At 55.6% G+C, this 56,380-nt stretch carries 58 protein-coding genes and 1 other RNA gene (2 of these 59 only partly in view); 32 read left to right on the top strand and 27 right to left on the bottom strand.

Annotated features, from left to right (window positions below; genetic code table 11):
* From rnr to LQK91_RS19705, 3 genes are all read left to right on the top strand, one after another.
* Positions 1-2,064, top strand: partial view of a ribonuclease R gene (gene rnr / locus LQK91_RS19695; RefSeq protein ID WP_039659429.1) — the 3' portion only. It extends 426 nt beyond the left edge of the window; 2,064 of the gene's 2,490 nt are visible here — the last part of the coding sequence; its start codon lies beyond the left edge, outside the window; its stop codon occupies positions 2,062-2,064.
* A 68-nt stretch (positions 2,065-2,132) separates the two neighbouring features.
* Positions 2,133-2,867 (top strand): 23S rRNA (guanosine(2251)-2'-O)-methyltransferase RlmB, encoded by a 735-nt coding sequence (gene rlmB, locus LQK91_RS19700; RefSeq protein ID WP_003855328.1) that lies wholly within the window; start codon positions 2,133-2,135, stop codon positions 2,865-2,867.
* Positions 2,868-3,087: 220 nt separating this feature from the next.
* Complete coding sequence (locus LQK91_RS19705) at positions 3,088-4,716, top strand: isovaleryl-CoA dehydrogenase (RefSeq protein ID WP_039659428.1); 1,629 nt, start codon at positions 3,088-3,090, stop codon at positions 4,714-4,716.
* Here the strand turns inward: LQK91_RS19705 and bsmA are convergent.
* Positions 4,690-5,016: a biofilm peroxide resistance protein BsmA gene (gene bsmA, locus LQK91_RS19710; RefSeq protein WP_003855330.1), complete on the bottom strand. Its 327-nt coding sequence runs from the start codon at positions 5,014-5,016 to the stop codon at positions 4,690-4,692. The two genes, LQK91_RS19705 and bsmA, sit on opposite strands and share 27 nt — an antisense overlap.
* A 56-nt stretch (positions 5,017-5,072) precedes the next feature.
* Positions 5,073-7,004: a methyl-accepting chemotaxis protein gene (locus LQK91_RS19715; protein ID WP_008925792.1), complete on the bottom strand. Its 1,932-nt coding sequence runs from the start codon at positions 7,002-7,004 to the stop codon at positions 5,073-5,075.
* A gap of 159 nt (positions 7,005-7,163) precedes the next feature.
* On the opposite strand from LQK91_RS19715, the gene yjfP reads away from it, so the two are divergent.
* Entirely contained in the window at positions 7,164-7,913 is a 750-nt protein-coding gene (gene yjfP, locus LQK91_RS19720; RefSeq protein ID WP_105100029.1) for an esterase, read from the top strand.
* Positions 7,914-7,962: 49 nt separating this feature from the next.
* Here the strand turns inward: yjfP and LQK91_RS19725 are convergent, their stop codons facing one another.
* Positions 7,963-8,169, bottom strand: coding sequence for a hypothetical protein (locus LQK91_RS19725; RefSeq protein ID WP_003855333.1), 207 nt, complete (start codon positions 8,167-8,169; stop codon positions 7,963-7,965).
* Positions 8,170-8,574: 405 nt separating this feature from the next.
* Here LQK91_RS19725 and rpsF point away from each other — a divergent pair, with 405 nt between their 5' ends.
* The 4 genes from rpsF to rplI are packed head-to-tail and all read left to right on the top strand — an operon-like array spanning position 8,575 to position 10,015.
* The gene (gene rpsF, locus LQK91_RS19730) at positions 8,575-8,970 is read left to right on the top strand and encodes a 30S ribosomal protein S6 (protein WP_003855334.1); all 396 of its coding nucleotides are present in this window, start codon (positions 8,575-8,577) and stop codon (positions 8,968-8,970) included.
* 6 nt (positions 8,971-8,976) lie between these two features.
* On the top strand, positions 8,977-9,294 hold the full coding sequence (gene priB / locus LQK91_RS19735) for a primosomal replication protein N (protein WP_010256154.1): 318 nt from the start codon (positions 8,977-8,979) through the stop codon (positions 9,292-9,294).
* A gap of 4 nt (positions 9,295-9,298) precedes the next feature.
* The gene (gene rpsR / locus LQK91_RS19740; protein ID WP_002210155.1) at positions 9,299-9,526 is read left to right on the top strand and encodes a 30S ribosomal protein S18; all 228 of its coding nucleotides are present in this window, start codon (positions 9,299-9,301) and stop codon (positions 9,524-9,526) included.
* A 39-nt stretch (positions 9,527-9,565) separates the two neighbouring features.
* Positions 9,566-10,015: a 50S ribosomal protein L9 gene (gene rplI, locus LQK91_RS19745; protein WP_003855506.1), complete on the top strand. Its 450-nt coding sequence runs from the start codon at positions 9,566-9,568 to the stop codon at positions 10,013-10,015.
* An 82-nt stretch (positions 10,016-10,097) separates the two neighbouring features.
* Here rplI and LQK91_RS19750 read toward each other — a convergent pair whose 3' ends face one another.
* Positions 10,098-10,772, bottom strand: coding sequence for an OapA family protein (locus LQK91_RS19750; RefSeq protein ID WP_152333568.1), 675 nt, complete (start codon positions 10,770-10,772; stop codon positions 10,098-10,100).
* Between the two features lie 220 nt (positions 10,773-10,992).
* Here LQK91_RS19750 and fklB point away from each other — a divergent pair, with 220 nt between their 5' ends.
* A complete protein-coding gene (fklB, locus tag LQK91_RS19755; protein WP_003855508.1) occupies positions 10,993-11,613 on the top strand; it encodes an FKBP-type peptidyl-prolyl cis-trans isomerase in 621 nt (206 codons plus the stop codon).
* Positions 11,614-11,657: 44 nt separating this feature from the next.
* Here fklB and LQK91_RS19760 read toward each other — a convergent pair whose 3' ends face one another.
* Positions 11,658-13,601 (bottom strand): bifunctional 2',3'-cyclic-nucleotide 2'-phosphodiesterase/3'-nucleotidase, encoded by a 1,944-nt coding sequence (locus tag LQK91_RS19760; RefSeq protein WP_105100030.1) that lies wholly within the window; start codon positions 13,599-13,601, stop codon positions 11,658-11,660.
* A gap of 295 nt (positions 13,602-13,896) precedes the next feature.
* On the opposite strand from LQK91_RS19760, the gene cysQ reads away from it, so the two are divergent.
* Positions 13,897-14,640, top strand: a complete 744-nt coding sequence (cysQ, locus tag LQK91_RS19765) for a 3'(2'),5'-bisphosphate nucleotidase CysQ (protein ID WP_003855511.1) — start codon at positions 13,897-13,899, stop codon at positions 14,638-14,640.
* 56 nt (positions 14,641-14,696) lie between these two features.
* On the opposite strand, the gene LQK91_RS19770 is transcribed toward cysQ, so the two are convergent.
* Positions 14,697-15,254, bottom strand: a complete 558-nt coding sequence (locus LQK91_RS19770; protein WP_003855512.1) for a YtfJ family protein — start codon at positions 15,252-15,254, stop codon at positions 14,697-14,699.
* Positions 15,255-15,568: 314 nt separating this feature from the next.
* On the opposite strand from LQK91_RS19770, the gene LQK91_RS19775 reads away from it, so the two are divergent.
* Entirely contained in the window at positions 15,569-15,775 is a 207-nt protein-coding gene (locus LQK91_RS19775; RefSeq protein ID WP_003855513.1) for a DUF1107 domain-containing protein, read from the top strand.
* Positions 15,776-15,954: 179 nt separating this feature from the next.
* Here the strand turns inward: LQK91_RS19775 and LQK91_RS19780 are convergent, their stop codons facing one another.
* Positions 15,955-17,277, bottom strand: coding sequence for a hemolysin family protein (locus LQK91_RS19780; protein WP_008925787.1), 1,323 nt, complete (start codon positions 17,275-17,277; stop codon positions 15,955-15,957).
* A gap of 491 nt (positions 17,278-17,768) precedes the next feature.
* On the opposite strand from LQK91_RS19780, the gene tamA reads away from it, so the two are divergent.
* Genes tamA through LQK91_RS19795 form a run of 3 tightly spaced genes read left to right on the top strand, consistent with a single transcriptional unit; the run spans position 17,769 to position 23,628 of the window.
* The gene (tamA, locus tag LQK91_RS19785; RefSeq protein WP_008925786.1) at positions 17,769-19,508 is read left to right on the top strand and encodes an autotransporter assembly complex protein TamA; all 1,740 of its coding nucleotides are present in this window, start codon (positions 17,769-17,771) and stop codon (positions 19,506-19,508) included.
* Positions 19,505-23,272 (top strand): autotransporter assembly complex protein TamB, encoded by a 3,768-nt coding sequence (gene tamB / locus LQK91_RS19790; protein ID WP_105100031.1) that lies wholly within the window; start codon positions 19,505-19,507, stop codon positions 23,270-23,272. The genes tamA and tamB overlap by 4 nt, the downstream gene beginning before the upstream one ends.
* Before the next feature lie 2 nt (positions 23,273-23,274).
* A complete protein-coding gene (locus LQK91_RS19795; RefSeq protein ID WP_008925784.1) occupies positions 23,275-23,628 on the top strand; it encodes a gamma-glutamylcyclotransferase family protein in 354 nt (117 codons plus the stop codon).
* A gap of 58 nt (positions 23,629-23,686) precedes the next feature.
* Here the strand turns inward: LQK91_RS19795 and ppa are convergent, their stop codons facing one another.
* The 3 genes from ppa to LQK91_RS19810 all read right to left on the bottom strand — a co-directional run bounded on the left by ppa (position 23,687) and on the right by LQK91_RS19810 (position 25,239).
* Complete coding sequence (gene ppa / locus LQK91_RS19800) at positions 23,687-24,217, bottom strand: inorganic diphosphatase (protein ID WP_003855519.1); 531 nt, start codon at positions 24,215-24,217, stop codon at positions 23,687-23,689.
* 100 nt (positions 24,218-24,317) lie between these two features.
* Complete coding sequence (locus LQK91_RS19805) at positions 24,318-24,767, bottom strand: DUF441 domain-containing protein (protein ID WP_003855520.1); 450 nt, start codon at positions 24,765-24,767, stop codon at positions 24,318-24,320.
* Between the two features lie 61 nt (positions 24,768-24,828).
* On the bottom strand, positions 24,829-25,239 hold the full coding sequence (locus tag LQK91_RS19810) for a lysozyme inhibitor LprI family protein (protein WP_003855521.1): 411 nt from the start codon (positions 25,237-25,239) through the stop codon (positions 24,829-24,831).
* 168 nt (positions 25,240-25,407) lie between these two features.
* On the opposite strand from LQK91_RS19810, the gene LQK91_RS19815 reads away from it, so the two are divergent.
* Positions 25,408-26,967 (top strand): methyl-accepting chemotaxis protein, encoded by a 1,560-nt coding sequence (locus tag LQK91_RS19815; RefSeq protein ID WP_105100032.1) that lies wholly within the window; start codon positions 25,408-25,410, stop codon positions 26,965-26,967.
* Between the two features lie 59 nt (positions 26,968-27,026).
* Here the strand turns inward: LQK91_RS19815 and fbp are convergent, their stop codons facing one another.
* On the bottom strand, positions 27,027-28,034 hold the full coding sequence (gene fbp, locus LQK91_RS19820) for a class 1 fructose-bisphosphatase (RefSeq protein WP_003855523.1): 1,008 nt from the start codon (positions 28,032-28,034) through the stop codon (positions 27,027-27,029).
* A 168-nt stretch (positions 28,035-28,202) separates the two neighbouring features.
* Between fbp and mpl the strand changes: the two genes are divergently transcribed.
* Positions 28,203-29,555: a UDP-N-acetylmuramate:L-alanyl-gamma-D-glutamyl-meso-diaminopimelate ligase gene (mpl, locus tag LQK91_RS19825; RefSeq protein ID WP_003855524.1), complete on the top strand. Its 1,353-nt coding sequence runs from the start codon at positions 28,203-28,205 to the stop codon at positions 29,553-29,555.
* Between the two features lie 130 nt (positions 29,556-29,685).
* Here mpl and yjgA read toward each other — a convergent pair whose 3' ends face one another.
* Positions 29,686-30,231, bottom strand: a complete 546-nt coding sequence (gene yjgA / locus LQK91_RS19830) for a ribosome biogenesis factor YjgA (protein WP_003855525.1) — start codon at positions 30,229-30,231, stop codon at positions 29,686-29,688.
* A 114-nt stretch (positions 30,232-30,345) separates the two neighbouring features.
* Here yjgA and pmbA point away from each other — a divergent pair, with 114 nt between their 5' ends.
* The 11 genes from pmbA (at position 30,346) to LQK91_RS19885 (ending at position 40,028) form a co-directional block, all read left to right on the top strand.
* Positions 30,346-31,686, top strand: a complete 1,341-nt coding sequence (gene pmbA / locus LQK91_RS19835) for a metalloprotease PmbA (RefSeq protein ID WP_003855526.1) — start codon at positions 30,346-30,348, stop codon at positions 31,684-31,686.
* 62 nt (positions 31,687-31,748) lie between these two features.
* Positions 31,749-32,135, top strand: a complete 387-nt coding sequence (gene cybC / locus LQK91_RS19840) for a cytochrome b562 (protein ID WP_105100033.1) — start codon at positions 31,749-31,751, stop codon at positions 32,133-32,135.
* A gap of 294 nt (positions 32,136-32,429) precedes the next feature.
* Positions 32,430-32,765: a glycine dehydrogenase gene (locus tag LQK91_RS19845; RefSeq protein WP_003855528.1), complete on the top strand. Its 336-nt coding sequence runs from the start codon at positions 32,430-32,432 to the stop codon at positions 32,763-32,765.
* Between the two features lie 13 nt (positions 32,766-32,778).
* On the top strand, positions 32,779-33,135 hold the full coding sequence (locus tag LQK91_RS19850; RefSeq protein ID WP_003855529.1) for an SFCGS family glycine-rich protein: 357 nt from the start codon (positions 32,779-32,781) through the stop codon (positions 33,133-33,135).
* Between the two features lie 2 nt (positions 33,136-33,137).
* A complete protein-coding gene (locus LQK91_RS19855) occupies positions 33,138-33,437 on the top strand; it encodes a DUF4312 family protein (protein WP_003855530.1) in 300 nt (99 codons plus the stop codon).
* A gap of 127 nt (positions 33,438-33,564) precedes the next feature.
* Positions 33,565-34,341, top strand: a complete 777-nt coding sequence (locus LQK91_RS19860; protein ID WP_008925780.1) for a DUF4311 domain-containing protein — start codon at positions 33,565-33,567, stop codon at positions 34,339-34,341.
* An 11-nt stretch (positions 34,342-34,352) separates the two neighbouring features.
* Positions 34,353-34,994, top strand: coding sequence for a DUF4310 family protein (locus LQK91_RS19865; RefSeq protein WP_008925779.1), 642 nt, complete (start codon positions 34,353-34,355; stop codon positions 34,992-34,994).
* A 43-nt stretch (positions 34,995-35,037) separates the two neighbouring features.
* Positions 35,038-36,168, top strand: coding sequence for an amidohydrolase/deacetylase family metallohydrolase (locus LQK91_RS19870; protein WP_105100034.1), 1,131 nt, complete (start codon positions 35,038-35,040; stop codon positions 36,166-36,168).
* The gene (locus LQK91_RS19875) at positions 36,152-37,273 is read left to right on the top strand and encodes a DgaE family pyridoxal phosphate-dependent ammonia lyase (protein ID WP_105100035.1); all 1,122 of its coding nucleotides are present in this window, start codon (positions 36,152-36,154) and stop codon (positions 37,271-37,273) included. Before LQK91_RS19870 ends, LQK91_RS19875 begins: the two co-directional genes overlap by 17 nt.
* A complete protein-coding gene (gene dagF, locus LQK91_RS19880; RefSeq protein WP_105100036.1) occupies positions 37,270-38,013 on the top strand; it encodes a 2-dehydro-3-deoxy-phosphogluconate aldolase in 744 nt (247 codons plus the stop codon). The genes LQK91_RS19875 and dagF overlap by 4 nt, the downstream gene beginning before the upstream one ends.
* Before the next feature lie 104 nt (positions 38,014-38,117).
* A complete protein-coding gene (locus LQK91_RS19885; RefSeq protein ID WP_105100037.1) occupies positions 38,118-40,028 on the top strand; it encodes a BglG family transcription antiterminator in 1,911 nt (636 codons plus the stop codon).
* A 4-nt stretch (positions 40,029-40,032) separates the two neighbouring features.
* Here LQK91_RS19885 and LQK91_RS19890 read toward each other — a convergent pair whose 3' ends face one another.
* Positions 40,033-40,932 carry a LysR family transcriptional regulator gene (locus tag LQK91_RS19890; RefSeq protein WP_003855535.1) on the bottom strand — a complete coding sequence of 300 codons (900 nt, stop codon included), beginning with the start codon at positions 40,930-40,932 and terminating at the stop codon, positions 40,033-40,035.
* Positions 40,933-41,061: 129 nt separating this feature from the next.
* On the opposite strand from LQK91_RS19890, the gene LQK91_RS19895 reads away from it, so the two are divergent.
* Positions 41,062-41,766 (top strand): pirin family protein, encoded by a 705-nt coding sequence (locus LQK91_RS19895; protein ID WP_003855536.1) that lies wholly within the window; start codon positions 41,062-41,064, stop codon positions 41,764-41,766.
* A 52-nt stretch (positions 41,767-41,818) separates the two neighbouring features.
* On the opposite strand, the gene dolP is transcribed toward LQK91_RS19895, so the two are convergent.
* Genes dolP through LQK91_RS19915 form a run of 4 tightly spaced genes read right to left on the bottom strand, consistent with a single transcriptional unit; the run spans position 41,819 to position 45,409 of the window.
* Complete coding sequence (gene dolP, locus LQK91_RS19900) at positions 41,819-42,391, bottom strand: division/outer membrane stress-associated lipid-binding lipoprotein (RefSeq protein WP_008925774.1); 573 nt, start codon at positions 42,389-42,391, stop codon at positions 41,819-41,821.
* Positions 42,392-42,405: 14 nt separating this feature from the next.
* Positions 42,406-42,993: a DnaA initiator-associating protein DiaA gene (diaA, locus tag LQK91_RS19905; protein ID WP_003855538.1), complete on the bottom strand. Its 588-nt coding sequence runs from the start codon at positions 42,991-42,993 to the stop codon at positions 42,406-42,408.
* Positions 42,994-43,007: 14 nt separating this feature from the next.
* Positions 43,008-43,403, bottom strand: coding sequence for a YraN family protein (locus tag LQK91_RS19910; RefSeq protein ID WP_003855539.1), 396 nt, complete (start codon positions 43,401-43,403; stop codon positions 43,008-43,010).
* On the bottom strand, positions 43,361-45,409 hold the full coding sequence (locus LQK91_RS19915; protein WP_039659407.1) for a penicillin-binding protein activator: 2,049 nt from the start codon (positions 45,407-45,409) through the stop codon (positions 43,361-43,363). The genes LQK91_RS19910 and LQK91_RS19915 overlap by 43 nt, the downstream gene beginning before the upstream one ends.
* Before the next feature lie 62 nt (positions 45,410-45,471).
* Between LQK91_RS19915 and rsmI the strand changes: the two genes are divergently transcribed.
* Together rsmI and rnpB are read left to right on the top strand one after the other, a co-directional pair.
* The gene (gene rsmI, locus LQK91_RS19920; protein WP_039659404.1) at positions 45,472-46,338 is read left to right on the top strand and encodes a 16S rRNA (cytidine(1402)-2'-O)-methyltransferase; all 867 of its coding nucleotides are present in this window, start codon (positions 45,472-45,474) and stop codon (positions 46,336-46,338) included.
* 33 nt (positions 46,339-46,371) lie between these two features.
* Positions 46,372-46,750, top strand: an RNA gene (rnpB, locus tag LQK91_RS19925) — RNase P RNA component class A.
* 422 nt (positions 46,751-47,172) lie between these two features.
* Here rnpB and LQK91_RS19930 read toward each other — a convergent pair.
* From LQK91_RS19930 to LQK91_RS19975, 10 genes are all read right to left on the bottom strand, one after another.
* Entirely contained in the window at positions 47,173-48,147 is a 975-nt protein-coding gene (locus LQK91_RS19930; RefSeq protein ID WP_039659403.1) for a glutathione S-transferase family protein, read from the bottom strand.
* A 91-nt stretch (positions 48,148-48,238) separates the two neighbouring features.
* On the bottom strand, positions 48,239-48,634 hold the full coding sequence (locus tag LQK91_RS19935) for a DoxX family protein (protein WP_008925770.1): 396 nt from the start codon (positions 48,632-48,634) through the stop codon (positions 48,239-48,241).
* 202 nt (positions 48,635-48,836) lie between these two features.
* Entirely contained in the window at positions 48,837-49,121 is a 285-nt protein-coding gene (locus LQK91_RS19940; protein ID WP_033733988.1) for a YqjK-like family protein, read from the bottom strand.
* On the bottom strand, positions 49,121-49,516 hold the full coding sequence (locus tag LQK91_RS19945) for a phage holin family protein (protein WP_003850226.1): 396 nt from the start codon (positions 49,514-49,516) through the stop codon (positions 49,121-49,123). Before LQK91_RS19945 ends, LQK91_RS19940 begins: the two co-directional genes overlap by 1 nt.
* A 2-nt stretch (positions 49,517-49,518) precedes the next feature.
* Positions 49,519-49,824 carry a DUF883 family protein gene (locus tag LQK91_RS19950; protein WP_003850224.1) on the bottom strand — a complete coding sequence of 102 codons (306 nt, stop codon included), beginning with the start codon at positions 49,822-49,824 and terminating at the stop codon, positions 49,519-49,521.
* A gap of 35 nt (positions 49,825-49,859) precedes the next feature.
* Positions 49,860-50,234, bottom strand: coding sequence for a DUF1090 domain-containing protein (locus LQK91_RS19955; RefSeq protein ID WP_033743157.1), 375 nt, complete (start codon positions 50,232-50,234; stop codon positions 49,860-49,862).
* 189 nt (positions 50,235-50,423) lie between these two features.
* Entirely contained in the window at positions 50,424-50,771 is a 348-nt protein-coding gene (mzrA, locus tag LQK91_RS19960) for an EnvZ/OmpR regulon moderator MzrA (protein WP_003850221.1), read from the bottom strand.
* Complete coding sequence (locus LQK91_RS19965) at positions 50,771-51,445, bottom strand: DedA family protein (RefSeq protein ID WP_003850219.1); 675 nt, start codon at positions 51,443-51,445, stop codon at positions 50,771-50,773. Before LQK91_RS19965 ends, mzrA begins: the two co-directional genes overlap by 1 nt.
* A 323-nt stretch (positions 51,446-51,768) precedes the next feature.
* Complete coding sequence (exuR, locus tag LQK91_RS19970) at positions 51,769-52,545, bottom strand: transcriptional regulator ExuR (protein ID WP_003850218.1); 777 nt, start codon at positions 52,543-52,545, stop codon at positions 51,769-51,771.
* An 86-nt stretch (positions 52,546-52,631) separates the two neighbouring features.
* Positions 52,632-53,936, bottom strand: a complete 1,305-nt coding sequence (locus tag LQK91_RS19975; RefSeq protein ID WP_003850215.1) for an MFS transporter — start codon at positions 53,934-53,936, stop codon at positions 52,632-52,634.
* Positions 53,937-54,335: 399 nt separating this feature from the next.
* On the opposite strand from LQK91_RS19975, the gene uxaC reads away from it, so the two are divergent.
* A complete protein-coding gene (gene uxaC, locus LQK91_RS19980; RefSeq protein WP_105100038.1) occupies positions 54,336-55,751 on the top strand; it encodes a glucuronate isomerase in 1,416 nt (471 codons plus the stop codon).
* 2 nt (positions 55,752-55,753) lie between these two features.
* On the top strand, positions 55,754-56,380 hold the 5' portion of the coding sequence (locus tag LQK91_RS19985; RefSeq protein ID WP_105100055.1) for a tagaturonate reductase. 822 nt of this gene lie beyond the right edge of the window; the window shows 627 of its 1,449 coding nt (coding positions 1-627); the start codon lies at positions 55,754-55,756; the stop codon falls past the right edge of the window.

Below are 56,380 nucleotides of genomic sequence, written 5' to 3' on the forward strand. Positions count from 1 at the left end.
CGCGTGCAGGAACCCCGCAACAATCAGATCGTTGGCCGTTACTTTACCGACGCTGGCGCAGGTTTTGTGGTACCGGACGACAGTCGCCTGAGTTTTGATATTCTCATCCCGCCTGAAGAGACGATGAATGCCCGTATGGGTTCCGTGGTGGTGGTTGAGCTGGTCCAGCGTCCGAACCGTCGCAGCAAGGCGATCGGTAAAATTGCAGAGATTCTGGGCGATGATATGGGCACCAGCCTGGCCGTAGATATGGCGCTGCGTACCCATGAAATTCCGCACACCTGGCCGCCAGAAGTGGAAGCGCAGATCAGTAAGCTGAAAGAAGAAGTGCCGGAAGAGGCCAAAAAAGGCCGCGTCGATCTGCGTAAACTGCCGCTGGTCACCATCGATGGTGAAGATGCCCGTGACTTTGATGATGCTGTCTACTGTGAGAAGAAGCGCGGTGGCGGATGGCGTCTGTGGGTGGCGATTGCCGACGTGAGTTACTACGTCCGTCCTGGCACGCCACTGGATGACGAAGCGCATCAGCGCGGCACCTCAGTTTACTTCCCGTCGCAGGTTGTTCCGATGCTGCCCGAAGTACTGTCGAATGGCTTATGTTCGCTTAACCCGCAGGTCGATCGTCTCTGTATGGTGTGCGAGATGACCATTTCGACCAAGGGCAAGCTGACAGGCTTTAAGCACTACGAAGCGGTAATGAATTCCCATGCGCGTCTGACCTATAACAAAGTCTGGAACATCCTGCAGGGCGACAAAGAGCTGCGTCAGCAGTATGCACCGCTGGTCAAAGACCTCGAAGAGCTGAATAACCTCTATCATGCGCTGGAAGCTGCCCGTGAAGAGCGTGGCGGAATCTCGTTTGAAACGGAAGAGGCGAAGTTCATCTTCAACGCCGAGCGCCGTATTGAACGTGTTGAGCGTGCATCACGTAATGACGCCCACAAACTGATTGAAGAGTGCATGATCCTGGCGAACATCGCCTCGGCACGCTTCGTTGAGAAAAATCAGGAACCGGCACTGTTCCGCGATCACGATCGCCCGACCGACGAGAGCATCAAGAGCTTCCGTACCGTGCTTAATGAGCTGGGACTGACGCTGCCTGGCGGCAATAAACCGCAGCCGGTTGATTATGCAGCGCTGCTGAAGCAGGTTGCCGATCGTCCTGATGCGGAAATGCTGCAAACCATGCTGCTGCGTTCGATGAAGCAGGCCGTTTACGATCCGGAAAACCGCGGTCACTTTGGTCTGGCACTCTCGTCCTATGCGCACTTTACTTCGCCGATTCGCCGCTACCCGGATCTGACGCTGCACCGCGCTATCAAGTATCTGCTGGCGAAAGAGCAGGGTGAAGGCAAGGGACTGGTTCAACGTGCCATCAAGTACCTGATGCCTAAAGATAAAAATGCCAAAGATCTCACTACGGCAACCGGCGGCTATCACTACGAGATGCCGGAGATGCTGCAGCTGGGTCTGCACTGCTCCCTGACCGAGCGCCGTGCGGATGAAGCGACCCGCGACGTCGCGGACTGGCTCAAGTGTGACTTTATGCAGGATCAGGTTGGCAATGTCTTCAACGGCGTCATCTCCAGCGTCACCGGATTTGGCTTCTTTGTCCGCTTAAGCGATCTGTTCATCGACGGTCTGGTGCACGTTTCAACGCTCGACAACGATTACTACCGTTTTGATCCGGTTGGTCAGCGTCTGATTGGTGAATCGGGCGGTCGCACCTATCGTCTGGGTGACACGGTTGAAGTGCGTGTTGAAGCGGTCCACATGGACGAGCGTAAAATCGACTTTGCTCTGATCTCCAGCCAGCGTCAGGTCCGTGGTGAAGGTAAAACCGCGCGTGACCGGGCAAAACGTGACGATAACGCCCCAACGAAACGCCGTCGCAATGCGAGCAGGAAGTCTAACTTCGAGCCGGATTCTGCGTTCCGGGGTGATAAAGGCAAGCCCGCCGCTGCGGATTCCGCGAATAAAAGTAAAAATGTCTCGGAAAAAACCCGTAAAATCGCCGCCGCCACCCGGGCGAAGCGCGCCAGAAAAAAGGCGCAGCCTGACTGATGCGCGCACCCGCCCTTTCTCCTGAGAAAGGGCGGTCATTTATTCATTTCCAAACACTGAGCAGATCGATGAGCGAAATTATTTTTGGTATCCATGCCGTGCAGGCGTTGCTGGAACGTGACCCACAACGTTTCCAGGAAGTCTTTATCCTCAAAGGCCGCGACGATCGTCGTCTGCAACCCGTGGTCGCCGCGCTGGAAGCTCAGGGGATTGTTATTCAGCTGGCCGAGCGCAAGTGGCTCGACAGCCAGGTTGAAGGCGGTGTGCATCAGGGTATCGTAGCCCGGGTGAAACCGGGCCGTCAGTATCAGGAAGGCGATCTGCCGGATCTGCTGCAGAGCCTGGACAAACCGTTCCTGCTGGTGCTGGACGGTGTCACCGATCCCCATAACCTGGGTGCCTGCCTGCGCAGCGCTGATGCTGCCGGTGTTCACGCCATCATCGTGCCAAAAGATCGTTCCGCTCCCCTGAACGCCACCGCCAAAAAAGTGGCCAGTGGCGCGGCAGAGAATGTGCCGTTGATCCGCGTGACCAACCTGGCGCGTACTCTGCGTCTGCTGCAGGAATATAACATCTGGGTCGTTGGCACCGCAGGTGAAGCGGACCATACCGTCTTCCAGAGCAAAATGACCGGCCCGATGGCGCTGGTGATGGGCGCAGAAGGGGAAGGCATGCGTCGTCTGACCCGTGAGCATTGCGATGAGCTGATCAGCATTCCGATGGCGGGCAGCGTTTCTTCGTTGAATGTCTCGGTCGCCACCGGCGTCTGCCTGTTTGAAGCGGTGCGTCAGCGCAACGCCTGATCCCCGATGTGATCCTCGCCACAAATTAGTTTCTGTACCAGGCATAACTACACGTCATTCGTATATACCCAAAGAATTTCGGGTTGCATTGAGGCGGCAAGAGAACGAATCCCGATGAGCTTACATGAGTAAGTGATTCGGGTGAGCGAACGCAGCCAACAAACATGCAGCCTGAAAGACGACGGGTATACTTACTGAGTGACATCCGCGAGGAGCCGTTATGACCTGGACAACACACACTGTTTTTAATCAGCCTCATCCTCTGAGCAACAGCAATCTGTTTCTGTCTGATACGCCGCTTGGCGAGGCACTGTCACGCGAAGGTGCCGGATGGGATCGGGAATGGCTGGCATCGGTAGGTCGTCAGCTGGGCAGCGCCGAGTCTCTGGAGCTGGGCCGACTCGCCAATGCTGAGCCGCCTGAACTGCTGCGCTACGACGCCCGTGGCGAACGCATGGATGAAGTTCGTTTCCATCCCGCCTGGCATCTGCTGATGCAGGGTGTCTGCGCCAGTCGCCTGCACAACCTGAGCTGGCAGCCCACGGTTCGTGAACAGGCCAGCGTGGCGCGCGCTGCGCGCTTTATTCTGCATGCGCAGGTTGAGGCGGGCACGCTCTGCCCGGTGACCATGACACACGCGGCCATTCCCCTGCTACAGACTTATCTGCCGGCCGCCTTTGAAGGCTGGCTCGATCCGCTGCTCAGCGATCGCTACGACACCCATGCACAGCCCGGCGACCAGAAGCGGGGTCTGCTAATCGGAATGGGTATGACGGAAAAGCAGGGCGGCAGCGATCTGCTCACCAGCACCACCCACGCTGAACCGCTGGGTGCGCGTGGCGCAGGTGAAGCCTACCGCCTGACGGGCCATAAATGGTTTTTCTCCGTGCCACAGAGTGATGCGCATCTGGTGCTGGCTCAGACGCCTGCCGGATTAAGCTGTTTCTTCCTGCCGCGGCTGTTACCCGATGGGTCACGCAATGCCATCCAGCTGGAGCGGCTAAAAGATAAGCTGGGCAATCGTTCCAATGCCAGCTGTGAAGTGGAGTTTCGCGACGCGACTGGCTGGCTGCTGGGTGAGGAGGGCGAAGGCGTGCGGCTGATCCTGAAGATGGGCGGCATGACGCGTTTCGACTGCGCCCTTGGCAGTCACGGTCAGATGCGCCGCGCTTTCTCGGTAGCCGTCTCGCATGCCCATCAGCGTCAGGTAATGGGGAAAAATCTGGTGGAGCAGCCGCTGATGCGTCAGGTTCTGGCTCAGCAGGCATTGCAGCTGGAGGGACAAACTGCGCTGCTGATGCGGCTGGCGCGCGCCTGGTCACAACCGGCAAAACCGCATGAAGTCACCTTTGCCCGCCTGTTTACGCCCGCGGCAAAATATGAGATCTGCAAAGCGGGTGCGCCGTTCGTTGCGGAGTCGATGGAGGTGCTGGGAGGGATCGGCTATTGCGAGGCCAGTGAGCTCCCGCGCCTCTATCGTGACATGCCCGTCAATAGCATCTGGGAAGGATCGGGCAACGTGATGTGCCTTGATGTGCTGCGCGTGCTTGCCCGTCAGGCAGAGGTTACCGCGATGCTAAGTCAGGAATTTGAAGCAGTGAAAGGGAGTAACCGCCATTTTGATACGCGCTGGCGTCAGCTGCGTCTGAGGCTTAACCACGTTCCTGAAGAGCAGGCGCGTGAGGTTACCCGCACGCTGCTGCTGCTGGCAATGGGTGCACAGCTACTGAAATATGCCGAACCTCCGCTGGCGGATGCATGGTGCCAGCAGTGGCTCGACCAGCGTGGCTCGCGCCCGCTTGAGGCCGCGATTACCGATCGTTTACTGGACCGTGCCTGCGGCAGGTGATGCGCCGTACAGAATCGCACTGGCGTACCAGAAGCCCGGCATGACCGTTTCGCTCACCATCACGATCTGATAGTAAGCGGCTCCGGCCTGATTGGCCTGGGCGGCAACGGCACGCTGGGCATCATCCGGTGAGCCGTGTACGTTAACGGTAATATTGCCCAGCTTCGGCAAACCGCCACTCTGCGCCCGTGAAATCTCCTGTGCCTGTTGAGTCGGCGCAGGCGGGGCTTTTGGCGTGGTGTCAAACGCCGAACAGCCTGCCAGCAGCAGGCTGAACACCAGTAAATAAGCAGAACGCATAGCAAAACCCTTTTTCAGGACGAGACAATGAGTGTACGTCATCGCCCTGAAAGACGTCAGGATTTCAGGCTGAATACGCTGACCAGCTGGGTCAGGTGGTGCCCTTTATCACTCAGGTTCTGCGCGCTGTTTTCCGCCTGTGCCACCAGTTCGCTGTTCTGGTGCGTCGCCTGACTGATCTGGTTCATCGCAATATTAACCTGACCGATACCTGCCGCCTGCTCCTGCGCCGCCACGTTGATCTCGCCCATCAGTGCCTGCACCTGCTCGATGTGCGTCACAATGTTGGTCATTGCATCGCGCGTCTGCTCAGAGAGCTGATGGCCCTCTGCCACGTTGCTGATAGAGGTCGCAATCAGTCCGTCGATCTCTTTAGCGGCTTGCGCGGAACGCTGAGCCAGCGCGCGCACCTCGGCGGCTACCACGGCAAAACCCCGGCCCTGTTCGCCAGCACGCGCCGCTTCAACCGCAGCATTCAGCGCCAGGATATTGGTCTGGAAGGCGATCGACTCAATCACATGCGTGATATCCGCAATGCTTTGCGATGAAACCTTAATGGCTGACATGGTATTGACAGAGCGCACCACGGTTTTGCTGCCGTGACTGACGATATTGCTGGCTTCGGCCACCAGTGACATCGCCTGACGCAGGCTTTCGGCGGTGTGTTCAACCGTGGCACCAAACTGCTCCATGCTGGCAGAGGTCTGCTCGACGCTGCTGGCCTGACGCCCGATCTGCTCGCTGATGTTATGGCTGCTGGCCGCGATGGTGTCCGTGCCGTCGCTGATCTCCTGCGCCGCACCGCGCACCTGGCCGACAATTTTCTCCAGGCCATCGCCAATGCCGTTAATTGCAATGATCAGCTGGCCAACTTCGTCGCGACGAAGCGTATCCATATGGACCTGCAGGTTGCCGGCGGCATACTGCTCCGCCAGATGAATCACCTGCTGCAGCGGACGGGTAATCGCCCGACGGCTGTACCAGACAAAGCCCAGCGCAAAGACGATTACCAGAACCAGTCCGGTAATCAGGAACAGGTTACGGCTATGCGTAATGGGCGCAAGCAGGCTGTCGCGGTTAACTTCGCCGGTAATCACCCAGTTCCAGTCCGGCAATTGCTCCCAGGCCAGAATCTGCATCTCACCATTGATCTCCACCTGCTGCATACCTTTCGGCTCCGTCAGCAGCGGTTTCAGCGTTGCATCATCCCAGTCGGGGCGTTTTCCTTCGTCGTGCTGATCGAACAGATACGCTCCCTGCGTTTTACCGGGCGTGCCGTTGAGCACGAAGAAATGACCGCTATCACCCAGCTTACGCGCCAGGATTTTTTCTCGCATCAGCGCATACTGTTTATCAATACCCACACCGACGAACAGAATGGCAACGACTTTACCGCTCTCATCTTTTATCGGCTGATACTGTGTGATATAGCGATGGCCGAACAGCGTCGCCAGCCCGCGGTAGACTTCGCCCTGGTGAACACGTTTCCAGGCCGCCCCGGTGCGGTCAAGCTGCGTACCGATTGCGCGACTGCCATCCTCTTTTTTCAGCGAGGTTGAAACACGGACAAAGTCATCGCCATCGCGCACGAAAATGGTCGCCACGGCGGCGGTGCGCTCGGTGAAATCGTCTACGGCAGTTTGATCGAGATTCAGTGTTTTCAACCCGGCACGCAGCACTGGCGTCGAAAAGGCACCGACCTGCACCCGCGAGCTTTCATCCAGGCTAAAGCGCTTAGGCAGGAAGCTGGTAAACAGATCGGTATAGTGAGCCACCTCTTCGGTGAGGGTGGCATTAAACATAGTGGCCATTTCACTGATGCCCTGCACCTGGTTGTGCATGTCATCGATGGCGAGATTTTCCAGCTGGCGCGAGGCGTTGTGGCTTTGAGTCAGTGTCAGCACCAGCAACAGCAGTGCAACGCTGAGAGACGTCAGTACAGACAGCTTAACTCCGAGACTCAGTCCGCTGAGAGAGAGACGCTTCATAAATTACCTTTGATCAAGTTAAGGGAGTACACGATCAACGGCAGAGTGCGGGAAAAGTTTAGGGAGAAGTTAGACAGCTAAGCGGAGCGGGTGATTTCGCAAATCAACCCGCAGAACACAGACTTGATCGGCATGCCTTGCTGCCTCTCAGGAGAGACCATGATTGAACTCACTACAGAAACACTGGCCGGTATCGAATGCCTGCACGCCACGCCTGCCGGACAACGGCATCAGCCACTGCCAACCGTGCTGTTTTATCACGGCTTTACCTCATCAAAAGAGGTCTACGCCTATTTCGCCGTGGCGCTGGCACAGGCGGGGTTTCGGGCGGTGATGCCAGATGCGGAGCTGCACGGCGCGCGTTATTACGGTGATGCCAATGCACGCCTGGGCCGCTTCTGGGAGATTCTGAAACAGAACATTGATGAGCTGCCATGGCTGGAGGCTGCGCTGCGTAGAGACAATCTGATCGCTGACAGGCGTTTCGCAGTGGCGGGTGCGTCGATGGGTGGCATGACAGCACTGGGCGCGATGGCGCGTTATCCGCAGATCCAGAGCGTCGCCTGTATGATGGGATCGGGCTATTTTATGCAACTGAGCGAATCGCTGTTTCCACCACTGGTGGCTGATACGCCGGAGCAGAAAGCGCAGTTTGCGGCCCGCATGGCTCCCCTGACGGACTATGATCCCTGCAACCATCTGGAGGCACTGGCTAACCGTCCGCTACTGCTGTGGCATGGCGAAGCGGATGAGGTTGTGCCCTGGGCGGAGAGTGTCCGGCTGGAGAGGGCGCTGCGTGACAATGGACTGGCGCAGCATCTGACCTCACTGTCGGAAAAACAGATCGGGCATAAGATCACGCCCTCTGCATTAACGGCGCTGGTCAGCTTTTTTAAACAGCAGCTATAAATAATGAACGGGCGGAGAAGGACTCTGCCGCCCGTAAAGTTACCAGCACTTACCAGAACGCAGACGCTTTTTCTGCTGCGCTGGCAGGCGCATTAACCGGGTTTCTTTCCGGCGTATCCAGCCGGTTAACGTAAACATAACCCGATGCCGCTTCGCTGCTGTGACTTCTCATCTGCTGCGCACAGTCAGCATGGCTGGCAAGAGCGGGTGGAGACAGGAAGAGACCCAGTAAAGTGGCGATGACGAACGTTTTCATGCCCGACTCCTCACTTCAGGGAACACACTCTGCGTGACGCCACTAAGCGAACCGTGACGTCTCTAATCAGTTTAGCGACTGAGTAAATTATCGCCAGATCATCCACCTGAACCTCTTTGTCAGCATTTTTGAACCTTCGCCGCCCAACCTGCTGTATTTACGTCATTAGCACAAAAAGCCCCCGATATCTGGCACGACGCCTGCGATTTGTTTAAATGTGCGCTTGAGTTCAGGCACCTTCGCCGGTATGATTACGCGTCAATTTTTCAGCCGCATTCTCAGGCTGTGTCCCACAAACGCTCGTCACTGCGAACCTTTGTGGGACACAGCCTATAACGTTCCTTGCTTCCATGGGCCGCGGTTGACCCCGACAGGAGGCTGAATAATCCGTAAGGAGCAATTTCGATGCGTCATTACGAAATCGTATTTATGGTTCATCCTGACCAGAGCGAACAGGTTCCTGGCATGATCGAGCGTTACACTGGTGCTATCACTGGTGCTGAAGGCACGATTCACCGTCTGGAAGACTGGGGCCGCCGTCAGCTGGCTTACCCGATCAATAAACTGCACAAAGCGCATTACGTTCTGATGAACGTTGAAGCGCCGCAGGAAGCGATCGATGAGCTGGAAACGAACTTCCGCTTCAACGACGCCGTTATCCGTAGCATGGTTATGCGCGTTAAAAACGCGGTAACTGAAGCATCACCGATGGTTAAAGCGAAAGATGAGCGTCGTGATCGTCGCGAAGATTTTGCTAACGAATCCGCTGATGAGTCAGATGCTGGGGATTCTGAAGAGTAATCCATCGTGACGGTCAATCGACTTCGCCTGTCTGGCACTGTGTGCAAGACACCGGTTCGAAGAGTTAGCCCGTCAGGAATTCCTCACTGTCAGTTTGTGCTTGAGCACCGCTCAGTGCAGGAGGAGGCCGGGTTTCACCGGCAAGCCTGGTGTCGTATGCCTGTTATTATTAGCGGCAGCGCCCATCAGGTGATTACTCAACATATAACGGTCGGCACGCAACTCACACTCGACGGTTTCATTAGTTGCCATCAGGCACGAAATGGCCAGAGCAAAGTGGTGTTCCATGCCGAGCAGATTGAATTGATAGATTCTGGAGACTAGCCTAATGGCACGTTATTTCCGTCGTCGCAAGTTCTGCCGTTTCACCGCGGAAGGCGTTGTTGAGATCGATTACAAAGACATCGCAACGTTGAAAAACTACATTACCGAAAGCGGTAAAATTGTCCCGAGCCGTATCACCGGTACTCGTGCAAAATACCAGCGTCAGTTGGCTCGCTGCATCAAGCGTGCGCGTTACCTGTCTCTGCTGCCGTACACTGATCGTCATCAGTAATCGGCAACTGTCCATTAACGACTTTAAGAGGATAAGGTAATGCAAGTTATTCTGCTTGATAAAGTAGCAAACCTTGGCACCCTGGGTGATCAGGTTAACGTTAAAGCGGGCTATGCTCGTAACTTCCTGGTACCACAGGGCAAAGCTGTTCCTGCTACCAAGAAAAACGTTGAGTTCTTCGAAGCACGCCGTGCTGAACTGGAAGCCAAACTGGCTGACGTTCAGTCTGCAGCAACTGCACGCGCTGAGAAAATCAATGCACTGGGCACTGTAACCATCACGTCTAAAGCGGGCGATGAAGGTAAACTGTTCGGTTCAATCGGTACCCGCGACATCGCTGATGCAGTTACTGCAGCTGGCGTTGAAGTCGCTAAGAGCGAAGTTCGTCTGCCGAACGGCGTTCTGCGCACTACCGGTGAGCATGAAGTAAGCTTCCAGGTTCACAGCGAAGTCTTCGCTAAACTGAACGTGAAAGTTGTTGCTGGTTAATTTTATTAACTGAGCACGACATCAACGCCGGCCTTGTGCCGGCGTTTTTGTTTTTATGCCTTTCAATAAACTGCTGTTGGCCTTACTGCGCGCGAATAAAGCTGCCATCTGGCTGACGCGTAAACAGCACCGGGCCATTTGCGCCATCAACGGTCAGACCGGTTACCACACCCTGCGCATCCTGACGGATTTTCACCTGCTGACCACTTTTCAGTGAGCTGAGCGGCTGGTCACTGCCTTCCACCCGCGCCATCGCAAACACATCATTGACCGGCAGACTGTTGTCACGAAACAGCTGCGCCAGCGTCTGACCCGACGCAATGGTCATATTGCGCCATTCGCCCTGAGAATCAGCTTTTGGCGTCTGCTGAGACGCTGAGGATGAAGGCTGACGGGCACGGTTGTTATCATAAATATCCGCCTGCATCGGCACCTCTTTCTCCGCAGAAGGCGAAGACTGCTCGACCGGATAACGCAGGGTACTGGTGGGCCAGAGAAACGCCACCAGCATCACCAGCAGTGCCGCCACAATGCCACGACGGTGCGGCGCAGGCAGCGGATCCATCCAGCGAATATGGTCGGTAAAATGCCAGATACGCTGAAGCCATGTCGGCAGGCGGGATGACGTGTCTGAAGCCATTCGGGTTTCCTCCTCTCCGGCAGTTTGCTGTAGCCTGCGTGCGGCCAGCCAGGTCTGCAGCCGGGATACCATTTGTTTTGCACGCATCCTGCGGCGGCGTGGGGCAATCTGGCCCATGTTTGCTCTCTTATTCAGGTGCTACAGATGAGGTGATCCCCATCGATAGTTATAGTATGGGCAATACCGGCGCGAAGTGCCTGCCAGCATTGATAAATTTGACGTGGCTATTGTTTCTCTTTCATCAGCAAAAGTCATCTGCGACGCAGGGCATTTTACGCCAGCGGCCTGCGCTGCTATGCTGCCGGTTCGAATTTATCCGAGAGTGAAAGGAACGAAGATGACTACCCCTTCTTTCGACAGCGTCGAAGCACAAGCAAGTTACGGTATTGGTTTACAGGTTGGCCAGCAGTTGCTGGAATCTGGTCTGCAGGGTCTGCAACCAGAAGCACTGCTCGCGGGTCTGCGCGACGCGCTGGAAGGGAACTCGCCGGCCGTACCGGTTGATGTGGTTCATCGCGCACTGCGTGAAGTGCACGAACGCGCGGAAGGCGTGCGTCGTGAGCGTACCGAAGCTATGGCCGCAGAAGGTCAGGCATTCCTGCAGGAACATGCGCAGCGTGAAGGCGTGAGCAGCACCGAATCAGGTCTGCAGTTCAGCGTGATTACTCAGGGTGAAGGTCCAATCCCATCACGTCAGGATCGCGTACGCGTTCACTACACCGGCAAACTGATCGACGGCACCGTGTTCGACAGCTCAGTTGCCCGTGGCGAACCGGCAGAATTCCCGGTAAGCGGCGTTATCCCTGGCTGGATTGAAGCGCTGACGCTGATGCCGGTTGGCTCAAAATGGGAACTGGTGATCCCACAGAACCTGGCGTATGGCGAGCGCGGTGCGGGTGCCTCTATCCCACCATTCAGCACGCTGCTCTTCGAAGTTGAGCTGCTGGAAATCCTGTAAGATAAGACGCTGCAACCACCCCGGTTGCAGCGTTTTCTCCCGCCTTATTTCTGCTGTAAATTTACCTGCCACAGTGCAAAGCCAATCGCATCTGTTCCTTTGGGCTGAAGCGGATATTGCGCATGCTGCTTAATAAATCCGGTCGCCTTATCGCCCGGTGCCGTTTCAAACTGAATATCGAGCGGAGTGGATGAGGTAATCGGTGCCAGACGCCAGTTATTGTCCGCCTTCGGCTGAACTGCGCCATGCGCTTTGGTTTCCGCGCTGATGTAGGCTGCTACCACCGAACGGTTCTCATCTGGCGAGGCAAAGGCGATGTACTTATCTCCGGTGCCGGCAAACTTGCCGCCATATGCGCGATAGTTATTGGTTGCCACCAGGAAGAGAGCCTGCGGATCGATGGGTTTACCCTGCCAGGTAAGCTGACGGATGCGTGAGGCGTCAGGATGGATCAACTGACACTCTGCGTCATAACGCGCGGGCTGGGTCACATCAATCTGATAATTGACTCCATCAATCACATCGAAGTTATAGGTGCGGAAATCCCAGTTAATCAGCGACTGCGTTTTGCTGCTGTGCGGATCGATCTGGTTAAACTGGCCTGCTGAGCATTCCAGCCACTCTTTCACCTGCGCACCCGTGACTTTCATCACGACCAGTGTATTGGGATAGAGATAGAGATCGGCCGCATTACGGAAGGTCAGGGCACCTTTCTCCACTTCGACATAGCTGGCAGGATCGTTTTTACGTCCGCCCGCTTTAAACGGCGCGGCAGCAGAGAGCACCGGCAAACGGCCTAGATCCGGATCGCCCTGAATGAAATGCTCCACATAAGCGCGCTGCGCATTATTGACGATCTGCACCGTTGGATCGTCCTGAACCAGCGACAGATAGCTGTACATTACGTCAGCCGACTTGCCGATGGGCTTCGCCACAAACTCCCGCGTGGCGCGGTGATCGTCAGCCAGCACTTTCACCAGCGCCGGATCTTCCGCCGCCAGCGATTTCTTCGCGGCAGTATCGTAGATCGGTCGCGCCTCTGCTTTGCCGCTGCTCACCTGCCAGCGTCCGCCCTCATTGTTCAGCACCAGATCGACCACGCCAAGATGATCGCCCCACATGCCTGGCATCACCGCCGGAACCCCGTTCAGCGTGCCGTTAGCAATGTCTGCGCCTTTGATGCCAGCAAACTCCTTGCTGGGGAAGACGGCATGCGCATGACCAAACAGGATGGCGTTAATACCTTCCACCTGGCTGAGGTAGTAAACCGAGTTTTCTGCCATTGCGTGATACGGCTCGCTGCTCAGGCCGGAGTGAGGGATAGCAATAATCAGATCGGCACCCTGCGCGCGCATCTCAGGCACATAGCGGCGAGCTGTTTCGGTGATGTCATCCACCCGTACCTTGCCCTGCAGATTGGCTTTATCCCACACCATGATCTGCGGCGGCACAAAGCCGATATAGCCAATCTTCAGGGTCTGCGATTTGCCCTCGCGATCAACCACCGTAGTGGATTTGATGAGGTAAGGGGTAAACAGCGGTTTGCCGCTCTTCACATCAATCACGTTGGCGTTCACATAAGGGAAGCGCGCACCCGCCAGCGCTTTTTTCAGGTAGGACAGACCATAATTGAATTCATGGTTACCGAGGTTGCCGACAGCGTAATCCAGCGTATTAAGCGCCTTGTAGACCGGATGGATTTCGCCCTCACGCAGCCCTTTAGCCGCCATGTAGTCGCCCAGTGGGCTGCCCTGAATGATGTCGCCGTTATCAACCAGCAGGCTGTTCTTCACCTCCTGCCGGGCGGCGTGAATCAGCGTGGCGGTGCGCACCAGACCAAATTTCTCGGTTGGCGTATCTTTGTAGTAGTCGAAATCCATCATATTGCTGTGCAGATCGGTGGTTTCCAGTACGCGTAAATCGACCGTCGCGGCCTGGGCGGCGACGGAAACGCTCAGGGCCAGTAACATCATTCCGGGCTTAAACATGCTTGCTCCTGCTGCAAATTAAATTCAGGCTCTCAAAATAATGTAAAAGCATGACAGATAGTCATTTTAAATCGTGATGGATATAACGTTTTGATGCATCGGCCTGCGACTCATTCTTATACGATAAAGGCTCACTGGCGTCAGCATGGCGATAAGCACGTAACTATGATATTGATATATCTATAAATTGAATCGCCGCCGGACCAGTAAACAGGCTGGTCAGGCGGAACTGCTAAAATGTCACTATCTGAAGATGGGCTGATCCTGCAGCAGACAGACAAAAACGAGGTGAAAAATGTTAGAGCAAATCTGCCAACTGGCACGCGAAGCTGGCGACGCGATTATGCAGGTCTATAACGGTGCCGCGCCGCTTGACGTTTCTCACAAATCGGACGATTCGCCGGTGACCGCTGCGGATATCGCGGCGCATGAAGTCATCATGGAGGGACTGAAACAGCTATCGCCTGACATACCGGTACTTTCAGAAGAAGATCCGCCAGCCTGGGATGTCCGTCAGCACTGGCAACGCTACTGGCTGGTTGATCCGCTGGATGGCACCAAAGAGTTCATCAAGCGTAACGGTGAATTTACCGTCAATATTGCGCTGATTGAAGCGGGCAAGCCGGTGATGGGCGTCGTCTATGCGCCAGTGCTGGGCGTAATGTATTCCGCGGCAGAGGGTAAAGCGTGGAAAGAAGAGGGCGGTCATCGCGAACAGATTCATGTCCGTGACGCACGTCCTCCGCTGGTCGTGGTCAGCCGCTCACATGGTGACGACGACGAGATGAAAGAGTACCTGAAGCAGTTGGGTGAGCATCAGACCGTTGCGACCGGCTCCTCACTGAAATTCTGTCTGGTGGCAGAAGGTAAAGCTCAGCTCTATCCCCGTTTCGGGCCAACCAATATCTGGGATACCGGCGCGGGTCATGCCGTGGCGATGGCCGCGGGTGCGCATGTACATGACTGGCAGGGCAAAACCCTGGACTATGCGCCGCGCGAATCCTTCCTGAATCCCGGCTTCCGCGTTTCGCTCTTTTAAGACGGTATTGGCATAAATGCCCGGCGAGCGATTCTCTCGCTCCCGGGTGTTCAGCATTACTCTTTCAGCAGTGAGTTGACCAGCGCGATAACTTTTGTCACTTCATCCTGCGTCAGCGAACCATCCTTCACAAACTTCACTTTGCCCTGCTTATCCAGCACGACGATGGCGGAACCACCAGGCTGTAACTGCCAGCTGTGCTGCACGTTGCCTTTGCTGTCTATGACAAACTGAGACCAGGGATATTGCTGCTTGTTGGTCTCGACGCTGCTGCGCACAAACATGCCCGTGCCCGGAATCGCGTCATCGGTATTGACGATGGTGGTGGTCTGATAGCGATCATGCGGCAGCTTCGCGGCTTTGATCGCTTCTACCAGTGCCGCGTTCATCTCTTTCGCAGATGAGCGACCCGCAATATGCTGGATGACGCGAACTTTTCCGCTGAGCTGCGCGCTATTCCAGTTTTTGTAGCTAAACTTCTCCTGTTGCAATAACAGCTCGCCTTTGTCATTCACGCCTACAGCCGGTACCCGCATATCCAGTCTGAGGTTATGAGCCATCGCGCCTGCCGGTATCAACAGAGACAACGCCACAGCTGCCAGGGTTATACGCATTGTTATTTCCTTAGGTGATCAGACCAGTCAGTCATTTTACTGCAATAGTAAGCAGGGATGATGCGCCTGTCCTGGAAAGGTGTCAGGTTTGTTATGGCCGCCACAATTCCTTAATCAATGAAGGTTTATACTGTGTTGTGTGAGCCTGATAACAGAGTGTTCTGTAATGATGTGTCAATTCAGTAAAAAAATTCACTTTTAGGAACATCAGTCAGTTTTAGTGTTCTATAGTTATCGCGAATTCGCGCTTCATGGGCTGGAACCAAATTTGGAAACGGCGAAGCGTGCTTAAAAATGTACAGGAGTTAAACAGCATGAAGATCTTCCAGCGCTATAATCCGCTACAAATAGCGAAATATGTAAAAACGCTGTTCAAAGGAAGGTTGTATATCAAGGACGTGGGCGCGTTCGAGTTCGATAAAGGGAAAGTATTAATCCCTCGCGTCAAAGACAAACAGCACCTGAGCGTGATGTCAGAAATTAACCGCCAGGTCGTTCGTCTCAAACTTGAGTTCAACTAATAACAAGGGCGCCGATGGCGCCCTTAGTGTATGACCTATCAGGCTATTCCCTTTGCCTGTCCGAACACGGACGGTGCCCACAATCTCCAACTGCTACGTAAACGTTCCGGTTGTTCCGCGCGCTCTGTATCCAGGACTGCCTGGGACAATAATAGCCGCCGGGACACGCTCTGAGTCATTTACTCTTCTTCGGTTTTGGTCAGGTTCAGCACGGGTGGTCGTTCATCAATGCGGGTGACCAGCAGCTGATCGATACGGTAGCTATCGATATCTACCACTTCGAACTTATAGCCAGCAAACTTCACAAAATCGGTACGCTTTGGAATCTTACGCAGCATATACATCATAAAGCCGCCGATGGTTTCGTAGTTGCCTGACTGCGGGAAATCATCGATGTCCAGCACGCGCATCACGTCATCAATCGGTGTGCCGCCTTCAACCAGCCATGAATTCTCATCGCGCGCCACGATCTGCTCTTCCATGCCCTGACCGACCAGATCGCCCATCAGTGTGGTCATGACGTCATTCAGCGTAATGATGCCCACGACCAGCGCATATTCGTTCATGATCACCGCGAAATCTTCACCAGCGGTTTTAAAACTTTCCAGCGCTTCTGAGAGCGTCAGCGTGTCCGGCACGATTAGCGCAGAGCGAATCTGCAGGCCGCTGTTCAGCGCCATGCTCTGATTGCCGAGTACGCGCAGCAGCAGCTCTTTTGAGTCGACATAGCCAACGATATGATCGATGTCGCCGCTGCAGACCAGAAACTTCGAATGAGGATGCTGGGCGATTTTGGTCTTGAGGCTGGTCTCATCTTCGTGCAGATCAAACCAGACAATATTCTCGCGTGAGGTCATTGAAGAGGGAACGGTACGTGACTCCAGCTCAAACACGTTTTCAATCAGCTCATGCTCCTGCTTGCGCAGAACGCCCGCCAGCGCACCGGCTTCCACCACCGCGTAGATATCGTCGGAGGTGATGTCATCTTTACGCACCATCGGCAGCTTGAAAATACGGAAGAAGACGTTGGCCAGGCCATTAAACAGAAATACCAGCGGACGCATCACTAACAGGCAGAAACGCATCGGATTGATGATGCGCAGCGCGATGGTTTCCGGTGCGACCATGCCAACCCGCTTTGGTGTTAAGTCGGCAAACAGGATAAACAGGCTGGTCACGATGGTGAATGAACAGATAAAGCTGAGCTGTTCCGCCAGTTCCGGCGAAACAAAGCGGTTAAACAGGCCGCTGAAAACCGGTGAAAATGCCGCGTCGCCGACAATACCGCCCAGGATGGCGACAGCGTTAAGGCCAATCTGCACCACGGTGAAGAACATGCCCGGCGTTTCCTGCATTTTCAGCACACGCTGGGCATTGACGTTGCCTTCGTCGGCCAGAAGTTTCAGTTTGATCTTACGGGCGGCCGCCAGCGAGATCTCCGACAGGGAGAAAAAGGCACTGATTACAATCAGCAATAAAATGACAAGCAAGCTATCTAACATATGAGATCCAAAGGGTTATCCACTTGTCATTTTTGGCCTGGGCAGCGTGGGTAAGCGCAAACAGAGTTGGTTTATCCGTGAAACAGAGCTATCCGTGCCAAAAATGTCTGCGCCAGTTCGACAACGTACATGTCGGGGCAGAAATGAAAACAGGCGGAATGCCTGTGGTGGCAGATTATAGCAGGAGCGCTCATCGGGCCGCCAGAGGGCAATCTGCCGCTTCCCTCAGGATTAGCAGGCAGAACGGTACGTTATCGACTCAGATTTATCTGAGTGAATCATTTTGGACCGCTCATTCCCGCCTGCAGGAGTTGTATCAATCCCCCCATTTACCGACAATAGCCGCGTTATTTGAGTTAGAAGTCGATTTTGCGCCGCCGTTTGCCATAAAGTGCGGCTATGATGAGGATGTTGCCGTTGCGGTAGTGCGGGCAAAGATGATTAATAAGTGCCCCGCGGAAAAGGGGCCGGCATGATTAACAGGAGTACAGGTGCCACGATTTTATGTTTATTGCATAGCTGGCCTGCTGCTTGCCGCGCCCGCCCTTGAGGCGGCGACCGTGCGATTACAGGTAGATGGCTTAACCGGGGATCTGCAAAAGAATGTCAGAGCGCGCCTTTCCACCATCGGCAGCGACGAGGTCTCGAATGATGGCCGTTTTCGTGCACGTGTCTCTGTTGCAATAAAAGAGGGGCTGCGCGCCCTTGGTTATTACGAGCCGACCATCGATTTCGAATCCCGCCCCGCGCCTGCGAAGGGAGGACGGCCGGTATTAGTCGCACATGTGACGCCGGGCGAGGCTGTCAAAATTGGCGGCAGCACCATTGTGGTGGAAGGTGATGCGCGCAATGATCCTGATTACAAAGCCTGGGTGAAGCAGGGACGGCCCAAAGTGGGCACGCAGCTTAACCACGGGCAGTATGACAAATTTAAAAGCGGCTTCTCTAATCTTGCGCTGCGTAACGGCTACTTCGACGGCACCTTTAAAAAAAGCCAGCTCGGCGTCTCGGTTGAGCGCCATGAAGCGTTCTGGGATATCGACTACGACAGCGGCGAGCGCTATCGCTTTGGTGACGTCACTTTTCAGGGATCGCAGATTCGTGAAGAGTATCTGCAAAATCTGGTGCCCTTTAAAGAAGGGGATTACTACAGCTCACGCGATCTGGCCGAACTGAATCGCCGCCTCTCCGCCACCGGCTGGTTTAATTCGGTGGTGGTCGCGCCGGAATTCAGCAAGGGACGACAGACTAAAGTGCTGCCGCTGAGTGCCGTGATGTCACCCCGCACCGAAAACACCATTGAAACCGGCGTCGGCTACTCAACTGACGTCGGTCCGCGGCTGAAAGGAACGTGGAAAAAACCGTGGATCAACGACAGCGGCCACAGCCTGACAGCCAGCGCCTACGTGTCTGCGCCGGAACAGCAGGTCGACCTCAGCTATAAAGTCCCGTTACTGAAGAGCCCACTGGAGCAGTACTACACCTTCTCCGGAGGCCTCAAGCGTACCGACCTTAACGACACCAAAGCCGACACCACCACGCTTGCGATGTCGCGCAACTGGGACAGCAGCAGCGGCTGGCAGAAGGCGGTCAACCTGCGCTGGAGCCTGGATCACTTTACGCAGGGCAGTGTGACCAATACCACCATGCTGCTCTATCCCGGCGTCAGCGTAAACCGCACCCGCTCGCGCGGCGGTCTGATGCCGACCTGGGGCGACTCACAGCGCTACTCCGTCGACGTTTCCGATACGACATGGGGCTCCGACGTCGACTTCCTGATTCTGCAGGCGCAAAACGTCTGGATTCGCACTCTCGGTGACAGTCATCGCTTTGTGGCGCGCGGCAATCTTGGCTGGATTGAAACCAACGACTTCGACAAGGTGCCACCGGATCTGCGCTTCTTCGCCGGTGGTGACCGCAGTATTCGCGGTTACAAATACAAAAATATTTCACCGCGTGACGACGACGGCAAACTCACCGGGGCATCAAAACTCGCCACCGGATCGCTGGAATATCAGTATAACGTCACCGGTAAATGGTGGGGCGCGGTGTTTGTCGACTCAGGCGAAGCGGTTAACGACATTAAACAGAGCAATATCAAAACCGGTGCAGGTGTCGGTGTGCGCTGGTCTTCACCGGTTGGCCCCATCAAATTTGATATTGCCAGACCTATCGGGGATGACGAGGAGCATGGATTGCAATTTTACGTAGGACTGGGGCCTGAACTATGAAGCTGTGGAAAAAGGTCCTGATCGGTATTCTGATCTTTCTGGTTGTGCTGTTGGGTGGCGTGGCATTTTTAATCGGGACCACGCCGGGACTGCATTTAGTGCTCAAGGGTGCATCGCGCTGGGTGCCTGGCCTGTCGATCAAACAGGTCGATGGCGGCTGGCGTAACCTGACCCTTAACGGTCTGCGCTTTGAGATGCCCGGCGTCAGTGTTGATGCCGGGCAGATTCACCTGGCGGTGGATCTCAACTGCCTGCTGCACTCCTCCGTGTGCGTCAACGATGTCTCCCTGCGCGATATCAGCGTGGTCGTCGACAGCAAGAAAATGGCACCTGCCGCCGCCGCACCGGAAGAGGAGAGTAGCAACACTAACCTCAGCACACCATACCCCATCACGCTGCGTCATCTTGGCCTGCACAACATCAATGTGAAGGTTGATGACACCGCGATCTCGCTGCTTGATTTCACCACGGGCCTGCAGTGGCAGGATCGCGCGCTGACGCTGAATCCGACCCATATCCAAAGCCTGCTGATTGCGCTGCCAAAAGCGGCAAAAGTGGTGAAGGAAGAGGTGGTCGATCCGAAGGTTCAGCAGCCGCATCCCGCTGAGAAACCGCTGGGCGAAACGCTGCAGGCGATGTTTGCGCAACCGCTGCTACCGGCATTGCCTGATTTCCGTCTGCCGCTGGATATTGACGTACAGCAGATTCTGGGCGAGCAGCTGCGCGTGACCGGCGACACCGATATCGCTGTCAGCCGGTTGTTGCTAAAAACCAAAACCGCCGATCGGCAGATGCAGTTAACGACGCTGGAAGTGGACTCGAATCTGGGCAATCTGAAGGGGAGTGGGCAGGCGACGCTGGCGGATAACTGGCCGGTCGATTTCTCCCTGAATGGCACGGTCAATACCGATCCGATTAAAGGCGAAAAGCTGGCGCTGAAACTTAACGGCGCGATGCGCGACACGCTGAAGCTGGGCCTGAATCTCTCAGGTCCGGTCAATGCGCAGCTGGATGCGACGACCCAACTGGCTGTCGCGGGACTGCCGCTGTCACTTCAGCTGACCAGTCCGCAACTGCGCTGGCCGCTAACCGGACCGATACAGTATCAGGCCGATAACCTGGACTATCAGTTCAAAGGCAAAGCCACCGACTATGTGATGTCACTGCAGACCGCCGTGAAGGGCGAATCTGTGCCACCGGCCAATGTCTCGCTGACGGGTAAAGGTAACGTTGAGCAGTTCAGCCTCGATCGCCTGCGCGTAACTGCGTTGCAGGGCAATATCGATCTCACCGCGCTGGTGGACTGGAGTAAGGCAATCAGCTGGCGTAGTGAGCTGACGCTGGCAGGGATCAATACTGCGAAACAGTATCCCGACTGGCCCGCGCGGCTGGATGGCAAAATCACCACGCGCGGCAGTCTGTATGGCGGCACCTGGCAGCTGAGCGTGCCGCAGCTTCAGCTAAAAGGTAACGTGAAAAAGAATGCCGTAACCGCTGACGGCTCACTGACCGGTAACAGCTACAACCAGTGGACGGTGCCGGGTATTAAGCTGGCGCTGGGACGCAACCATCTGGATGTAAAAGGGGCGCTGGGCGACAGTCTGGATCTTGATGCCAGTATCGATGCGCCACAGCTCGACAATGCGCTGCCGGGTCTGGGCGGCGTGGTCAACGGCACGATTAAAGCGCGTGGCACTCTGAAGGCACCGCAGCTGCTGGCCGATCTCAATGCCCGTGGTCTGCGCTGGCAGCAGATGCAGATTAATCGCGTCACCCTGAATGGCGATGTCCGCTCCGGCGAACAGGTGGCCGGTAAACTGCAACTTCGCGTTGAGCAACTGAAGCAGGATGCGCTGAACATCGGCCTGCTGACGCTGAATGCAGAGGGGAATGAGCGTCAGCATCAGCTGAAGCTGACTGTGCAGGGCAAACCGGTCTCGGGTCAGCTGGCGCTCAACGGCAGCTTTGATCGCCAGACCGAGCGCTGGAAAGGCTCGCTAAACGATACCCGCTTTGACACGCCCGTGGGCGAGTGGCGTCTGACCCGCGCCATGGCCATCGACTATCTGAACAGCCGTCAGACGGCGACCATCGGGCCGCATTGCTGGCAGAACCCCAATGCACAAATTTGTGTACCGGAGCCGATTGAAGCGGGCCCGGCAGGTAAGGCGCATGTGGTGCTGAACCGTTTTGACCTTGCGATGGTCAAGCCATTTATGCCGGAGGCAACCCAGCTCAGCGGCCTGTTCAGTGGTGATGTACGCGTTAACTGGACGGCGGATGGCAGCCTGCCAACCGGTACTGTGGCGCTGAAGGGTAACGGCGTAAAAGTGGTGCAGGATGTTCAGGGCAACAGCCTGCCGATCGCCTTTGACACGCTTAACCTGAATGCCGCACTGCGAAACGGTCGCGCACAGCTCGACTGGCTGATCCGCATTGCCAAAAACGGGCAGCTGGATGGCAACGTGCAGATCGACGATCCGCAAAATCGCCGCACGCTGGGCGGTAACGTGAACATCCGCAATATCTCGCTGGCGATGATCAATCCTGCGCTGATGCAGGGCGAGAATATCAAAGGCAGCCTGAACAGCAGCCTTCGCCTGGGGGGAAGTGTGCAGCAGCCGCAGGTGTTTGGGCAGTTGGGTCTGACGGGTGTGGATGTGGATGGCAACTTTATGCCGGTCGATCTGACCGCCGCCAACCTGAATCTGGTGTTCAACGGTATGAGCTCGACCCTGAACGGACTGGTCCAGACTGCACAGGGCAACATCAATCTCAGCGGTAACGCCGACTGGAGCCAGCTCGATAACTGGCGTGCGCGCATTGCGGCGCAGGGCAGTCGGGTTCGCGTCACCGTGCCGCCGATGGTGCGCATGGATGTCTCGCCGGATCTGGTATTTGAAGCGACGCCAGCCGCCTTTAACCTTGATGGCAGCGTCGATATTCCGTGGGCGCGCATTACGGTGCAGGAAGTGCCGGAAAGCGCGACGGGCGTCTCGTCAGATGAGGTGATGCTGGATAAACAGCTGAAGCCGATTACACCGCAAACCGCTGCGATTCCGATTAACAGTAACCTGGTGATCCACGTCGGCAACGATGTGCGTCTGTCCGCATTTGGTCTGAAAGCGAAGCTGAATGGCGATCTGAAAATGGTGCAGGATAAGTCAGGACTGGGCTTAAACGGCCAGATCAACATTCCATCCGGTCGCTTCCACGCCTATGGTCAGGATCTGATTGTGCGTAAAGGTGAGCTGCAGTTTGCCGGGCCGCCTGATCAGCCTTACGTTAACCTGGAAGCCATTCGTAACCCGGATGCGACGGAAGATGGCGTCACTGCCGGTCTGCGCGTGACCGGCCTTGCCGATGAACCTAAAGCGGAAGTCTTCTCCGATCCGGCGATGTCGCAACAGGAAGCGCTTTCCTACCTGCTGCGTGGTCAGGGATTAGGCAGCGACGGCGACAGTAACGCTCTAACGTCGGCACTTGTTGGCTTAGGGGTTGCACAAAGTGGTCAGGTTGTGGGTAAAATCGGAGAGACCTTCGGTGTCAGCAATCTCGCCGTTGATACTGCCGGTGTTGGCGATAGCCAGCAGGTGCAGGTCAGCGGCTACGTGCTACCGGGTCTGCAGGTAAAATACGGTGTTGGCATATTTGATTCACTGGCGACGTTAACCTTGCGTTACCGCCTGATGCCTAAGCTCTATCTGGAAGCCGTGTCCGGTGTGGATCAGGCTCTCGATTTGCTCTATCAGTTTGAGTTTTAGCAATGCGAATAATTGTCTACGGCAGTTTACGGCGCAAACAGGGAAACAGTCACTGGATGACCAATGCGCAGTGGCTGGGTGATCACCAGATTGAAGGCTTTGAGCTGTATAGTCTGGGCCATTATCCCGGCGTTATAGAGGGCAATGGAGCGGTACATTGTGAGGTGTACCGCATTGATGCCTCAACCCTGGCGGAGCTGGATGCGCTTCGCACCAAAGGGGGAGAGTACAAACGATTTCTGACTCAGACGCCGTTTGGCAGTGCATGGCTTTATGTTTATCAACGCTCAGTGGCAGGACGCCAGCGCATTATGAGTGGTGACTGGCTAAAGCGTGATGAGGAGCCAGAGGCCTGAACAAAAACACCGTCCATTTGGACGGTGTTTTTTTTCGACTTACAAACCGGCAGCAGAATTACTTCTTCTGTGCGCGCTCATAAGAGGAGATGATTTCAGCTTTAGCGGCTTCGGCGTTATCCCAGCCATCCACTTTCACCCATTTGCCTTTTTCCAGATCTTTGTAGTGTTCAAAGAAGTGGGTGATCTGTGCACGCAGCAGTTCTGGCAGGTCGTTCACATCTTTGATGTGATCGTACTCTTTAGAAAGCTTGGTGTGCGGAACGGCAACCAGTTTGGCATCTTCACCAGACTCGTCGGTCATTTTCAGCACGCCAACCGGACGGCAGCGGATCACGGAGCCTGGGACCAGTGGATACGGGGTTGGAACCAGTACGTCAACCGGATCACCATCCAGAGAAAGGGTATGGTTGATGTAACCGTAGTTGCACGGATAGAACATGGCGGTAGACATGAAACGGTCTACAAACAGGGCACCAGACTCTTTATCAACTTCATATTTGATCGGATCAGCGTTCGCTGGGATCTCAATGACAACGTAGATATCTTCTGGCAGGTCTTTACCTGCTGGCACCTGGTTCAAACTCATCTGGTATTCCTTCAGTAGTCGTATGTTGAGTGTCGGCTATTATAGCCAACTGACTCTGAATGTATGCCCCCTTTTTGGCGTTTCGGAATGCGCCCAAACGCTACTTAGCTGCCACAAACAGTGAAACAATGCCTGCGGCAATCAGTGGCCCTACTGGCACGCCACGAAAGAACGCGACGCCTATCACCGTACCAATCAGCAGACCTCCGATTACAGAGGGTTGTACGCTCATAAAATTCACGCCACGACCGCCCAGCCAGGCGACAAAAATCCCCACCAGAATCGCCACAATCGACTTCCAGTTGGCAAAGGATTTGATTAAGGCGGAGGCGGGCAGTGAGCCGCTCGCCAGCGGCGCCATGACTGCCACGGTAAGAATAATGATGCCTAAGGTAATGCCCTGTTTTTCGACGTAGGGGAAGAACTGCGCCAGCGGGGTAATTTTAATCGCCAGCAGCACCAGAATCGAAATCGTGACCGCATTGTTGTGTACGAAATAACTCAGCACGGCGAGGCAAATCAGAATGATGGTCGAGGCGTAAGCAGCCATGGTTTCTCCCTGAAGGTTATGGAACGCACTGACTTCCGCCAGTGCAAAAGCCAGTTATCGATCAGCAGTCATCGGGATTCGCACAACTGCCTTTAGAAAGTGATTGCAACATCAGCGCCTGATTCCGCACCAGGCTCAGACTCTGCGCGCTCAGGGCGACACTACCCAGTGTTCCCTGAGAACTGAGCTGACTGCGACTCGCCTCCAGCCAGCTGTCGCGGTAGCTCAGCCAGGCACGCTGAGCGGCACGCAGTTTGTTCTTCGGTTCGCCGGAGAGCGTTTTCATCAGCTTGTTGTACTGCTTATTCATCGCCTGATCCCAGACCTTGCTTGCTGCCGCGTAGCACTGATTCATTGCAAGAGTCGTTGAGGCATTATTGAGGCAGCGATCAGGCGAAGCGTCTGACGGTATATCCTCTGCCAGCGCCGATGTGCTGAGGCAGATCAGCATCAGAAACAAACCTGGTTTCATTCTTTTCTCCGGATAACGGATGGGCGGCAATCAGCTTGATGGATGTTTCTGTGATGATCAAGTTGTTAACACTAATCAGCGTTAAAGTTTCGGACCGTTACTGCCGATAATTCCTCCGCTTTGAGGCCGCTTGAAATTCGCCTTTTCACATACACGGAAACTATCAGGATGAAACAGTTATCACTTCGCACGGGGTTGCTGGCTTTGCTGGCATTTATGACACTGCTGCTGTTGGCGGTGAGTTCTATGGGTATCGTGGCAATTAACAAAGGAAACCGCTCGCTGGATGTGGTTAACCGCATTCAGGGGATCGAGCTGAACAGTCTTTATAAGAGCAATTCAGATCTGATGCGTGCCCGCGCTAACGCGGCGCTGGCAGTGCGTAAAATTGAAATTGGTATGCTGGAAGAGGGCGCGGCAGTTACAAAACTCTCACAGGCGGATGTGGTGTCATCACAACTCAACCTGAAGCGCTTTGTGGACGCAGGAACGGTGACGGCGCACGGTAAGATGCTGGCGGATGCGGTTTCAGCCAGTTACAAAGCCTATCTCGATCAGGGCATCAAACCGATGATGGACGCGCTGGATAAGCAATATACCGACGAATATTACCAGCTGCTGGAAGGCAACCTGGCAACACTGGCGGCCAGTTACGATAAGGCGGTCACTGACTTCAGCCAGTTTGCTGACCAGGTCACGCAGGCTCAGCTGGTGCAGGCGGCCCAAAACGAAACCAAAATGAAAGTCCTGATCGGTGTGGCAGGGATATTAACGCTGTTGCTGCTGGTGCTTGCCTGGCAACTGCTGCGCCGGATGCTGCTGCAGCCGCTGAACCAGGCGATTGTCCATCTTGAGCAGATTGCGGCGGGCGACCTGTCGCAGGCGCTGCCACCGTCCAGCAACAATGAGCTGGGCCGGCTTAATCATGCACTGAGGGGGATGCAGGACTCATTGCGGACCTCAGTGAGTCAGGTGCGTGAAGCGAGTATGCAGATCGACATCGGCAGCCGTGAACTGGCGGCCGGTAACGTCAATCTGTCTCAGCGCACCGAAGAGTCCGCCGCCTCGCTGGAGCAGACGGCGGCCAGTATGGAGCAGCTTACAGCCACCGTGCGACTTAACGCCACAAATGCTCAGCAGGCGAACCAGCTGGCAAGCGCGGTCTCCGATACTGCCGATCGCGGCGCTGAGGTCGTCAGCTACGTGATGGAAAAAATGAATGAGATCACCGAAAGCGCCAATCGTATCGGCGACATTCTCAGCGTGATTGATGGCATCGCTTTCCAGACTAACATCCTGGCGCTCAATGCCGCCGTGGAAGCGGCGCGTGCAGGCGAGCAGGGCCGTGGCTTTGCGGTGGTGGCAAATGAAGTGCGCACGCTGGCACAGCGCAGTGCTAACGCAGCCAAAGAGATCCGCACGCTGATCAGTGACTCACAGTCTCGGGTGAAAGAGGGCAGTGAGATGGCGACGCGCGCCGGGGAAACCATGGATGAGATTTCTGGTGAGGTGATGCGCGTCACGGCACTGATGAAAGAGATCTCGATGGCCTCCGACGAGCAGAGCCGTGGCATTGAGCAGGTCAATCTGGCCGTCACGCAGATGGATGCCGCGGCTCAGCAGAACGCCGCGCTGGTAGAGCAGGCAACCGCTGCGACTCAGTCGCTGGAAGCACAATCCGACCAGCTTCAGTCAACGATGGCGCAGTTCAGATTGCAGACAGCGTAAAAAACAGATAGGGCGCGAAATCGCGCCCTTTCTATATGACTTTTTATACTACTTCCGGATTAACCCTGACGGCAATCCGGGAACTCAGCCAGGAAACGCTCAACGTCGTTCACCATCGCCTCATTACCGCAGTAGAACGGGCAACGCTGATGCAGCGTGACCGGTGGAATATCCAGAATACGTCTCTGACCGTCGGTCGCTTTACCGCCCGCCTGCTCGGCCAGGAACGCCATCGGGTTGCACTCATACAGCAAACGCAGCTTGCCCTGAGGATGGCTGGCGGTACTTGGATAGAGGTAGATACCGCCTTTCAGCAGATTACGGTGGAAATCCGCAACCAGCGAGCCGATGTAACGTGAGGTATAAGGACGATGCGTTGGCAGATCCTCTTCCTGACAGAACTTCAGATATTTCTTCACACCCTGCGGGAAACGAATGTAGTTACCTTCGTTGATCGAATAGGTGTATCCGGTTGGCGGATAGGTCATACGTTCGTGACTGAGGCAGAATACACCCAGTGACGGATCATAAGTAAACGCATGCACACCTGCGCCGGTGGTATAAACCATCATGGTGGATGAGCCGTAGACCACGTAACCGGCAGCAACCTGCTTGTTGCCTGGCTGCATGAAGTCCGCTTCAACCACTGGCGTGCCGGGTTCGCTAACGCGATGATAAATAGAGAAAATGGTGCCGACGGAAACGTTAACGTCGATGTTAGAAGAACCATCCAGTGGATCCATTAACACCACGTACTTACCGTTTTCCTCACCTTCAAAGATAACGAACTCGTCTTCTTCCTCAGAAGCGATACCGGCGACGATGCCACGTGCTTTCAGTGCTGCCTTCAGTTTTTCGTTGGCAAACAGATCAAGCTTCATCTGCTGTTCACCCTGAATATTCTCCACGCCGCTGGCACCGAGAATATCCACTAAACCGGCTTTGTTGATGTCGCGGTGGATAATTTTGGCACCCAGCTTGATAGCTGAAATCAGCGCCGTCAGTTCACCTGTGGCGTGCGGAAAGTCGTGCTGCTTCTCGACGATAAATTCGCCCAACGTTTTCATAACACATTCCCTGAATCTTCGATGGAGTGGCAGCACGCGTAACAGTCTGCCAACGGATGCGTACGCAGTTTAGCCGAATGAACTTCAAAAACCATAGTCCTAATCCGTTTCTTCCGTCTGCGAGCGGCGTTACACTGTGCGCCGAACTTTTGAGTAATGGATCATGTTATGCGCATTCACATCCTCGGGATTTGTGGCACTTTTATGGGCGGTCTGGCGATGCTGGCACGTTCACTTGGTCATCAGGTGACCGGTTCAGACGCCAACGTTTATCCGCCAATGAGTACCCTGCTCGAACAGCAAGGCATTGAATTAACGGAAGGTTATGACGCCAGCCAGCTGGATCCGATGCCTGACTTAGTCATCATCGGCAATGCGATGACGCGGGGTAATCCTTGCGTGGAAGCCGTACTGGAACGCAACATTCCCTACCTCTCTGGCCCACAGTGGCTGCACGATTTTGTGCTGCGCGATCGCTGGGTACTGGCAGTGGCCGGAACCCACGGTAAAACCACCACAGCAGGCATGGCAGCGTGGATTCTCGAGGCATGCGGCCTTGAACCCGGCTTCATTATTGGTGGTGTACCAGGAAACTTCGATGTCTCAGCAAAATTAGGAAAAAGTCCATTCTTCGTCATTGAAGCGGATGAGTATGACTGCGCGTTTTTCGACAAGCGTTCCAAGTTCGTCCATTACTGTCCGCGTACCCTGATCCTCAACAACCTTGAGTTTGATCATGCTGACATCTTTGATGATCTGCGGGCGATCCAGAAGCAGTTCCACCATCTGGTGCGGATCGTGCCGGGTCAGGGCAAGATCCTGTTGCCGGAACATGATCCTAACCTCAAACAGGTAATGGCGATGGGCTGCTGGAGTGAGCAGGAGAGCGTTGGCGAGCACGGGCGCTGGCAGGCGAAGAAGCTGACCAACGATGCCTCTCACTGGGAAATCTGGCTCGACGGCGAAAAAGTCGGGGAAGTGAACTGGGGCCTGGTTGGCGAACACAACATGCACAATGGCCTGATGGCGATTGCGGCCGCGCGGCATGTCGGTGTGAAGCCGGAAGATGCAGGCCAGGCGCTGAACACCTTTATCAATGCACGTCGCCGGCTGGAGCTGCGCGGTGAAGTGAACAGCATCAAAGTCTATGATGACTTCGCGCATCATCCGACCGCGATTCTGGCAACACTGGCTGCGCTGCGCAGTAAAGTGGGCGGCAGAGCACGTATCCTGGCGGTACTGGAGCCACGCTCCAACACGATGAAGATGGGCGTCAGCAAAAACGATCTGGCCCCGTCTCTGGCGCGGGCTGATGAGGTCTTCCTGTTCCAGCCACACCATATTCCGTGGCAGGTTTCAGACGTGGCAGAAGCGTGTATACCGCCTGCGCACTGGAGTGCGGATATCGATACCCTGGTCGAAATGGTGGTCAAAGCCGCTCAGCCAGGCGACACGATTCTGGTCATGAGCAACGGCGGGTTCGGCGGTATTCATCAGAAGCTGCTGGACAGGCTGGCCTGATATGACAGGCGCCCGACAGGGCGCTTATTTTGCAGGAAAATCCTGGTAAATCCTTTCATCTCTTGCCGTTACAAATCCGCTCAGACTTCCTGCCCTGGCCGTGCGCCGTCTGAGCACGTCTGCCATGGCATTACTTCGCTTCGGCCAGCTCGCGCAGATACTGGAAAATCTGACGTGCAGACTTCGGCGGCTTATTGCCCGCTTTCTCTTTCTGCGCGTTACGAATCATGCTGCGTAACTGCTGACGATCGGCTTCGGGATAGAGCGCAATCACATCGCCCATCGCCTCATCGCCCTGCTCAATCAGACGATCGCGCAACATTTCCAGTTTATGGAACAGTGCAACCTGCTGATTGTGGCGATTATTGAGCTTGTCCAGCGCAACACGAATCGGCTCCACATCTATACTGCGCAGCAGTTTACCGATCAGCTGCAGCTGACGGCGGCGACCCTCTTTCTTAATGCGCTGCGCCAGTTCAACTTCGTTACGCAGGCGTTCATCCAGCGGGATTTTATCCAGCGAGTTTTTACCCAGATCAACCAGTTCGGCACCCAGGCGCTTTAACTCTTCTGCATCGCGTTTAATTTCACTCTTACTGACCCAGATAATCTCTTCATCTTCTTCTTCGTCATTATCTGGCACATCGTCGAGCCACTCATCGGGCTGTTTGGTCATTTCCGGGCTCCCAAAAAAAAGAGGCTAATCGTACCAGTTTATCGGGTGACTGCGAAATTGTTCTCTGACTCTGATAGACTCAAATCATTCACACATAAGATTATGGGCAGGTCGATGAACGTATCTACTCAGGTTGCAGAACAGCGAAAAGTCCTGGAGCAGGCCATTGCGCAGGCACTTGAACTGGCTAAAGCAAGCACTGACAGCGCGGAAGTGGCAGTAAGTAAAACTACCGGCATCGGGGTCAGCACCCGCTATGGCGAAGTGGAAAACGTCGAATTCAACAGCGATGGTGCGCTGGGCATCACCGTCTATCATCAGAATCGTAAAGGCAGCGCCTCATCGACCGACCTCAGTCCGGACGCCATCAAACGCACCGTGCAGGCGGCGATTGATATTGCGCGCTACACGTCGCCCGATCCGTTTGCCGGCCCGGCTGACGCGGAGTTACTCGCGTATGATGCGCCGGACCTGGATCTCTACCATCCGTGGGAGATTGACGCCGACCGCGCCATTGAACTGGCGGCACAGGCGGAGCAGGCGTCGCTGCGTGCAGACAAGCGTATTACGAACACCGAAGGGGGCAGTTTCAATAGCCACGTCGGCATCAAAGTCTTTGGCAACAGCCACGGTATGTTGCAGAGCTATTGCTCAAGCCGCCACTCGCTCTCCAGCAGCGTCATTGCCGAGCAGGATGGCAATATGGAGCGTGATTACGCTTATACCATTGGCCGTGCGTTTGAGGATCTGAAAAGCCCGGAGTGGGTGGGTGCAGAGTGCGCACGCCGTACGCTCTCCCGTCTGGCTCCGCGTAAACTGCCGACCATGAAAGCCCCGGTGATTTTTGCTTCTGAAGTGGCGACCGGCTTGTTTGGTCATCTGGTGGGCGCGATCAGCGGTGGCAGCGTGTACCGTAAATCGACCTTCCTGCTGGATTCCATGGGGCAGCAGATCCTGCCGGAGTGGCTCACTATTAATGAGCAGCCGCATCTGCTGAAAGGGCTCGCCTCCACGCCATTCGACAGCGAAGGGGTGCGGACTCAGGCGCGCGACATCATCAAAGATGGTGTGCTGCAGACCTGGCTGTTGACCAGCTATTCAGCCCGTAAACTGGGCCTGACCAGCACCGGTCATGCTGGTGGCATCCATAACTGGCGCATTGCGGGCCAGGGCCACAGCTTTGACGAACTGTTGAAGCAGATGGGCACCGGATTAGTGGTGACTGAACTGATGGGCCAGGGCGTCAGCGCCATTACTGGGGACTACTCACGCGGTGCAGCCGGTTTCTGGGTCGAGAATGGCGTTATTCAGTACCCGGTCAGCGAAGTCACTATCGCCGGAAATCTCAAAGAGATGTGGCGCAACATGGTGACCATTGGTGACGATATTGAAACCCGCAGTAATATCCAGTGCGGTTCAGTGTTACTGCCTGAGATGAAAATAGCGGGACAATAAGATGGATTCCTGAAGCAGCCTGTTGGCTGCTTTTTTTTCATCACAATAAAAAGGAAGTAATGATGCGTAAGCATGTGATTGCAATGTTGTCGGCTTCTCTGTTGTTCTCCAGCGTCAGCCTCTATGCGGCGGATCTGGAAAAGGATATGGACACGCTGAATGCGAACCTGAAAATCGTCAAGAAAAGTGAAAATGCTCAGGAGATGCAGCAGGCGTTAACCAAAATGCGTGCCGCGGCGCAGGATGCCAAAAAATCAACGCCGGATAAGCTGGAAGGTCAGCCTGCTGACAGCGCGCAGGTCAAAGATTATCAGGCGGGCCTCGATTCGCTGATTGCGCAGATCGACGTGGTCAGTGCACTGGCGAAAGCCAACAACGTGGATGGCGCTAAGCGCGAAGCTGCTAAATTTGATGACATCCGCAATACCAACCATAAGAAATTCCGTTAATCAGATCGCCGGTCACCCTGACCGGCGATTTTTACCATCACTTCTGCTTATTACCGCGCCGTAAAGCCTCTTGCAACGCGCCTGTCGCCGCACAACATCGTCGTCTTTACCTGTTAAAACCCGCATTTTGCGCATTATGCGACGCCTGTCGCACTAAGCGTGCAGGCTGCGATCTGACGCACAACCTTCACGTCAATTTCCACTTACTGCTGGAAATGTTGCCTCTCCACAGTCGGGGTGATGACCGTTAATTTATTTTTAACGCGAATTATCCGGTTTAACAGGAGTAGCAAGGTGAGCAATAAGGGCGTCCCGGTGTATGAAGCGTCACCGGAGAAAGTGCAGCAACTGGCTGACAGCGTAATGACGCAGATTGCGGCGCTCTATCAGCAGCATGGCATTCAGCCCAACGCGGTCCAGCAGCAGATGCTGCAATCCCATGTCGGCGCCATGGCGTCACGCTCGCTGAGCGGAGAGCCGCTGCCGGACGTGGAAGCGGAGCTGTTTGAAGATATTCCACCGGAAACCGTGGCACTGGCGCAGCAGGTGGTCGATCTGTTTGGCAATCTGCCCCGGGAAGAGGCCTGGCTGCTGTCAGTGCATATTGAAGTCGCGCGATCCAACAACTAGAGAGGAAGACAACATGGTAACAGTAGTGATTGGCGATCGTTTAGGTAAAGGCCAGAAAGTGGCTATTGGCATCGAAAAAGCAGGTGGCCGTGCTGTTGTGGTACCCGGTGTGGCGGCTGATATGAAACTGGGTGACGTGATGAAGGCAGAAAATGCCGATTTCGGTATCTCCTTCTGCGGCAGCGGCGGCGCTGGCGCCATTACCGCCCAGAACAAATATGGCTACAAAGCAAAGCATGGTATGCGCTCTATCGATGAGGGCGTCACCGCCATTAATGAAGGTGCCACGGTACTGGGTTTTGGTTTCATGGATAAAGAAGAGTTAGGCGAGCGGCTGGTGCAGGCCTGGAACAAGAAGCACGGCAGCTGATTATGAAAGAACAATACGTTACTCAGGTGACGGTCGAAGGCAAAGGCGATACCAAAGCGAAAGCCTTTGCAGACGCGCTGAGTCGGGTGCAAAACCAGGTTCTGCGCGCGACGCAAAAAATTCTGCTGCGCATCGAACCGCAGGATGTCCGGGTGCTGTGCGCGCAGGAGAGCGTCAAAACCGAGAAGTTTCTCTTCTTCTTTCTGGCACGTCAGCGGCGAAGCTTCAGCGTCACCCTGGAGATCACTGTCAGCGTCACCGTTTTCGACACCGAACGGGTGACGTTTACGGCGGCATCGTAAAACAGAACCTGTTTACATCAGCCCGCTACTGAACCGAATCTCAGCTGTCGCGATAGCGCGACGCTAAGACCGGAGCGACGCGGGCGCTGAGGCAGGATGGGTAAAAACGACAACAAGGTACAACAACATGTTTTTAATCATTTTGTTTAAGTCGTTGATCATTGGCGGACTGGTCGGTGTGGGTGTGGGGGCGGGTGCTGCACGCATGTTCCACGCGCCCACCACCCAGGGCATGGGCGCCTTTCGTACGCTGGGCGAGCTGAACTCGTGCGAAGGCGATCCGGCCTCTCATTTCTCCTTTGGTCTTGGCTTCTTTTTCAATGCCTGGGCATCGTCGGTTGCAGCCGGTTCATTCACGCAGGATGTCGATCACCGCATCATCCCAAACTGGGGCGCGGCCGCGCTGATGGTGAAGAATCGTAATGTGGCAGAGACGCTGCACGACCCGAAAAAAATGGCCATCGCCTGCGGCATTATCGGCATGATCGTCGTTGCCTTTCTCAACTCTACCGCGTCAGCTGTTCCCGCTGCGCTGCAGGTTACCGCAGTCAAAGTGCTGGTGCCCGCCGCTAACCTGCTGGTGAACACGGTGATGCCGGTAATCTTCTGGCTGGCAGCAATCGACGCAGGTAAAAAGTCAGGCTTCTGGGCCACCATTTTTGGCGGTCTGGCACAGCTAATCATGGGCAACGCCGTGCCTGGGCTGGTGCTGGGTATTCTGATCGGCAAAGGGGTGGAAGAGAGCGGCTGGAATCGGGTTACCAAAGTGATGATGACCGCTATCGTGCTGCTGTTTGTGCTGAGCGGCTTCTTCCGTGGTTTCGATATGAAGCTGCTGCAGTCCTTCCAGCTCGGCATTCCCGGCTGGCTCGACATGATCCACAACTCAGTCAGCGGCAAATAAGAGGCGATGCGATGAACGAAAATAAAGGCTTCTGGTATGCCGACTGGTCTTTCCCGATCTTTGTTGGCCTGCTCTCCTCGGGTGTCTTTGCCGGGACGCACATGTATTACCTCTACGGCATCGGCGCGTTCAACGAAGTGGCATTTGTGTCGATGCTGCGCGCAGGCATGGAGACCGGCGTCTACGGCGCAGTCGCCGCTTTTGGTGCCAGTTTCCTGTTTGCCCGCATTATTGAAGGTTCACTGGTGGGCATTCTGGATATCGGCGGGGCGATTCAGACCGGCGTCGGCCTGGGCGTGCCGGCACTGCTGCTGGGCGCGGGCATCGTCTTTCCGGTAGCGAATTTTGCGGCCTCGCTGGTGACGGGCCTGGTGATTGGTGTGGCGATTGGCTACCTGATTATTCTGGCGCGTAAATTCACCATCAATCAGAGCGACTCCACCTACGGCGCAGACGTGATGATGGGAGCCGGTAATGCCTCAGGGCGCTTTCTGGGTCCGCTGATTATCCTGTCCGCCATGGCGGCCTCGATTCCGATTGGTCTGGGTTCGCTGCTGGGTGCGCTGCTGTTCTATCTCTGGAACAAGCCGATCACCGGCGGTGCGATTCTCGGCGCGATGATCCTGGGTGCGCTGTTCCCGATTGCTCTCTGATCTCACCGGCAGCCCGGCAGCGGGCTGCCGTTAAGGAGAAACCATGTACGACTTGATTATCCGCAATGCGCGCCTTAGCGATGAGCAGGTGGTCGACATTGCGCTGCAGGATGGCCGTATCGCCGCGGTGGGCAACGTGCAGGGCACGGCACGGCGCGAGCGCGATCTGGCGGGTCGCTTCTACCTCAGCTCGGGCTGGATCGACTCCCACGTTCACTGCTATCCCAAATCTCCCCTTTATCATGATGAAGCGGACGCGATTGGCGTAGCGCACGGTGTCACCACGGTGGTCGATGCAGGCAGCACCGGCGCAGAGCACATCGATGATTTCTACCAGCTGACGCGCGCAGCACAGACCCAGGTGTATGCGCTGATTAATATCGCCCGCACCGGCATCGTCACTCAGAATGAGCTGGCCGACATGACGCAGATCGACGGGGAGGCGGTGAAGCAGGCTGTAGCGCGACTGCCCGATTTTATCGTCGGCCTTAAGGCGCGCATCAGCAGCAGCGTGGTCGGTCAGAACGGCGTCCAGCCACTGATAAAAGCGAAGGCTATTCAGCAGGTGAGCGGCGGTCTGCCACTGATGGTTCACATTGGCAATAATCCGCCCAATCTTGACCAGATTGCCGATCTGCTCACCACGGGCGACATCATCACGCACTGCTTTAATGGCAAACCCAACCGCATCCTGACGCCGCAGGGTGAACTCAAAGCAGCGGTTAAACATGCCATTGCGCGCGACGTAAAACTTGATGTCGGCCACGGCAGCGCCAGCTTCAGCTTTGAGGTCGCCCGGGTGGCGATTGCGCAGGGCATTCTGCCCGACACCATCAGTTCTGACATTTACTGCCGCAATCGTCTGGCCGGGCCGGTTCACAGCCTGGCGCATGTGATGTCGAAATTTTTCAGCGTCGGCATGACGTTGCCGCAGGTCATCGACTGCGTGACGGTAAACGCGGCCGCCGGATTGCGCCTGCTGCGTAAAGGCCAGCTGAAAGTCGGCTACGACGCCGATCTGACTGTTTTTAGCATCAAAGAGGAAACCCGGCCCTTTATCGATTCCGAAGGTGAAGAGGTCGCCGGTGAGAAGCATCTGGTTCCGCTGGCGGCGGTGGTCGCTGGTACGTGGATCGCCACTGAAGAAGGAATAGCGCATGACCTCGGTTTATGAAAAGTATGGCCTGAAGCCGGTGATTAACGCCTCTGGTCGTATGACGATCCTCGGCGTATCGACCCCATCGAGTGACGTGGTCGATACGGTGAAGTATGGCCTCGATCACTACTTCGAAATGAAAGATCTGGTGGATAAGACCGGTGCGTATATCGCCGGTCTGCTGAAAGTGGAGAACGCGCTGGTGGTCTCCTGCGCCTCGGCCGGAATCGCCCAGTGCGTGGCGGCGGTGATTGTAAAAGACAACGACTGGCTGGTGGATAACCTGCACGCCGCGCCGCTGACCGTTCCGCACCAGATTGTGGTGCCGAAAGGGCACAACGTGAACTATGGCGCGCCGGTCGGCAGCATGGTGGCGCTGGGTGGCGGGCAACTGGTTGAAGCGGGTTACAGCAACGAATGCTCATCTGCCCAGCTGGCAGCGGCGATCACGCCACAGACGGCGGCGATCCTCTATGTGAAATCGCATCACTGCGTACAGAAGAGCCATCTTGATGTCGGGCAGGCCGCGGCAGTTGCGCGGGAGCATGGGCTTCCGCTGATCGTCGATGCGGCAGCAGAAGAGGATCTGCAATGCTATTACCAGGCGGGAGCCGATCTGGTGATCTACAGCGGCGCAAAAGCGATTGAAGGGCCGACCAGCGGGCTGGTGATTGGCAGACACCATTACGTTGAGTGGGTCAAACGCCAGACCAACGGCATTGGCCGCGCAATGAAAGTGGGCAAAGAGGGGATTCTGGGGCTGACCCAGGCGATTGAAAATTATCTGTCACAGCCAAAAGTCAGCGGCGCGCAGATGGTGGAAAAAATGACGCCGTTTATTGAACAGCTTAACAGCCTGAACGGCGTGACGGCCCGCGTCGTGTGGGACAGTGCCGGACGCGATATCGCCCGCGCTGAAATTAAGTTCGATGAAGCCGCGATTCAGCAACGCACCGGCGATCTGGTGCAGGCGCTGAAAAAGGGCGATGTAGCGATCTATTTCCGCGGCTATAAAGCCAACGAAGGAATCATTGAAGCGGATGTGCGCAGCGTCAGCGCCGATCAACTGCACACTATTTTTACCCGCATTCAGGCACTGTTAAACGGGGAGAAACACGCATGACGCTGACACCTAATTTTTATCAGGATCGTCTCTGCCTTAACGTCCTTGCGGGATCAAAAGAGAATGCGCGCGCTATCTGGCAGGCAGCAGAAGGACACGTGCTGGTCGGCGTGCTGTCAAAAAACTACACCAGCAATGACGCCGCTATCGCTGATATGCATGAATATGCTGCGCTGATCGATAATGCCCTCTCGGTGGGCCTGGGCGCGGGCGATCCAAATCAGTCACAGATGGTCAGTGAGATTTCGGCGGTGCTGCAACCGCAGCATGTGAATCAGGTCTTTACCGGTGTCGCCACCAGTCGTGCGCTGCTGGGTCAGTCACAGACTATTGTGAACGGTCTGGTCTCGCCAACCGGCACGCCAGGTCAGGTAAAAATTTCTACCGGACCGCGCAGCGCAAAACGGCAGGATGGGATTGTGTCCATCGAAACGGCGATTGCGATGCTGCAGGATATGGGCGGTAGCTCGGTGAAATATTTCCCGATGGGCGGTCTGCAGGCGGTGGATGAGTACCGCGCTGTGGCGGTAGCCTGTGCAAAACAGGATTTCTGGCTGGAGCCCACCGGCGGCATCGATCTGGAAAACGTCGGCGAGATCGTGCGCATTGCGCTGGACGCGGGCGTCAGCAAAGTGATCCCGCACGTCTACAGTTCGATCATTGACAAAGCCAGCGGAGAGACCCGCATTGACGATGTGAAGCAGCTGCTGGCCATCTGTAAAACAGTACTGGCCCGGTGATCGACACGATCTGCCTTTGACAGGCAGATCGTGCAGCATGGACGTTGCGTGACGAACGCCGTAGGCTGAAGTTTTCACTCTCTGCCAGCAAACAGGTAACGCTTGTGAGATTTCCCAATCAGCGCCTTGCGCAACTGTTCGATGCCCTGCAAAACGAAACGCTGCCTCAGGATGAGCTGGCGCGGCGTTTTGCTGTCTCGACACGCACCGTGCGTACCGATATTACGGCGCTGAATGCGCTGCTGGCAGATCATGGTGCGCAGTTTATCCTGAGCCGTGGCGCGGGTTATCAGCTGAAGATCGAGGATGCTCAGCGCTTTCAGCATCTGCAGCAGCATACTGCCTCACCGCTGCGGGTGCCGCGTACCTCGCAGGACCGGGTTCGCTACCTCCTGACCCGTTTTCTTACCGCTGCCTATTCACTGAAACTTGAAGAGCTGGCGGAAGAGTGGTTTGTCAGCCGCGCGACCCTGCAGAACGATATGGCAGAGGTGCGCGAGTGGCTGGGTCGCTATCACCTCACCATTGAGAGTAAACCGCACTACGGCATGAAGCTATTTGGCAGCGAAGTGGCGATTCGGACCTGTCTCACCGACCTGTTATGGCAAATCGATCAGGCGATGCCAGAGAGTCCGCTGCTGACTATTGAAGCGCTGAACAGCGGCATGCTGGAGACGCTGCGTCCGCTGCTGCAAAGCTGTTTTGCGCAGCACAACATTCGCCTCAGTGATGAGGGCGAGCGCTATCTGCGGCTCTATTGCGCCGTTGCTGTGCGTCGCATCAGCGAAGGTTATCCGCTTAACGATCCCGGTGCTGAGGAGATTGGCGATGAGGTGCGTGAAGCGGCACATCAGCTGATTAATCTGATGCGTCCACTGGTCAGCAAACCAATTTCACCCGCTGAAGAAAACTGGCTGCGGGTTAACATTGCCGCGCGGCGCATTCAGGCGATCGCTCCCAGCGCCATCAATGCCGATGATGCCGACGCGCTGGTGGATTACCTGCTCAGCTTTATCAACACGCACTACAACTTCAATCTGCAAAACGATCAACAGCTGCGAGCCGATCTGCTCACCCACATCAAAACCATGATTACCCGGGTGCGCTATCAGATTCACATCCCTAACCCGCTGCTCAGCAACATCAAGCAGCACTATCCGATGGCCTATGATGTCACCCTGGCGGCGGTGACCAGCTGGGGAAAATATACGCCTTACGTCATTACCGAGAATGAGATTGGCTTTCTGGTGCTGCATATTGGTGTCGGACTGGAGCGCCACTATGACGTGGGCTATCAGCGTCATCCACAGGTGCTGCTGGTGTGCGACAGCGGTAACTCCACGCTGCGCATGATTGAAGCGATGTTGCTGCGGAAATATCCGCAGTTGCAGGTCACGGCCCGCCTGTCACAGCGCGAGTATGAGGCGCGCAGTCGCATTGACGAAGATTTTGTCATCTCAACCATCCGGCTCAGCGAAAAAGAGAAACCCGTGGTGGTGATGTCACCGTTTCCCACCGGTTTTCAGCTGGAGCAGATTGGCAAGCTGGTGCTGGTCGATCGTACCCGGCCCTATATGTTGGCGAAATTTTTTGATGCCCAGCACTTTCATATCGTCGACAAGTCAATAACCCGGTCTGAGCTGTTTCGCCAGCTGAGCGATCAGCTGCAGGAGGAGGGGTTTGTGGATGAGGCGTTCTATCCGTCGGTCGAAGAGCGTGAAGCGATTGTCAGCACGATGCTGGGCGAAGGCATTGCGCTGCCGCACTCGCTGGGACTCCTGGCAAAGAAAACCGTGGTCTATACCGTGCTGGCCCCACACGGTATTCCCTGGGGAGACGATACCGCCTATGTCATCTTCCTGCTGGCGATCAGCAAACGTGAATATGAAGAGGCGATGGCGATATACGATCTGTTTGTGACGTTCCTGCGTGAAAGGGCGATGACCCGACTGCGGGACTGCACCGATTTCACCTGCTTCAGGGCGGTGGCGATGGATTGCCTGAGTCGGCCATAGGCTTTTAGTTTTTCTTCGCCAGCAGGCGGGGGATCTCGCGCAGGCACCAGGATTTGGCTTCGCCCATGCTGTCGCGCCGCCACGCCATAATAATATCAACCTCGCGAGTGTATTCCGGACTCACCACGCGCAGACGGCCTTCCGCGATATCCTGCTCCACCAGTGAATAGGGCATGGTTGCGACACCCAGCCCCGCCAGCAGGGCACGGCGCTTATCATCCATGCTGCTTACGGTCAGGCGCTGCTGTTTATCCAGTAACTGCACGGTCAGCACCGGGCGCTCACGCGCGGTATCTGCCACTGCAATGCCCCGGTATTTCACCCGCGTCACTTCAGACTGAGGTTCAGGCTCGTTATGAATCGGGTGGTCAGCACTGGCGACGTAAACACTCATCATGGTGTAGAGCTTACGGGTATTGATCTCGGTGGAGGCACGGAAGTGCATATCGGGGGCGATCACGATATCGGCACGGCCCTGTTCCAGCCGCTCCCACGCGCCTGCCAATACTTCGGTAACCAGCGAAAATTGTGTATTGGCTTTGTCAGCCAGCTTTGTCACCAGCGGAAACAGTGCATCAATGGGCACCAGTGCTTCAGTAACGATGGTCAGATGGGTTTCCCAGCCACGCGCCAGCGCTTCCGCATCGGTGGTGAGCTTATCGGCCGCTTCCAGCAGTACCCGGCCACGCTCCAGCAGCATGCGTCCCACGTTGGTAAATTTAGTGCGGTGACCGGAGCGGTCAAACAGCACCACATCCAGCTCCTCTTCCAGCTTTTGCATGGTGTAGCTGAGGGCTGAAGGGACACGCCCCAGTTCATCTGCTGCTGCTGCAAAACTGCCACGTCGATCAATCGCATCCATAACGCGTAAAGATTCAAGGGTTAACGCACGCTCTTTGGCCATCCCGTTTCTCTGTCAGGAAATTTGAACATGCCGGGCAGATTAACTGGCTAACAATCCGGCGTCCAGACTTTTACCATGGGTGCATAAAGTCCGTGGCCGATCCTCGTCACCGGATGCCGGAGGTAAATAATGATAACGACACGCAGTGCGTCCGCATGTGGTCAGGCCGATTTCGGCTGGTTGCAGGGGCGTTACAGTTTCTCTTTTGGCCACTATTTTGATCCCAAACTGATGGGCTACGCATCGCTGCGTGTTCTGAACCAGGAAGTACTGGCACCGGGTGCGGCTTTTCAGCCGCGTACCTATCCTCAGGTCGATGTGCTGAACATCGTGCTGCAGGGTGAAGCTGAATACCGCGACAGCGAAGGCAACACCATCAGCGTGCGGGAAGGAGAGGCGCTGCTGCTCTCTGCCCAGCAGGGGGTAAGTTACACCGAAATTAACCTGAGCAAAGATCGTCCACTGACACGTATGCAGCTATGGCTGTCAGCCTGTCCTGAGCGCGAAAATCCGCGGATGCAAAAGATTGCCCTGACGGAAGGCCGGTTGTCTCAGCTGATCGCCTCGCCGGATGGGATAGATGACAGTCTGCAGTTGCGTCAGCAGGTGTGGATTCATCAGGTTGAGCTGGCGCCGGGCGAACAGCACTCGCTGCGGATACAGGGGCCACGCGCCTATCTGCAGTCAATTCATGGTTCGCTGGAGGCGATGTCCGGCACGGATCATCAGGAAAAGCTGGGCTGTGGCGATGGTGCGTTTTTGCAGGAAGAGAAGCTGTTGCAGCTGAAGGCGAAAACCGCGACCCGCGCGCTGGTCATCGATATTCCGGTCTGAAAATCGGGCAATAAAAAAGGCGGCCATAGCCGCCTTTTTGCGTTTTAGCGTGTTACTTCAGCATGGTAAAGGCGGTGGTGACGTGTTTCACGCCACTGACGCGGCTGGCGACATCAGCCGCGGCCTGCGCTTCCTGTTGTGTCACCAGACCCAGCAGGAACACTTCGCCATTCTCCGTCGTCACCTTCACGTTGGAGGATTTCACCTGATCGCTGCCCAACAGCTGCGAGCGGATTTTGGTGGTAATCCAGGTGTCTGACGACGTGGTGCCCAGCGTCACTTTCTGGCCGATGCGGATCTCGTTATAGACCTCGGTTGCGCCATCAACGCCCATGGTGATCTGTTTGGCACGATTGGCGATCTCCTGCGAAGGCGCCTGACCGGTCAGCAGCACTTTGCCCTGATAGGCGGTGGCGACAACGCGGGCATCGGTTTTAATCTGCTGATCTTTTGCCAGCGCGTTCGTGACGCGTAGCTCCAGCGTGCCGTCATCAACCTGTGTACCCACCGAGCGGGGATCCGTGGCCGTTTTGGTGGCAACAGCTGCGCCGCCAGCGACGACCGCCACGCAGCCCTGCAGCAGCATGGCGGTTAACAGAATAGCTATAGCATTCAATGCTTTCATTCGTGCTCCTTCAGTCATTCCTGATGGGGAAAGAGAGTGTTATCGATCAGATCGCATAAGCAATTCACGGTGAGCATATGCATCTCCTGAATACGGGCGCTGCGGTGCGACGGAATGCGGATTTCCACATCCTGCGGACCCAGCAGTCCGGCGAGCTCTCCGCCATCATACCCGGTAAGCGCAACGATAGTCATATCGCGTGTCACCGCTGCTTCTACGGCCTTAACGATGTCACGGGTGTTGCCACGGGTCGAGATGGCCAGTAACACATCACCTGCGTGTCCCAGCGCGCGTACCTGCTTGGCATAGATCTCATCGTGCAGACGATCATTCCCAATCGCGGTCAGCATCACGTTGTCGGCACTTAACGCCAGCGCCGGTAAGCTGGGGCGTTCGGTCTCGAAACGATTGATCATGCTGGCGGCGAAGTGCTGGGCATTGGCGGATGAGGCACCGTTGCCACAGCTCAGGATTTTATTGCCATTCAATAACGACTGCACCAGCGTCATGGCCGCGCGGGAGATGGCATCGGGCAACGCCTCGGCTGCGGCAATCTGAGTCTGAATACTTTCGGTAAAACACGCTTTAATTCTTTCCTGCACACGACCACCTGGTTCTAAACGTCTGCATTAAAGGCATTCGGCAGCCACTCGAGCGCCGTGCCGGTAATGGCGATGATGTCGAAACGGCAATTCACTGTTTCAAAACTGCCGCCGCGTTGCGCCAGCCAGAGAGCGGCAGCGCGCAGCAGCTTTTGTTGTTTATTCCGGGTTACGCTGGCGAGCGCGCCACCATAACGCGCATCGCGTCGGTAGCGGACTTCAACAAACACCCAACAGTGCCCGTCACGCATAATCAGGTCAAGTTCACCATTGCGAAAGTGAACATTACTGGCGACCCATATCAGGCCAGCCTGCTCCAGATAGCGCCGGGCATCTTCTTCATGTCCGGCGCCAATCTGACGGCGATTTAGTTGGCCGGTGCGATTTCGCCCCGGCGATACTGGTTCCATGTCAACTTCCTGTTGATCACACAATCCGTGTCGGCGCTGAGCTTGCCGGTATTGCCATCCAGCGTGAAGCCAGGTGACTGGCGCATCTGGTTAAAGTGGTTCGCCAGCGTCCAGGCATCCATACCCATGGCATAGAGGCGTACCAGCGAGTAGTCATTATTGAATGACTTCGATGTCTGCTGCATCAGGCCAGGATTGCTGCCGGAGAGCAGCGGAATATCGCTGAACTGCAGGCCATCCATTTCTAACCGGAAGTCCGGGCCAGCGCCGGCCTGCGCGCTGCGCGAACTGGCGTAGAGCGAGATATTGCTGCGACTGCCGGTGCGCATGGTGATCATCGGTTTGATCAGCTGCAGTTCATCCTGGGTTGAGACGATGTAGACCGCATCGATGCCACCGCCGCTGCTGGTGCTGACCACATCAGGCGTGCTCTGTTGCGGTGCCGGAATGGTCAGGCCCGCAATGGAAACGCCCTGCGGCTCAGCAGGTGCCGCATTGACCGGCGTACCTGACAGGCTGATGCCTGCGCCGCTGTTAATGCCCTGTTTCAGCTCAGCGGTCGAGCCAAAGCGCTGCTGCATGACGGTGCTGCCACCCAGCGTCTGCCACTCCTGTGCAAAAGCGTTTGTCACGCGATCGCCAAGGCCGCTGCGCGGAACCAGCAGCAGCGGCTGACGTTTGCCCTGGTCCCAGATATGGTGCGCGGCATCGCGTGCTTCGTCTTCAGGAGAAAGCGCAAAGTAGCAGATATTCGGATGGTTCTGGATCTTTTCCGGCTCATTGAGCGCCAGCACGTTTAAGGGGGTCTGGCTGTTGGCGACCTTCTCAACGTTGCTCTTCAGCAGTGGGCCAACCACGATAGTGGCGCCATCCTGCTGTGCCTGCTGCATCACCTGCTCAATCGGCTGGCTGCTGGTGTCATAGACCTTGATCTGAGCGTTGCTGGCCGGTGCGGCGGCGGCAGGCTGAGATTGAGGCTGTGACTGAGGCTGTTGCTGTTGCTGTGGTGTGGTGGTAGCCGACTGCTGCGGTGCGCTGATCGGATCGGCAGACGATCCCGCAGCGGCGGCAGGTTGCGCGCTGGCTGTTGCATCCGCAGCGGCGGGCTGGGCAGTTGCTGCCGCAGGCTGTGCGACCGGCGCGGATACGCCGTTCTTCGCGTCGTTAAAGCCTTTCTGGATGGCATTCGCGAACACCTGTGCCTGGCCATTCAGCGGCAGCAGCAGCGCGATGATGCTGGTAGAGGCTTTGGTGTAGTTCTGCATCTGGCTCAGCTGCGTCGGCAACGTTTTGGCCGCCGGGTTCTGCGGATAGCGAGTCTGCCAGTCTTTGATGCCGGACTTCAGCATTTCTGCATCCTGGGCATTAGCACGCCAGACCGCGAGCAGATCCAGCCAGCCCTGCAGCACATTTTCGTCGGCATTGATCACCAGGTTGCTGGCTTCCTGTGGCGACATCTGCGTCAGGGTCTGCCAGGTAGCGTCAATATTGGTCTGATGATCGGCGTCTTTCAGCAGCGGTTCCTGAGCAATATAGTTGCGCAGCAGTGAGAGTGAAGGGCGGCCCTGCGCGCTGGCAATTTGCAGGCTGTAGTAACGCGCCAGCTGATCCTGCGACAGTGCGCTGGTCTTTACCGCTGCTAACAGCGGTTCAGCGTCTTTGGATTTCTGCTGGGCAATCAACAACTGCGCTTTTAGCAGCAGAGATTCCTGTTGCTGCGTCTCAGAGAGCTGCTGCGGCAACTGGCTCAGTTGCTGAGTGGCCTCGGGATACTTTCCTTCCTTCAACAGGGCGCGGATTGCGAGTAATTGCCAGTCGGTCTTGCTATCATCGCTGCTTTGCTGCGCTTGCTGCAGATAGTAAGCGGAGCTGGCGGTGGCTGGCCCCTGAATATTGACGGTTGAGGTTTGCGGCGCCTGACCGCTACATGCGGCTAAAATCAGCCCGGCAAGAATGACAGGCAGAAAGCGTCCTGCTTTATGACGAACGACTTTTGAAGGAAGCATACTGTATCCAGTGATGTTTTTTTCAAGATGCTCAATATTAAATCGGCAATTCGGATGAAACAATGAAACAACTCGATCGGGCAGAGATTTCTGCCAGCACGCTCTACATCGTTCCAACCCCGATTGGTAATTTGGGTGATATCACCCAGCGGGCGCTGACGGTGCTTTCGAGCGTCGATCTGGTCGCTGCGGAAGATACACGTCATACCGGGCTGTTGCTACAACATTTCGCCATCAATGCGCGACTCTTCTCACTTCATGACCACAACGAGCAGCATAAGGCTGAGCTGCTGCTGACGAAGCTGCAAGAGGGTCAAAGCATAGCCTTAGTTTCCGATGCTGGCACGCCGCTGATTAACGATCCGGGCTACCATCTGGTGCGCCGCTGCCGTGAAGCGGGCATTCGTGTAGTGCCGCTACCGGGCGCCTGTGCCGCCATTGCCGCATTGAGCGCCGCAGGACTGCCATCCGATCGTTTCTGTTACGAAGGGTTTCTGCCCGCAAAAACCAAAGGCCGTTGCGATGCCCTGCGAGCACTGGTGCAGGAGCCACGCACGCTGATTTTCTATGAATCAACCCATCGTTTAATCGACAGCCTGCAGGATATGGTGAGTGAGCTGGGGCCTGAGCGCTACGTCGTGCTGGCTCGTGAGCTGACCAAAACCTGGGAGTCGATTTATGGTGCGCCGGTCGGCGAGCTGCTGGCCTGGGTCAAAGAAGATGAGAATCGTCGTAAAGGCGAGATGGTGCTGATTGTCGAAGGGCACAAAGTCGATGATGACGATGCGTTACCCGCTGATGCACTGCGTACGCTGGCGCTGCTGCAAAAAGAGCTGCCGTTGAAGCGCGCGGCTGCGCTGACCGCTGAGATCCATAGCGTGAAGAAGAATGCCCTCTATAAGTATGCGCTGGAGCAGCAAGAGGCGTGACAAATGCCTTCGGATGTCCTATTATCCCGCGCCGAAGCTGACCAGACAGTCGCCGCTTTGTCGTCGTCCTCACTTGTGGGGAGACGGGCAGAGGGGAGGAAAGTCCGGGCTCCATAGGGCAGGGTGCCAGGTAACGCCTGGGAGGCGCAAGCCTACGACCAGTGCAACAGAGAGCAAACCGCCGATGGCCCAGAAATGGGATCAGGTAAGGGTGAAAGGGTGCGGTAAGAGCGCACCGCGCGACTGGCAACAGTTCGTGGCACGGTAAACTCCACCCGGAGCAAGGCCAAATAGGGGTTCACAAGGTACGGCCCGTACTGAACCCGGGTAGGCTGCTTGAGCCAGTGAGCGATTGCTGGCCTAGATGAATGACTGTCCACGACAGAACCCGGCTTAACGGTCAGCTTCGACTTTTTACCAGAAACCCCGCTCCGGCGGGGTTTTTGCTTTTGCGGGCTATGTGCAGGCAGCGATGAATGACTGTCCACGACGCTCTCTATGAAAAGAACGCGGCTTAACGGTCAGCGTCGACTTTTTACCAGAAACCCCGCTCCGGCGGGGTTTTTGCTTTTGCGGGCTATGTGCAGGCAGCGATGAATGACTGTCCACGACGCTCTCTATGAAAAGAACGCGGCTTAACGGTCAGCGTCGATTTTTTACCAGAAAACCCGCTCCGGCGGGGTTTTTGCTTTTGCGGGCTATGTGCAGGCAGCGATGAATGACTGTCCACGATGCGCTCCATGAAAAGAACGCGGCTTACCGGTCAGCGTCGATTTTTTACCAAAAACCCCGCTTCGGCGGGGTTTTTGCTTTGTGGCGCTATACGAATGCAGCTTAACCGCGGCCGTGCGGTTCATCCCAGTCAAACGCTGGCCCAAGCGAAATCACGCCGTTCGGGTTGATGGTCTTGTGACTGCAGTAATAGTGATGACGGATATGCGGCAGATTGACTGTCTCTGCAATGCCCGGCATCTGATAGATATCACGCAGGAAACCGCTCAGGTTTCTGTAATCACTGATCCGGTGGCGATCGCACTTAAAGTGAGTCACATAGACGGGATCAAAGCGCACCAGCGTGGTCCACAAACGCAGATCCGCTTCGGTCAGCTGATCGCCGGTAAGATAGCGATGCTGGCCCAGAATCTGCTCCAGCCGCGACAGCGAGTGGAAAAGCGCCGTTACAGCTTCATCGTATGCGGACTGCGACGTCGCAAAACCCGATTTATAGACGCCGTTGTTCACCGTGTCGTAGATCCAGCTATTCAGCTCATCAATCTTTTCGCGCAGTGCAACGGGATAGTAGTCACCGGCACGGGCACCGACCGCATCAAACGCACTGTTGAACATGCGGATGATATCAGCCGATTCATTGCTGACGATGGTGTTCTGCTGCTTGTCCCATAATACCGGCACGGTTACACGGCCACTGTACTGCGGGTCAGCATGCAAATAGAGCTGATAAAGGAACTCGTTCTGATAGAGCTTATCGCCCGTCGCATCCTGAAAGGTGTCATCGAAGGTCCAGCCGTTCTCCAGCATCAACGGATGCACCACGGAGACGTCGATCATGCTATCCAGACCCTTCAGCTGACGCATCAGTAGCGTACGGTGCGCCCAGGGGCAGGCCAGCGAGACATAAAGATGATAGCGATCGCGCTCAGCAGCAAATCCCGCTTTGCCCACCGGGCCGGCGCTACCGTCCGCCGTGACCCAGTTGCGAAAAGCCGACTCTGAACGTTTGAAACGTCCGCCGGTAGATTTAGTATCGTACCAGGTGTCATGCCAGACACCGTCAATTAACTGTCCCATAATGGCTCCAATGCAAGCAGGGCGGGGAAATGTCCCCGCCCTGCTAAGTATATGTGGCATTACGCTTTATGTGAGATTAGCGCGCAATCGCCTATGATTTTCTTTTGCTGATCAGGCGATCAATGCTGTATGCGCCTGGACCCACCAGACCTAACACCAGGAAACCACCCGCGATAGAGAGGTTTTTCATGAACATCAACTGATTCACACCTTCGGCAAAGTTACTGTGAAACAGAAACGCGGTCAGGATGGTGAAGCCTGCAGTGAACAGGGCAGTGAAACGGGTCAGGAAACCAAACAGAATGGCCAGACCGCCGCCAAACTCCAGCAGAATAACCAGCGGCAGCATAAAGCCAGGGACGCCCATCGCTTCCATATATTGCTGAGTACCTGCATAACCGGTGATCTTGCCCCAGCCGGCCGTAATGAACAGGATTGGCATCAGGATGCGAGCCACTAATAAACCGACATCTTCGAATTTTTTCATCATCTACTCCAGCGCTATCAGGAATGCAGGGCAAGCTGCCCGCAGGGTTTATGCCCGCTGAAAGCACTACTGCGTTCATTGGGTTGATGGCTGGAGATGATAATCGCGGAGTGGAAAGGTTGTAAGCGAGATATACTGTCTGTGTTTTTCAGAAAATCTGATGAAGAAAAGCCGGCCTTTTCAGGACCGGCTATTAACAAAATTAACGCGGTGGCAGAGCCGATTTAATCATGCGCCAGGTACTCCAGGCACCGAATCCCCGTTTGGCCCAGCGTAAGAGCTTACTGGGACTACGAATTGAGTAGACGGCCAGCGCGCTGCTGCCAATAGCCAGATAGCGACGTAAGCTGAGGAAAGTAAACCAGCCACGATCGTAATGGGCGGTCCCTTCCAGCCAGTCACGCCGCGCAGCGCTTAAATCCAGCCGCTGCTGCTGCACATGCTTAAGCAGTTCATGGATGCGTTCTTCACGCTCGCGGCGGCTCATCAGCGTTGTTCCTCAAGCAAATTACGATCAGTTTCCAGCTCTTTACGCGTATGGCGTAACAGCGTTGACTGACGCGACTTGTGAAGTGTCCAGAGTCCCAGAATGACCGCCAGCAGGAACAGTGTGCCGGTTGTGATGCCAATGGCCATCAGACGGTACTGTGCATCTACTGCCCAGATGATCAGAACCATCAGGCTCATCAGACCAAATGCAGTGAACAGCATGGTCAGGCCAACCATCAACAGCAGCTGAATCAGGTTAGCTTTCTCATGCTCCAGTTCCACCACTGCCAGACGAACACGCGTCTCGACCATGCCAACCAGCGTGGTCACAATACGCTGGCCGATGTTAATGACCCCTTTAGCCGGGCCGTGGTTATGCTGTGAGTCAGCCATAGTTAACGACGCGAAATGAGCATGCCCAGTGCGACGCCAATCGCTGCACCGATGCCCACACCATGCCATGGATTTTCACGCACATAGCCTTCAGCTCTCTGTGCCGCTTCACGCGTAGTCGCAGCGATGCGCTCGCTTGATTCGCCCAGACGTTCACGTGAGCTGTCCAGCGCATCACGCGCTTTGCTGCGAAGTTTATCCAGCTCACCTTTGGATTTTTCAGTACTGCTGCTCAGTACTTCTTCCAGGGTATCGGCGAGGTTTTTCAGTTCAGCACGCAAATGTTCCGATGATGTGTCTTTAGACATAAAATACTCCTTTAACATCAGTTGGTTAATTCCAATTAATAGGGCTCCGCCTGTAACTTTTTCAGTTCCCGGCGCGCTTCATCCAGTTTTTGTTGTCGCTTAGCAATCTTTTCCCTGTCATGGCCCTCTTCACGCTCTTCCCTGAGTGCGTGCTCACGCTCTGCAACTTTCTGCTTTTGCGCGTTAATTCTTTCCAGATGGGCGGCTTCAAGCTTTTTATCGCTGCAATCTGCCCGGACTTCGGTCAGCGCGCGCTCCAGACCATTAACCCGGCGCTGGTTGTTATGCTTTTGCGCCATCCCAATTTCACGCTGAATATCCTGCTCTTTCTGCTCACACAGCGATTCTGCTGCCAGCAGCGAACCCGATAGCGAAAACAGAGCAATGCCCATCAATACTTGATATTTCATCGGTCCTGAACCTTCCATTGCGACCTGACTCCTCATCACCTGCGCGATCTTGTGCCTGCGGGTGCTAAGAATCGACTCTCGCTTAAGCATAGACACCGATAGTAAAAAGTTCAAAGAAGACCGGGAGATAGAGCGGCTTTCAGACCGTCGCGGCATGCGGCAACGGTCTGAAAAAGAGGGAGAGGGGGATTACGCCAGCGAAAGGTGCTGAGAGTGATCGTGCTGCGCCACAATAAAGCCTTGTGGCAACAGGCGGCGCAACACCTTCTGTGCTGCCAGACTCTGTTCTTCGCTGTCAAAATGAATGATCAGCGCATCACCCGCGGGCGTTATGCTTTTGATACGAATACCTTGTGCGCTTAATTGCTGATAGAGATAAAAACCATCTGGCAGCGTTGCACCTGCATGAGAAACCCGAATCTGCACCACTGTCTCGTGCTTCATCAAAGGTGGGATCGCACAGAGCGCGACCAGCGCAAACGCGCCAGCAATCAACCACGGTAACCACCGTTTAGGAATAGCCTGCAGCAGTTTCATTACTCGGCTTTCCCGTTTTGATTCGCCTGTCGTTTACGCCATAACACCACCAGCGATCCCACCAGGCCAAATACCAGCAGCGCCAGTGGCAGCATCATCAGGAAAAACATCATCTCATCTTCGTAACGACGGAAAATCGGGGTTTTTCCCAGCGCGAAGCCGATTACGGTCAAAATTACCACCCACAGGAATGCACTGACCCAGTTAAAGAACTGAAAACGGGCATTGCTGAGGCCTGACAGCCCGGCAATGGTGGGCAGCAGCGTTCGGACAAAGGCGATAAAGCGACCAATCAGCAGGGCAGATAAGCCGTGACGGTGAAACATGCTGTGCGCGCGCAGGTGGTATTGGGCTGGCAGATGAGAGAGCCATTTCTGAACCGTGGGCGTATTACCCAGCCAGCGGCCTTGTATGTAGCTCACCCAGCAGCCCAGACTGGCGCCGGTCGTCAGAACCAGAATCGTTAAAGGGAAACTCATGGTGCCTTTGGCAATCAGTACGCCGACCAGAATCAGCAGACTGTCACCTGGCAGGAATGCGGCAGGAAGAAGGCCATTTTCTAAGAATAAAATCATGAACAACACGCCGTAAATGGCCCATACCAGCGTGGGATCGGAGAGAGTTTCATAGTCCTGTTGCCACAGGGCATGCAGCAACGCTTGCAAAATATCCATCAATCATTCCTGAACATCATTGTTAAACATGTCCCACAGGGACTTAAACGCAGACCGGCATTTCGTTATAAATTTTAGGCGCGCAGCCTGGGCGGGATTTTCCGGATCCTTCCAGAATCGATTGTTAAATCAGCAACTTTATAAACCCTTGTCGCAAAGGGTAATAAAAGGGCGATAACTGTAACAAAAATCGCCTGTCTGAGACAGTAAAACTCTCTTGCGAACAGGAGTTTTACCTTGTGAAACGCCCTGTAAAAAGGAGCTTTACATGACCTGACACTATTGCAGATTAACTGACCATCTCAGGCTGTTTTCAGGCGCTTTTAGCGGGCGTTATTGGACCCATCAGGCAGGATGACCGGATTCTCACCGAACATGTAACGATCCACATTAAATTCAAAATCATCCGCCGTCGCGTTAAACAGCATCTGTTTAGTATTTTCCAGATGTTGCCACATCGCCAGTTTGCTGGCGGCGGGATCTTTACGCATCAGCGCTTTGAGAATCTGATCGTGGTCGTCGCACCAGCTGAGAATGCTGCGCTGGTCGATATGTTCATGAAGTTTGAGCCAGTAGGGATTGTGCAGGCGGTGCAGCCACATTTTTTCAACGATGGCGGCTAAAGCACTGTTCTGGGTGGATTGTGCGATGCGCACATGAAACTGCATGTCCCACTCGGAATCACGGAAGTGATCCTCCTGGCGGGCTTTTTCCTGAATCGCCATCAGGTCGATAATGTCCTGACGCGTGACCTGGGTGGCTGCGAACTCGGCCACGTTACTTTCAATGAGCTGGCGCGCCTGCAGTAGCTCAAACGGGCCAAAGGTGGCAAATTCCAGCTGGCTGCTGGTGGGGGCGATGCGATTCTGCTGCTGGCTGGCAATGACGTGAATACCCGATCCTTTACGGACCTCAACATAGCCTTCTACTTCCAGCATGATGATCGCTTCACGGACAACGGTGCGGCTCACTTCCATCTCTTCGGCAATCAGGCGTTCAGCAGGCAGTTTGTCGCCCACCGGATAGATTCCGGTTTCAATGCGGCTTTTGAGCTCGCTGGCAAGCTGTTGGTAGAGTCGACGAGATTCAGTGAGGTCCATAGCACAATCCTGGTAGCAGACAGATAAGTTGTTATACCACTTCAGGCGGTGCGAGGAAATGGGCTGGCTCGCGCCAGCCCGGCAAATCAATTGTGAACGGCGCTGGCTGGTGGAATCACCGTTTCCGCTTCCAGCTCTGAAATCGGTTTATTTTTCAGGACTGTCCAGATCACTGCGGCACCCAGCAGATCGAACACCGCCAGGGCAGCAAACAGCGGGCTGAAGCCCAGCGTATCGGCCAGGGCACCCACGACCAGCGCAAACATCGTGCTGGCGGTCCAGGCTGCCATGCCGGTCAGGCCGTTAGCCGTCGCGACTTCATTACGGCCGAAAACGTCTGACGACAGGGTAATGAGCGCACCTGAAAGGGCCTGATGCGCAAAGCCGCCGACGCACAGCAGACCAATGGCGACGTAAGGGCTGGTGAACAGGCCAATGGTGCCTGGCGCAATCATTAACAGCGCACCCATCGTCACCACCATTTTACGGGAAACGATCAGGTTAACGCCGAACCAGCGCTGAAACAGCGGCGGCAGATAGCCGCCCAGGATGCAGCCGAAGTCCGCGAACAGCATCGGCATCCAGGCGAACATCGCAATCTCTTTCAGATTGAAGCCGTACACCTTAAACATAAACAGCGGAATCCAGGCGTTGAAGGTTCCCCACGCCGGTTCTGCCAGAAAACGCGGCAGAGCAATGCCCCAGAACTGGCGGTTACGGATAATCTGCAGCGCCGACATTTTGCGGGTGTTGCCGGTCTGATGCTGTGCTTCCTGACCGGAGATAATGTAGTCGCGCTCTTCATCACTCAGCTTCTTCTGCTGTTTCGGATGTTTGTAAAACACCAGCCAGCAGAGTGCCCAGACCATGCTCAGCACACCGGTCATGATAAAGGCCATCTGCCAGCTGTGTGCCACGATTGCCCAGACCACCAGCGGCGGAGCCAGCATCGCACCGATAGATGAACCGACGTTAAAGTAGCCTACCGCGACCGAACGCTCTTTGGCCGGGAACCACTCACTACTCGCTTTGAGACCCGCCGGGATCATCGCCGCTTCAGCCGCACCGACGGCACCACGCGCCAGAGCAAGGCCGCCCCAGCTGCCTGCCATCGCCGTGGCGGCACAGAAGATTGCCCACAGCACAGCAAACACGGCGTAGCCGACTTTGGTGCCCAGCAGATCCAGCACATAACCCGCCACCGGTTGCATCAGCGTATAGCAGGCTGAATAGGCCGCAATGATGTATGAATACTGCTGCGTAGTGATATGCAGCTCTGTCATCAATGTCGGGGCCGCCACGGCGATGGTATTACGGGTCAGATACCCTAATACCGTACCGATCGTCACCAGTCCAATCATGTACCAGCGTAACCCTTTAATCTTACGCATCCTCTACCTCTTCCAGTTCTGTATGCGGTCTTGCCGCTGTTGTTATCTGGAGCGGGACAGCCCGTGATGCAGCTTTGCTCACGCCCGCAGGTTCTGTCTGAGCAACCCTGTTCTTACCTTGCCATTTGTGGGCCGCTAACGACCTCACGATAGGACGAGAGCCTAACTTGTTATACAACTTTAAAAGTTGAGAGCCATCACAAAAACCCTTTCTGCACTGTGGGATACTGGAAACCTGCGTAATGACAGCCATTTAGCGCGCTGCGGGCGACAAAAATGTCCATAACGGTAGCCAGACATCGCCGTTTATGTGAGCAGGATCGCAAATAAATCCGTAACGGACTAAAATTGGTATGATAACTTTGGGCCATCAGTGGTTCAGTAGATGAGGAAGCATGTATGTCACGTTTCATGACCGAGGATTTTTTGCTGGATAGTGAATTCGCCCGCCGTCTCTATCACGACTACGCGAAGGATCAGCCGATTTTCGACTATCACTGCCACTTACCGCCGCAGCAGATTGCCGAAAATTATCGCTTTGCCAATCTTTATGACATCTGGCTGAAGGGCGATCACTACAAGTGGCGGGCAATGCGCGCCAACGGTGTGGCTGAGGCGTTCTGTACCGGCAACGCCAGCGATCGTGAAAAGTTTGACGCCTGGGCGCGTACCGTGCCGCACACCATCGGCAACCCGCTCTATCACTGGACCCACCTGGAATTACGCCGGCCTTTCGGCATTACCGACACGCTGCTTTCTGAGAAAACCGCCGACAATATCTGGCATCGCTGCAATGAACTGCTGGCGCAGGATAGCTTTACCACGCGAGGCATCATGCAGCAGATGAAGGTGAAGATGGTCGGCACCACAGACGATCCGCTGGATGACCTGCGCCATCACCGCGCGCTGGCAGACGACACCAGTTTCAGCGTTAAAGTGCTGCCGAGCTGGCGTCCGGACAAAGCCTTTAATATCGAAGCCGACACCTTCCTGCCGTGGATTGAGACGCTGGAACAACTGACCGACATCAGCGTGCAGCGTTTTGACGATCTGCGCAGCGCACTGTATCAGCGGCTGGATCACTTTGCGGCGCATGGCTGTAAAGTCTCGGATCACGCGCTGGATGTGGTCTGTTATGCCGAGGCGGACGACGCCACGCTGGATGTGATTCTGGCGCGCCGTCGCAGCGGTACAGCACCGAATCCGCACGAAACGGCGCAGTTCAAAACGGCGGTACTGGTCTGGCTGGGCAGCGAATATGCCCGCCGTGGCTGGGTACAGCAGTATCACATTGGCGCACTGCGCAATACCAACCCACGCCAGTACCAGTTGCTGGGGCCGGATGTGGGCTTTGACTCCATTAACGACCAGCCGCTGGCTGAACCGCTGGCCCGCCTGCTGGGCGCACAGAACCTTAATAATGCGCTGCCGAAAACCATCCTCTATTGCCTGAATCCGCGCGATAACGAAGTACTGGCGACGATGGCAGGCAACTTCCAGGGTGAAGGTCAGGCGGGGAAAATGCAGTTTGGTTCCGCCTGGTGGTTCAATGACCAGCTGGACGGTATGCAGCGTCAGATGACCCAGCTGGCGCAGATTGGCCTGCTGAGCCGCTTCGTCGGGATGCTGACCGACAGCCGCAGCTTCCTCTCTTACACCCGCCACGAATATTTCCGCCGGTTGCTGTGCCAGATGATTGGCCGCTGGGTAGAGCAGGGTGAAGCGCCAGCCGATGAAGCGCTGTTAGGCCAGATGGTTCAGAACATCTGCTTCAACAATGCCCGCGATTACTTCGGCATCGAGCTGGGAGCCTGATGATGAAAAGGCTAAACCGCCACGACTTCCCGGGCGCACGCTATCGCGACCGGGTCATTCAGTTCGGCGAAGGTAACTTCCTGCGCGCCTTTATTGACTGGCAGATTGACTGGCTGAATGAACATCAGGGCACCGATGCCGGAATTGTGGTGGTGCGGCCGCGCAACCGTGAAGTCAGCGACAGCCTCAATCAGCAGGATGGCCTCTACACCACGCTGATCCGCGGACTCAACGATCAGGGCGAGCAGGTCAGTGAAACCCGGCTGATCCGCAGCCTCAACCGTGAGATCCAGCCCTGGCAGCAGTTTGGTGAATTTTTGGCGCTGGCCCGGAATCCCGACCTGCGCATGGTTTTCTCCAACACCACTGAGGCGGGCATCGCCTTTGTTGGCACGGATCAGCTCACCGATCAGCCCGCCAGCAGCTTCCCCGGCAAACTGACGCAGCTGCTGTGGGCGCGCTATTCCCATTTCAATGGCGCCAGCGATCGTGGCTGGCTGGTGGTGCCGTGTGAGCTGATTGACCATAACGGCGACGCGTTGCGCGATCTGGTGCTGCGTTACGCCGATCACTGGCATCTGCCATCCGAATTTAAAACCTGGGTTCATGAGCACTGTGCTTTCTATAAC

Origin of the sequence: Pantoea sp. MHSD4, from assembly GCF_021043305.1 — a bacterium.
In the GTDB taxonomy this organism is placed as follows: domain Bacteria; phylum Pseudomonadota; class Gammaproteobacteria; order Enterobacterales; family Enterobacteriaceae; genus Pantoea; species Pantoea eucalypti.

Bases quoted from the DNA above. Each gene is read 5' to 3' on its own strand.
- rlmB (WP_003855328.1), top strand. From the start codon at position 2,133: ATGAGCGAAATTATTTTTGGTATCCATGCCGTGCAGGCGTTGCTGGAA.
- LQK91_RS19705 (WP_039659428.1), top strand. From the start codon at position 3,088: ATGACCTGGACAACACACACTGTTTTTAATCAGCCTCATCCTCTGAGC.
- bsmA (WP_003855330.1), bottom strand. From the start codon at position 5,016: ATGCGTTCTGCTTATTTACTGGTGTTCAGCCTGCTGCTGGCAGGCTGT.
- LQK91_RS19715 (WP_008925792.1), bottom strand. From the start codon at position 7,004: ATGAAGCGTCTCTCTCTCAGCGGACTGAGTCTCGGAGTTAAGCTGTCT.
- yjfP (WP_105100029.1), top strand. From the start codon at position 7,164: ATGATTGAACTCACTACAGAAACACTGGCCGGTATCGAATGCCTGCAC.
- LQK91_RS19725 (WP_003855333.1), bottom strand. From the start codon at position 8,169: ATGAAAACGTTCGTCATCGCCACTTTACTGGGTCTCTTCCTGTCTCCA.
- rpsF (WP_003855334.1), top strand. From the start codon at position 8,575: ATGCGTCATTACGAAATCGTATTTATGGTTCATCCTGACCAGAGCGAA.
- rpsR (WP_002210155.1), top strand. From the start codon at position 9,299: ATGGCACGTTATTTCCGTCGTCGCAAGTTCTGCCGTTTCACCGCGGAA.
- rplI (WP_003855506.1), top strand. From the start codon at position 9,566: ATGCAAGTTATTCTGCTTGATAAAGTAGCAAACCTTGGCACCCTGGGT.
- LQK91_RS19750 (WP_152333568.1), bottom strand. From the start codon at position 10,772: ATGGGCCAGATTGCCCCACGCCGCCGCAGGATGCGTGCAAAACAAATG.
- fklB (WP_003855508.1), top strand. From the start codon at position 10,993: ATGACTACCCCTTCTTTCGACAGCGTCGAAGCACAAGCAAGTTACGGT.
- LQK91_RS19760 (WP_105100030.1), bottom strand. From the start codon at position 13,601: ATGTTTAAGCCCGGAATGATGTTACTGGCCCTGAGCGTTTCCGTCGCC.
- cysQ (WP_003855511.1), top strand. From the start codon at position 13,897: ATGTTAGAGCAAATCTGCCAACTGGCACGCGAAGCTGGCGACGCGATT.
- LQK91_RS19770 (WP_003855512.1), bottom strand. From the start codon at position 15,254: ATGCGTATAACCCTGGCAGCTGTGGCGTTGTCTCTGTTGATACCGGCA.
- LQK91_RS19775 (WP_003855513.1), top strand. From the start codon at position 15,569: ATGAAGATCTTCCAGCGCTATAATCCGCTACAAATAGCGAAATATGTA.
- LQK91_RS19780 (WP_008925787.1), bottom strand. From the start codon at position 17,277: ATGTTAGATAGCTTGCTTGTCATTTTATTGCTGATTGTAATCAGTGCC.
- tamB (WP_105100031.1), top strand. From the start codon at position 19,505: ATGAAGCTGTGGAAAAAGGTCCTGATCGGTATTCTGATCTTTCTGGTT.
- LQK91_RS19795 (WP_008925784.1), top strand. From the start codon at position 23,275: ATGCGAATAATTGTCTACGGCAGTTTACGGCGCAAACAGGGAAACAGT.
- ppa (WP_003855519.1), bottom strand. From the start codon at position 24,217: ATGAGTTTGAACCAGGTGCCAGCAGGTAAAGACCTGCCAGAAGATATC.
- LQK91_RS19805 (WP_003855520.1), bottom strand. From the start codon at position 24,767: ATGGCTGCTTACGCCTCGACCATCATTCTGATTTGCCTCGCCGTGCTG.
- LQK91_RS19810 (WP_003855521.1), bottom strand. From the start codon at position 25,239: ATGAAACCAGGTTTGTTTCTGATGCTGATCTGCCTCAGCACATCGGCG.
- LQK91_RS19815 (WP_105100032.1), top strand. From the start codon at position 25,408: ATGAAACAGTTATCACTTCGCACGGGGTTGCTGGCTTTGCTGGCATTT.
- fbp (WP_003855523.1), bottom strand. From the start codon at position 28,034: ATGAAAACGTTGGGCGAATTTATCGTCGAGAAGCAGCACGACTTTCCG.
- mpl (WP_003855524.1), top strand. From the start codon at position 28,203: ATGCGCATTCACATCCTCGGGATTTGTGGCACTTTTATGGGCGGTCTG.
- yjgA (WP_003855525.1), bottom strand. From the start codon at position 30,231: ATGACCAAACAGCCCGATGAGTGGCTCGACGATGTGCCAGATAATGAC.
- pmbA (WP_003855526.1), top strand. From the start codon at position 30,346: ATGAACGTATCTACTCAGGTTGCAGAACAGCGAAAAGTCCTGGAGCAG.
- cybC (WP_105100033.1), top strand. From the start codon at position 31,749: ATGCGTAAGCATGTGATTGCAATGTTGTCGGCTTCTCTGTTGTTCTCC.
- LQK91_RS19850 (WP_003855529.1), top strand. From the start codon at position 32,779: ATGGTAACAGTAGTGATTGGCGATCGTTTAGGTAAAGGCCAGAAAGTG.
- LQK91_RS19855 (WP_003855530.1), top strand. From the start codon at position 33,138: ATGAAAGAACAATACGTTACTCAGGTGACGGTCGAAGGCAAAGGCGAT.
- LQK91_RS19860 (WP_008925780.1), top strand. From the start codon at position 33,565: ATGTTTTTAATCATTTTGTTTAAGTCGTTGATCATTGGCGGACTGGTC.
- LQK91_RS19865 (WP_008925779.1), top strand. From the start codon at position 34,353: ATGAACGAAAATAAAGGCTTCTGGTATGCCGACTGGTCTTTCCCGATC.
- LQK91_RS19870 (WP_105100034.1), top strand. From the start codon at position 35,038: ATGTACGACTTGATTATCCGCAATGCGCGCCTTAGCGATGAGCAGGTG.
- LQK91_RS19875 (WP_105100035.1), top strand. From the start codon at position 36,152: ATGACCTCGGTTTATGAAAAGTATGGCCTGAAGCCGGTGATTAACGCC.
- dagF (WP_105100036.1), top strand. From the start codon at position 37,270: ATGACGCTGACACCTAATTTTTATCAGGATCGTCTCTGCCTTAACGTC.
- LQK91_RS19890 (WP_003855535.1), bottom strand. From the start codon at position 40,932: ATGGCCAAAGAGCGTGCGTTAACCCTTGAATCTTTACGCGTTATGGAT.
- LQK91_RS19895 (WP_003855536.1), top strand. From the start codon at position 41,062: ATGATAACGACACGCAGTGCGTCCGCATGTGGTCAGGCCGATTTCGGC.
- dolP (WP_008925774.1), bottom strand. From the start codon at position 42,391: ATGAAAGCATTGAATGCTATAGCTATTCTGTTAACCGCCATGCTGCTG.
- LQK91_RS19910 (WP_003855539.1), bottom strand. From the start codon at position 43,403: ATGGAACCAGTATCGCCGGGGCGAAATCGCACCGGCCAACTAAATCGC.
- LQK91_RS19915 (WP_039659407.1), bottom strand. From the start codon at position 45,409: ATGCTTCCTTCAAAAGTCGTTCGTCATAAAGCAGGACGCTTTCTGCCT.
- rsmI (WP_039659404.1), top strand. From the start codon at position 45,472: ATGAAACAACTCGATCGGGCAGAGATTTCTGCCAGCACGCTCTACATC.
- LQK91_RS19930 (WP_039659403.1), bottom strand. From the start codon at position 48,147: ATGGGACAGTTAATTGACGGTGTCTGGCATGACACCTGGTACGATACT.
- LQK91_RS19935 (WP_008925770.1), bottom strand. From the start codon at position 48,634: ATGAAAAAATTCGAAGATGTCGGTTTATTAGTGGCTCGCATCCTGATG.
- LQK91_RS19940 (WP_033733988.1), bottom strand. From the start codon at position 49,121: ATGAGCCGCCGCGAGCGTGAAGAACGCATCCATGAACTGCTTAAGCAT.
- LQK91_RS19945 (WP_003850226.1), bottom strand. From the start codon at position 49,516: ATGGCTGACTCACAGCATAACCACGGCCCGGCTAAAGGGGTCATTAAC.
- LQK91_RS19950 (WP_003850224.1), bottom strand. From the start codon at position 49,824: ATGTCTAAAGACACATCATCGGAACATTTGCGTGCTGAACTGAAAAAC.
- LQK91_RS19955 (WP_033743157.1), bottom strand. From the start codon at position 50,234: ATGAAATATCAAGTATTGATGGGCATTGCTCTGTTTTCGCTATCGGGT.
- mzrA (WP_003850221.1), bottom strand. From the start codon at position 50,771: ATGAAACTGCTGCAGGCTATTCCTAAACGGTGGTTACCGTGGTTGATT.
- LQK91_RS19965 (WP_003850219.1), bottom strand. From the start codon at position 51,445: ATGGATATTTTGCAAGCGTTGCTGCATGCCCTGTGGCAACAGGACTAT.
- exuR (WP_003850218.1), bottom strand. From the start codon at position 52,545: ATGGACCTCACTGAATCTCGTCGACTCTACCAACAGCTTGCCAGCGAG.
- LQK91_RS19975 (WP_003850215.1), bottom strand. From the start codon at position 53,936: ATGCGTAAGATTAAAGGGTTACGCTGGTACATGATTGGACTGGTGACG.
- uxaC (WP_105100038.1), top strand. From the start codon at position 54,336: ATGTCACGTTTCATGACCGAGGATTTTTTGCTGGATAGTGAATTCGCC.